This is a genomic window from Shewanella sp., from assembly GCF_047975355.1.
GTDB lineage: Bacteria > Pseudomonadota > Gammaproteobacteria > Enterobacterales > Shewanellaceae > Shewanella.
The window spans coordinates 1-57671 of sequence record NZ_JBKEDJ010000010.1 but is presented as its reverse complement, the minus strand read 5'-3'; the positions used below and the strand labels follow the sequence as shown (position 1 = coordinate 57671).

At 50.0% G+C, this 57671-nt stretch carries 54 protein-coding genes and 1 pseudogene (1 of these 55 running past the window's edge); 35 read left to right on the top strand and 20 right to left on the bottom strand.

The genetic code is table 11. The annotated features are described in order from the left end of the window. From ACK5NH_RS04670 to ACK5NH_RS04565, 22 genes are all read left to right on the top strand, one after another. Nucleotides 1–506, top strand: the 3' portion of a protein-coding gene (locus tag ACK5NH_RS04670; RefSeq protein WP_416918009.1) for a DUF3014 domain-containing protein. It extends 391 nt beyond the left edge of the window; only the last 506 of its 897 coding nucleotides appear in the window; the start codon falls outside the window, past its left edge; it ends in the stop codon at nucleotides 504–506. 359 nt (nucleotides 507–865) lie between these two features. Next, a complete protein-coding gene (locus tag ACK5NH_RS04665; RefSeq protein WP_416918008.1) occupies nucleotides 866–1600 on the top strand; it encodes a beta-ketoacyl synthase chain length factor in 735 nt (244 codons plus the stop codon). After that, nucleotides 1593–2450, top strand: coding sequence for a lysophospholipid acyltransferase family protein (locus ACK5NH_RS04660; protein WP_416918007.1), 858 nt, complete (start codon nucleotides 1593–1595; stop codon nucleotides 2448–2450). Before ACK5NH_RS04665 ends, ACK5NH_RS04660 begins: the two co-directional genes overlap by 8 nt. Further along, the gene (locus tag ACK5NH_RS04655) at nucleotides 2428–2682 is read left to right on the top strand and encodes a phosphopantetheine-binding protein (protein ID WP_011621156.1); all 255 of its coding nucleotides are present in this window, start codon (nucleotides 2428–2430) and stop codon (nucleotides 2680–2682) included. The genes ACK5NH_RS04660 and ACK5NH_RS04655 overlap by 23 nt, the downstream gene beginning before the upstream one ends. A gap of 9 nt (nucleotides 2683–2691) precedes the next feature. Continuing rightward, on the top strand, nucleotides 2692–2940 hold the full coding sequence (locus ACK5NH_RS04650; protein WP_011621155.1) for an acyl carrier protein: 249 nt from the start codon (nucleotides 2692–2694) through the stop codon (nucleotides 2938–2940). Continuing rightward, nucleotides 2940–3488, top strand: coding sequence for a hypothetical protein (locus ACK5NH_RS04645; protein ID WP_416918006.1), 549 nt, complete (start codon nucleotides 2940–2942; stop codon nucleotides 3486–3488). Before ACK5NH_RS04650 ends, ACK5NH_RS04645 begins: the two co-directional genes overlap by 1 nt. Beyond that, the gene (locus ACK5NH_RS04640; protein WP_416918005.1) at nucleotides 3485–4849 is read left to right on the top strand and encodes an AMP-binding protein; all 1365 of its coding nucleotides are present in this window, start codon (nucleotides 3485–3487) and stop codon (nucleotides 4847–4849) included. The genes ACK5NH_RS04645 and ACK5NH_RS04640 overlap by 4 nt, the downstream gene beginning before the upstream one ends. Beyond that, on the top strand, nucleotides 4842–5216 hold the full coding sequence (locus tag ACK5NH_RS04635) for a thioester dehydrase (protein ID WP_416918004.1): 375 nt from the start codon (nucleotides 4842–4844) through the stop codon (nucleotides 5214–5216). Before ACK5NH_RS04640 ends, ACK5NH_RS04635 begins: the two co-directional genes overlap by 8 nt. A 20-nt stretch (nucleotides 5217–5236) precedes the next feature. After that, nucleotides 5237–7045, top strand: coding sequence for a glycosyltransferase family 2 protein (locus ACK5NH_RS04630; RefSeq protein WP_416918025.1), 1809 nt, complete (start codon nucleotides 5237–5239; stop codon nucleotides 7043–7045). Next, entirely contained in the window at nucleotides 7042–8607 is a 1566-nt protein-coding gene (locus ACK5NH_RS04625) for an HAL/PAL/TAL family ammonia-lyase (RefSeq protein ID WP_416918003.1), read from the top strand. Before ACK5NH_RS04630 ends, ACK5NH_RS04625 begins: the two co-directional genes overlap by 4 nt. Next, nucleotides 8604–9038 carry an acyl-CoA thioesterase gene (locus tag ACK5NH_RS04620; protein ID WP_416918002.1) on the top strand — a complete coding sequence of 145 codons (435 nt, stop codon included), beginning with the start codon at nucleotides 8604–8606 and terminating at the stop codon, nucleotides 9036–9038. Before ACK5NH_RS04625 ends, ACK5NH_RS04620 begins: the two co-directional genes overlap by 4 nt. After that, a complete protein-coding gene (locus ACK5NH_RS04615; RefSeq protein WP_416918001.1) occupies nucleotides 9035–9877 on the top strand; it encodes a LolA family protein in 843 nt (280 codons plus the stop codon). The genes ACK5NH_RS04620 and ACK5NH_RS04615 overlap by 4 nt, the downstream gene beginning before the upstream one ends. Nucleotides 9878–9886: 9 nt before the next feature. Beyond that, complete coding sequence (locus ACK5NH_RS04610; protein ID WP_416918000.1) at nucleotides 9887–12424, top strand: MMPL family transporter; 2538 nt, start codon at nucleotides 9887–9889, stop codon at nucleotides 12422–12424. Further along, nucleotides 12425–13732, top strand: a complete 1308-nt coding sequence (locus ACK5NH_RS04605; protein WP_416917999.1) for an NAD(P)/FAD-dependent oxidoreductase — start codon at nucleotides 12425–12427, stop codon at nucleotides 13730–13732. It abuts the gene before it with no gap. Nucleotides 13733–13736: 4 nt separating this feature from the next. Beyond that, nucleotides 13737–14471, top strand: coding sequence for a DUF3261 domain-containing protein (locus ACK5NH_RS04600; protein WP_416917998.1), 735 nt, complete (start codon nucleotides 13737–13739; stop codon nucleotides 14469–14471). Between the two features lie 96 nt (nucleotides 14472–14567). Then, nucleotides 14568–15791: a beta-ketoacyl-[acyl-carrier-protein] synthase family protein gene (locus ACK5NH_RS04595; protein WP_416917997.1), complete on the top strand. Its 1224-nt coding sequence runs from the start codon at nucleotides 14568–14570 to the stop codon at nucleotides 15789–15791. Between the two features lie 5 nt (nucleotides 15792–15796). Then, nucleotides 15797–16336, top strand: coding sequence for a hotdog family protein (locus ACK5NH_RS04590; RefSeq protein ID WP_416917996.1), 540 nt, complete (start codon nucleotides 15797–15799; stop codon nucleotides 16334–16336). 125 nt (nucleotides 16337–16461) lie between these two features. Then, the gene (locus ACK5NH_RS04585; RefSeq protein WP_416917995.1) at nucleotides 16462–17187 is read left to right on the top strand and encodes a 3-ketoacyl-ACP reductase FabG2; all 726 of its coding nucleotides are present in this window, start codon (nucleotides 16462–16464) and stop codon (nucleotides 17185–17187) included. After that, entirely contained in the window at nucleotides 17188–18441 is a 1254-nt protein-coding gene (locus tag ACK5NH_RS04580) for a beta-ketoacyl-ACP synthase (protein WP_416917994.1), read from the top strand. Between the two features lie 10 nt (nucleotides 18442–18451). Continuing rightward, nucleotides 18452–19195, top strand: coding sequence for a hypothetical protein (locus tag ACK5NH_RS04575; protein WP_416917993.1), 744 nt, complete (start codon nucleotides 18452–18454; stop codon nucleotides 19193–19195). Nucleotides 19196–19386: 191 nt separating this feature from the next. Continuing rightward, nucleotides 19387–19629, top strand: a complete 243-nt coding sequence (locus tag ACK5NH_RS04570; protein WP_011621139.1) for a type II toxin-antitoxin system Phd/YefM family antitoxin — start codon at nucleotides 19387–19389, stop codon at nucleotides 19627–19629. An 8-nt stretch (nucleotides 19630–19637) separates the two neighbouring features. Continuing rightward, nucleotides 19638–19937, top strand: coding sequence for a type II toxin-antitoxin system RelE/ParE family toxin (locus ACK5NH_RS04565; RefSeq protein WP_416917992.1), 300 nt, complete (start codon nucleotides 19638–19640; stop codon nucleotides 19935–19937). Between the two features lie 86 nt (nucleotides 19938–20023). Here ACK5NH_RS04565 and ACK5NH_RS04560 read toward each other — a convergent pair whose 3' ends face one another. Together ACK5NH_RS04560 and ACK5NH_RS04555 are read right to left on the bottom strand one after the other, a co-directional pair. Then, nucleotides 20024–20188 carry a hypothetical protein gene (locus tag ACK5NH_RS04560; RefSeq protein ID WP_416918027.1) on the bottom strand — a complete coding sequence of 55 codons (165 nt, stop codon included), beginning with the start codon at nucleotides 20186–20188 and terminating at the stop codon, nucleotides 20024–20026. Nucleotides 20189–20289: 101 nt separating this feature from the next. Beyond that, nucleotides 20290–21798 (bottom strand): KAP family P-loop NTPase fold protein, encoded by a 1509-nt coding sequence (locus ACK5NH_RS04555; RefSeq protein ID WP_416917991.1) that lies wholly within the window; start codon nucleotides 21796–21798, stop codon nucleotides 20290–20292. Nucleotides 21799–22405: 607 nt separating this feature from the next. On the opposite strand from ACK5NH_RS04555, the gene ACK5NH_RS04550 reads away from it, so the two are divergent. Next, nucleotides 22406–22861 carry a GNAT family N-acetyltransferase gene (locus ACK5NH_RS04550; protein WP_011715552.1) on the top strand — a complete coding sequence of 152 codons (456 nt, stop codon included), beginning with the start codon at nucleotides 22406–22408 and terminating at the stop codon, nucleotides 22859–22861. A 57-nt stretch (nucleotides 22862–22918) separates the two neighbouring features. On the opposite strand, the gene ACK5NH_RS04545 is transcribed toward ACK5NH_RS04550, so the two are convergent. Beyond that, on the bottom strand, nucleotides 22919–24106 hold the full coding sequence (locus ACK5NH_RS04545) for a benzoate/H(+) symporter BenE family transporter (protein ID WP_416918024.1): 1188 nt from the start codon (nucleotides 24104–24106) through the stop codon (nucleotides 22919–22921). Nucleotides 24107–24235: 129 nt separating this feature from the next. Here ACK5NH_RS04545 and ACK5NH_RS04540 point away from each other — a divergent pair, with 129 nt between their 5' ends. The 3 genes from ACK5NH_RS04540 to ACK5NH_RS04530 all read left to right on the top strand — a co-directional run bounded on the left by ACK5NH_RS04540 (nucleotide 24236) and on the right by ACK5NH_RS04530 (nucleotide 25436). Continuing rightward, entirely contained in the window at nucleotides 24236–24811 is a 576-nt protein-coding gene (locus ACK5NH_RS04540) for a helix-turn-helix domain-containing protein (RefSeq protein WP_416917990.1), read from the top strand. A 95-nt stretch (nucleotides 24812–24906) separates the two neighbouring features. Further along, nucleotides 24907–25230, top strand: coding sequence for a rhodanese-like domain-containing protein (locus ACK5NH_RS04535; RefSeq protein ID WP_416917989.1), 324 nt, complete (start codon nucleotides 24907–24909; stop codon nucleotides 25228–25230). 41 nt (nucleotides 25231–25271) lie between these two features. Continuing rightward, entirely contained in the window at nucleotides 25272–25436 is a 165-nt protein-coding gene (locus ACK5NH_RS04530) for a hypothetical protein (protein ID WP_416917988.1), read from the top strand. Nucleotides 25437–25497: 61 nt separating this feature from the next. On the opposite strand, the gene azoR is transcribed toward ACK5NH_RS04530, so the two are convergent. The 6 genes from azoR to ACK5NH_RS04500 form a co-directional block, all read right to left on the bottom strand. Further along, complete coding sequence (azoR, locus tag ACK5NH_RS04525) at nucleotides 25498–26094, bottom strand: FMN-dependent NADH-azoreductase (protein ID WP_011621127.1); 597 nt, start codon at nucleotides 26092–26094, stop codon at nucleotides 25498–25500. 133 nt (nucleotides 26095–26227) lie between these two features. Next, the gene (locus ACK5NH_RS04520; protein WP_416917987.1) at nucleotides 26228–26665 is read right to left on the bottom strand and encodes a thioesterase domain-containing protein; all 438 of its coding nucleotides are present in this window, start codon (nucleotides 26663–26665) and stop codon (nucleotides 26228–26230) included. A 39-nt stretch (nucleotides 26666–26704) separates the two neighbouring features. Beyond that, nucleotides 26705–27142, bottom strand: a complete 438-nt coding sequence (gene dtd / locus ACK5NH_RS04515) for a D-aminoacyl-tRNA deacylase (RefSeq protein WP_416917986.1) — start codon at nucleotides 27140–27142, stop codon at nucleotides 26705–26707. Nucleotides 27143–27157: 15 nt separating this feature from the next. Continuing rightward, nucleotides 27158–27772: a hypothetical protein gene (locus ACK5NH_RS04510; RefSeq protein ID WP_416917985.1), complete on the bottom strand. Its 615-nt coding sequence runs from the start codon at nucleotides 27770–27772 to the stop codon at nucleotides 27158–27160. Next, nucleotides 27769–28725, bottom strand: coding sequence for an alpha/beta fold hydrolase (locus tag ACK5NH_RS04505; protein ID WP_416917984.1), 957 nt, complete (start codon nucleotides 28723–28725; stop codon nucleotides 27769–27771). The genes ACK5NH_RS04510 and ACK5NH_RS04505 overlap by 4 nt, the downstream gene beginning before the upstream one ends. A gap of 45 nt (nucleotides 28726–28770) precedes the next feature. Further along, the gene (locus tag ACK5NH_RS04500) at nucleotides 28771–29784 is read right to left on the bottom strand and encodes a virulence factor BrkB family protein (protein ID WP_416917983.1); all 1014 of its coding nucleotides are present in this window, start codon (nucleotides 29782–29784) and stop codon (nucleotides 28771–28773) included. An 81-nt stretch (nucleotides 29785–29865) separates the two neighbouring features. Here ACK5NH_RS04500 and ACK5NH_RS04495 point away from each other — a divergent pair, with 81 nt between their 5' ends. The 4 genes from ACK5NH_RS04495 to ACK5NH_RS04480 all read left to right on the top strand — a co-directional run bounded on the left by ACK5NH_RS04495 (nucleotide 29866) and on the right by ACK5NH_RS04480 (nucleotide 34163). Then, on the top strand, nucleotides 29866–30087 hold the full coding sequence (locus ACK5NH_RS04495; protein WP_011627464.1) for a hypothetical protein: 222 nt from the start codon (nucleotides 29866–29868) through the stop codon (nucleotides 30085–30087). A 29-nt stretch (nucleotides 30088–30116) separates the two neighbouring features. Next, nucleotides 30117–30770 carry a DUF2959 domain-containing protein gene (locus tag ACK5NH_RS04490; RefSeq protein WP_416917982.1) on the top strand — a complete coding sequence of 218 codons (654 nt, stop codon included), beginning with the start codon at nucleotides 30117–30119 and terminating at the stop codon, nucleotides 30768–30770. Between the two features lie 236 nt (nucleotides 30771–31006). Beyond that, the gene (locus ACK5NH_RS04485) at nucleotides 31007–32740 is read left to right on the top strand and encodes a diguanylate cyclase (protein ID WP_416917981.1); all 1734 of its coding nucleotides are present in this window, start codon (nucleotides 31007–31009) and stop codon (nucleotides 32738–32740) included. A 208-nt stretch (nucleotides 32741–32948) separates the two neighbouring features. Further along, entirely contained in the window at nucleotides 32949–34163 is a 1215-nt protein-coding gene (locus ACK5NH_RS04480; protein ID WP_416917980.1) for a 4Fe-4S binding protein, read from the top strand. A gap of 84 nt (nucleotides 34164–34247) precedes the next feature. Here the strand turns inward: ACK5NH_RS04480 and katG are convergent, their stop codons facing one another. The 4 genes from katG to ACK5NH_RS04460 all read right to left on the bottom strand — a co-directional run bounded on the left by katG (nucleotide 34248) and on the right by ACK5NH_RS04460 (nucleotide 39205). Beyond that, complete coding sequence (gene katG / locus ACK5NH_RS04475) at nucleotides 34248–36434, bottom strand: catalase/peroxidase HPI (RefSeq protein WP_416917979.1); 2187 nt, start codon at nucleotides 36432–36434, stop codon at nucleotides 34248–34250. Nucleotides 36435–36788: 354 nt separating this feature from the next. Next, nucleotides 36789–37880 carry a zinc-binding dehydrogenase gene (locus ACK5NH_RS04470; RefSeq protein ID WP_416917978.1) on the bottom strand — a complete coding sequence of 364 codons (1092 nt, stop codon included), beginning with the start codon at nucleotides 37878–37880 and terminating at the stop codon, nucleotides 36789–36791. Nucleotides 37881–37889: 9 nt separating this feature from the next. Further along, nucleotides 37890–38396: a 2,4'-dihydroxyacetophenone dioxygenase family protein gene (locus ACK5NH_RS04465; protein ID WP_416917977.1), complete on the bottom strand. Its 507-nt coding sequence runs from the start codon at nucleotides 38394–38396 to the stop codon at nucleotides 37890–37892. A gap of 47 nt (nucleotides 38397–38443) precedes the next feature. After that, entirely contained in the window at nucleotides 38444–39205 is a 762-nt protein-coding gene (locus ACK5NH_RS04460; protein WP_416917976.1) for an SDR family NAD(P)-dependent oxidoreductase, read from the bottom strand. 138 nt (nucleotides 39206–39343) lie between these two features. Here ACK5NH_RS04460 and ACK5NH_RS04455 point away from each other — a divergent pair, with 138 nt between their 5' ends. Beyond that, nucleotides 39344–40351: a helix-turn-helix domain-containing protein gene (locus ACK5NH_RS04455; RefSeq protein WP_416917975.1), complete on the top strand. Its 1008-nt coding sequence runs from the start codon at nucleotides 39344–39346 to the stop codon at nucleotides 40349–40351. 386 nt (nucleotides 40352–40737) lie between these two features. Here ACK5NH_RS04455 and typA read toward each other — a convergent pair whose 3' ends face one another. After that, on the bottom strand, nucleotides 40738–42549 hold the full coding sequence (gene typA, locus ACK5NH_RS04450; RefSeq protein WP_416917974.1) for a translational GTPase TypA: 1812 nt from the start codon (nucleotides 42547–42549) through the stop codon (nucleotides 40738–40740). Between the two features lie 998 nt (nucleotides 42550–43547). Here typA and glnA point away from each other — a divergent pair. After that, nucleotides 43548–44957, top strand: a complete 1410-nt coding sequence (glnA, locus tag ACK5NH_RS04445) for a glutamate--ammonia ligase (RefSeq protein ID WP_011715534.1) — start codon at nucleotides 43548–43550, stop codon at nucleotides 44955–44957. Between the two features lie 406 nt (nucleotides 44958–45363). After that, the gene (locus ACK5NH_RS04440) at nucleotides 45364–47601 is read left to right on the top strand and encodes a TonB-dependent receptor (protein WP_416917973.1); all 2238 of its coding nucleotides are present in this window, start codon (nucleotides 45364–45366) and stop codon (nucleotides 47599–47601) included. 127 nt (nucleotides 47602–47728) lie between these two features. Here the strand turns inward: ACK5NH_RS04440 and ACK5NH_RS04435 are convergent, their stop codons facing one another. Continuing rightward, on the bottom strand, nucleotides 47729–47908 hold the full coding sequence (locus ACK5NH_RS04435; protein ID WP_166485339.1) for a hypothetical protein: 180 nt from the start codon (nucleotides 47906–47908) through the stop codon (nucleotides 47729–47731). A gap of 416 nt (nucleotides 47909–48324) precedes the next feature. Here ACK5NH_RS04435 and ACK5NH_RS04430 point away from each other — a divergent pair, with 416 nt between their 5' ends. After that, complete coding sequence (locus ACK5NH_RS04430; RefSeq protein ID WP_416917972.1) at nucleotides 48325–49521, top strand: dicarboxylate/amino acid:cation symporter; 1197 nt, start codon at nucleotides 48325–48327, stop codon at nucleotides 49519–49521. A gap of 191 nt (nucleotides 49522–49712) precedes the next feature. Further along, a complete protein-coding gene (locus ACK5NH_RS04425; RefSeq protein ID WP_416917971.1) occupies nucleotides 49713–50036 on the top strand; it encodes a YceK/YidQ family lipoprotein in 324 nt (107 codons plus the stop codon). Nucleotides 50037–50170: 134 nt separating this feature from the next. On the opposite strand, the gene ACK5NH_RS04420 is transcribed toward ACK5NH_RS04425, so the two are convergent. The 5 genes and pseudogenes from ACK5NH_RS04420 to ACK5NH_RS04400 all read right to left on the bottom strand — a co-directional run. Next, nucleotides 50171–51292 carry an aminotransferase class V-fold PLP-dependent enzyme gene (locus tag ACK5NH_RS04420; protein WP_416917970.1) on the bottom strand — a complete coding sequence of 374 codons (1122 nt, stop codon included), beginning with the start codon at nucleotides 51290–51292 and terminating at the stop codon, nucleotides 50171–50173. A gap of 4 nt (nucleotides 51293–51296) precedes the next feature. After that, nucleotides 51297–51965, bottom strand: a pseudogene (locus ACK5NH_RS04415) (monodechloroaminopyrrolnitrin synthase PrnB family protein); the annotation flags it as partial. Between the two features lie 149 nt (nucleotides 51966–52114). Beyond that, on the bottom strand, nucleotides 52115–53383 hold the full coding sequence (locus ACK5NH_RS04410) for an ISL3 family transposase (RefSeq protein WP_416917969.1): 1269 nt from the start codon (nucleotides 53381–53383) through the stop codon (nucleotides 52115–52117). A 4-nt stretch (nucleotides 53384–53387) separates the two neighbouring features. Continuing rightward, nucleotides 53388–56645, bottom strand: a complete 3258-nt coding sequence (locus ACK5NH_RS04405; protein ID WP_416917968.1) for a type I restriction endonuclease subunit R — start codon at nucleotides 56643–56645, stop codon at nucleotides 53388–53390. After that, nucleotides 56646–57671 (bottom strand): restriction endonuclease subunit S (locus ACK5NH_RS04400; protein ID WP_416917967.1); only part of this gene is annotated, 1026 nt, incomplete at its 5' end. It lies immediately after the preceding gene.

Below are 57671 nucleotides of genomic sequence, written 5' to 3'. Positions count from 1 at the left end.
CATCCTTAGTGAACCAGGATTTAGCCCGTCAGTTTGTGGTGTTTGTGGATAACTTAGCGCAGGGCGATCTCGCCCGCAAAGTCAGCCCAATCAAAGGCCCAGAAAAACTGTTCACTGTGTCTGAAATCACTGACAAAGTGTATTTAAATCCAGAGAGTTACCACAGATACGATGCCTACGCGACTGTGATTGCTAACATGGATGAAGCCAGCTTAATGCACACCTACAAACAGCTTACGCCACTATTTAATGAAGCCTTTGCTGAACTGGGTTATAGCAACGCGAAATTCGATGACAGAATGCTGCAAGCCATTAAAATCATGCTCGCCGCTCCTATCATCGAGGAGCCTATTGAGCTGAGTTCAATTAGCGTGAACTATCGCTTCGTGGATCCCAACTTAGAAGCGTTACCGAGCGCGCAAAAACTGATGATCCGCATGGGGCCAGAAAACACCCGCAAAGTGAAAGCGGCCCTGCGTAAACTGGAAAATCAACTCGCGCAGTAATGCCATAATCCCATCTAAAAAGGCGCCTCGTGCGCCTTTTTTACATTCAAAATAGGATCTGAAGGTCTGTTCAACTCAGGTTCAGTCACACGCTTTATCCTCAGCCTTCCAAAACGCCACCATTGAAACGAATGTTACTTTGGCGTGATAAATAGGAGCTTGATTGCATTTTATTAACCATCACAATGCAAATGGCTTCATTAAAACTAAGGACTTAGTGTAGAATAAGCCGCACATTCATCGGGGAATTGGCGCGATTTATCCAACGCGTAGACAAGCTATAGGCCTATCAATTCATTAATATTTTTCGCTTAGTTAGGGATAACTAAGACAGCTTTAAATAGTGTCGAGGCAAAGTAGTGCAACTCAGATTCAGCATCCTATCTTGGGGCGCATGGGCGCCAAAGTATCCACATCATGATGACTGGCAAACTTGGTGCAAGCACTCGGCTGACACGAGCAAAGATGACCTCGAGGGTATTTCCCCTGTACTTCCCCAAGTCCCCGCCATGCAGCGTAGGCGCTTTAGTCGCTTAACCAAAATGATGCTGGATGTCTGTTTTCAATGTGAGGCGGCCTCTAATTGTCGCTCGATATTTGCTTCTCGCCACGGCGAACTGCATCGTACCATTGGTTTACTCGAAGATATTATTGAAAAACAACCACTTTCTCCCTTAGGTTTTAGTCAGTCAGTGCACAACACTAGCAGCGGTATTTTTGGCATTTTGACCAATAACACTGCCCCTTCGACCTCAATTGCCGCGGGCACAGAAACCCTCTCCCAGGCCATGGTGGAAGCCTACGCCCAGTTGCACCAATCGGCAGAGCCACTGCTATTGGTGTTTGGCGATGATCCCGTCCCGCCAGTCTACGATGAATATACCCAAGAATTTGAGTTGCCCTTAGCCCTAGGATTTACCCTAGCACCTGCCGATCAAAATGCGACCGTAACCCTCACCCTAAGCCAACTGACAGCCGATCAGCAACAAAACGCCACACCGCTATCCTATGGCATGTTGATCCACGCGCTGGCAACCTCACAGGATATTGCCGGCTGCTTGTCGCACTGGCACTGGAGCCTAGCGCATGCCTAATCCCGTGCCACACAATGCTGAATTTAATGTCGCTTATACGCTGCCTGAAAAACGCCGCGCGGGAATCAACTATATCCCCCGTTGGCTCGGCGGCGTCAGTTGCTACATCGCCTTTGGCCTAGGTGGACTGTTAAGCTCGTTAACCATCTTGCCTCTGCTGCGTTTTTGGCCAGGCACACCCGAGGAACGGATAATCCGGGTACAAAAGGCCGTGCACACTATGTTTAAAGGCTTTGTAGCCATGCTGACTTGGGCAGGGGTGATCAGAGTCAGCACTCATAATGCTGAGCTTTTACGCAATGCCAAGGGCATGATAGTGATCGCCAATCACCCAAGCCTAGTCGATGTGGTAGTGCTGATAAGCTTGATGCCCAATGCGGGCTGTATCGTCAAACAGGGTCTGTGGCGCAATCCCTTCTTACGCGGAGTCGTATCCTGCGCAGGATATATTCCCAATCGCGGCGCCGAACTGATGCTCGAAGATTGCCGCGAAGTGCTCTCCCGTGGCACCAATTTAATTATCTTCCCCGAAGGCACACGCACAGTATTTGGTGCCAGCATTAACGAATTCGCCCGCGGTGCTGCCAATATCGCCATTCGCACCCAAGCCGATATTTTACCTGTGGTTTTGCGCACTAATGTGCGAGGTTTGACAAAGGAACAACCTTGGTATGAGATCCCAAGGCAAACCATGGGAATGGCTGTCGAAATCGGTAACACAATTTCTCACCAAAACTATCAAGCACCTTTGGGTGAGCATGCAAAAATGGCTCGGCAATTAACCCGGGATCTTGAACAATACTATCAACAACAACTCGAAAATAATTATGACTTTACACAACGAAATTAAACAGCTAATCATCGACTGCCTCGACTTAGAAGACGTCAGTATTGATGATATCGACACAGATGCACCGCTCTTTGGTGAGGGACTTGGACTCGACTCGATCGACGCGCTCGAGCTGGGTTTAGCCATCAAGAAAAAATTTGATGTGAAAATCGAAGCCAACTCGGATAGCACTAAGGCGCATTTTTACAGCGTCGCCAGCCTAGCTAACTTCATCGAATCACAACGTCCGTAGGAGAGGAAGATGCAAAACCGCGAACAAATCCTCGCTATGTTGACCACGATTTTGGTGGATGAGTTTGAAATCGATGCCGATGCTATTACGCCAGAGGCGAATCTCTATCAAGAGTTAGATCTAGACAGCATAGATGCAGTCGACTTAGTGATTAAGCTGCAGCAGCTCACAGGCAAGAAAATTCAGCCCGACGAGTTTAAATCTGTACGCACAGTCAACGATGTGGTTAACGCCATTGAAGGCCTAGTTAAAGACTAATGCGTGTCCTGCTACAAGTACTAACCGCACTCGCGCTGATTGCTTATCCAGTCGCCGTGTATTTAGGACTGAATTATCTGCCAGCAGGCACCATAGCCTTAGTGCTATGCCTCTTGTTGGTTGTGCGTTTAATGCTGCAAAAGCAAAAGGTTAAAACCTTAGTTTTGCCTTTGCTTGTGGGGATTGGGCTCACAGCGGGCAGTTTTGTCGCCAAACGCAGCGACTGGCTCTTGTATTACCCAGTGGTGATAAACCTCACCATGTTAGCCCTATTTAGCTACTCGCTATACCAAGGTCCTAGCATGATAGAGCGGCTCGCACGGCTCAAAGAGCCCGATTTGCCGGATGAAGCCATAGGTTATCTTAAAAAAGTCACCCTGCTTTGGTGTGGCCTATTTATCCTAAACGGCACTGTGGCGGCCTATACCGCCGCGTTTACCAGCCTAGCAACTTGGACCTTGTATAACGGTTTGATTGCATACGTACTCATGGGACTGCTCCTCGGTGGGGAATGGTTATATCGCAGCTTTTGGTTGAAGAAAACATGACACAACTACTCAAAAACTGGTTAACCCAAGGGCCATTCGCCCAACAACTGATCAGCTTTAATCACCATGACATAGTCACAGGTGCCCTGTTTACCAATCAGGTTGCGCATTTTTACGAACAGCTGCGCCAAGCGCCTGAACAAAAATGGTTACTGGCGAGTGATACCAGCGATCTGTTTGCTGTGGGTTTATGTGCCGCACTGTTGGCGGGCAAGGAAATTATTCTGCCACCCAACACCCAAACGGGTACCCTGAGTGAGCTGACCCATCAGTTTGAAGGCATATTGTCAGACAAACCGCTGTGCGAGAGCCACGCCTTTATCCTATTGAATAAAGAGCTGAGTCTGCCCACAAAATCTTGGCCCGAGAGCGACACCTTTGGTGAACTGGTGCTCTTTACCTCGGGCAGCAGCGGCGAGCCAAAGGCGATTCGCAAGAGCTTAAGGCAGCTCGATGCCGAAGTGACAGTGCTCGAGCACACCTTCGCCGAACATTTGCCCCATTGCAGTGTGGTCTCGACCGTTTCCCATCAGCATATCTACGGCTTGTTGTTTAAAATCCTCTGGCCATTAGCCGCCAGTCGCCCTTTTTTAAGCGAGCAGATCGAATATCCTGAGACCTTAAGCTACTACACCGCCTTGTTACCAAACCTGTGCCTGATCAGTAGCCCTGCGCAATTATCCCGTTTGCCTAAGGCGCTAGAACACGAACGCCAACTGCGCTCACCCAGCTTAGTCTTCAGCTCCGGCGGGCCGTTAAGTTTCACCGCCGCCCAAGGGGTTGCCCAGTGCTATGGCCATTTACCCATAGAGATATTCGGCAGCACCGAAACCGGCGGTATCGCCTATCGTCGTCAACACGAGGCCGACGAACCATGGCAAGTGTTTGAACAAATTACCATAGACCAAGACGCTGACGATGGTGCCCTGCTGCTGAAGTCACCCTATTTGGCCGACGATCAATGGTTACGTTGCGAAGATAAAATCGAGCCGACGGCCAATGGCCAATTCAGGCTCAAGGGAAGACTCGACCGCATCGTTAAGATTGAAGAAAAACGTCTTTCTTTGGCGCAAATGGAGACCTTGCTCTGTAGCCACGCCTATGTCGAGCAGGCCGCCTTGGTCGTATTGCCCCAGTTTAAATCCCAGTTAGGGGCGGTGATTACCCTATCGCCATTGGGCCGAAGCGTGCACCAAGAGCAGGGAAAACTCAGTATCAACAACGCGTTAAAAGCGCATCTACTGACACAGTTCGAGCGCGTGACCTTGCCGCGCCGCTGGCGTTACCCCGAAACCTTACCGTTAAACACTCAGGGTAAGCGTGTCACCGCCCAGTTAGTTGAGTTATTTGACCATGATTAAGTCGAGTTTACCGCCGATCCTCGCATCACAGGTAGGCACTGATAGTATTGAATTACGCCTACTCGTGGCCGCCGATCTCGAGTATTTTAACGGCCATTTTCCCGAGCAAGCCGTACTCCCCGGCGTGACCCAACTCGATTGGGCCGTGCGCTTAGGTTGCGAGCATTTTGGTTACAACACTGCGGTCGCTAATTTAGAAGTGCTAAAGTTTCAACAGCTTATTCTGCCAGGGCAGGAAGTGACCTTAGCCATTAGCCATAATGCCGCCAAAGAGAAGTTAACCTTTGCCTACAGCGATGGCGACCACCGCTATGCCTCCGGGCGTATCAGCTTTGCGAGTCAGCAAGATGATGGAGCGTCCCTGTGAGCGACGGTATGAGCGACACCATGCTAGTCCCGCCGAGTGATTTAATGGGCGTTACGCCAATCAAGTTAGCACTGGTGATCCCCAATTATAATCATAGCGCCGCGATCGCCCAGACCTTGGCCGAGCTCGCCGCCCTCAATCTGCCCTGCTATTTAATTGACGATGGCAGCAACGATGAGACCCGCTATCTGCTGCAATCCTTGGCGGAGCAACACGACTGGGTGACGCTACTGCAACACCCCTACAACCGTGGTAAGGGGGCGGCTGTGATGACGGGGCTTCGCCGTGCCTATCGCGATGGCTTTACCCATGCGCTGCAGGTCGATGCCGATGGCCAGCATAATTTAAGTGATATCCCCGCCATGCTCGCCAAGGCACAGGCCAAGCCGGATGCGCTGATCTCGGGCAAGCCAGAGTACGATGAGTCCGTCCCCAAGGGGCGACTCTACGGCCGTTACCTCACCCACTTTTGGGTATGGGTCGAAACCTTAAGCTTTGATATTCAAGATTCTATGTGCGGATTTAGGGTGTATCCCTTAGCCGCCACCGAGCGTCTATTAAGCCAGCACGCCCTCACGGAGCGGATGGATTTTGATATCGAAATCCTAGTCAAACTCTACTGGCAAGGGGTGGAAATTCTGTTTCACCCCACTAAGGTCATTTATCCCGAAAACGGCGTCAGCCACTTTCAAGGTGTGGCCGACAATGTGCGCATCACTAAGCTGCACACCCGATTATTTTTCGGCATGTTAAAGCGCCTGCCACAACTGCTGCGCCGTAAACAGAAGGCTCAATCGCCCCAGAAGGATAAAACCTCAACCCATTGGTCGGGGATGAAGGAGCGCGGCAGTTATTGGGGCATAAAACTGTTGGTCGAAAGCTACCGTTTCGGCGGCCATTGGTTGTGCCGCGCCATTATGTATCCGGTGATTTGCTATTTCTTCCTGACGGGCAAAGTCAGCCGTGAAGCCTCTTTGGATTTTCTGCGCCGCGTGCAACGTCTCGAACCGCAACATCCCCAATTGAATCAGCCCGTTGGCTGGCGCGACAGCCTGAATCACTTTCTCGCCTTTGGTAATGCGGCGCTAGATAGAATCGATGCCTGGTGCGACCGCATTCAATTAAGCCAAGTGGATTTTCCCGACCGCCAAGTGCTGGCCGATCAGCTAGAAAGCGGCAAAGGTGCGGTGTTATTGGTTTCCCACTTAGGCAACCTCGAGCTGTGCCGCGCGATTTCAATCCACCAGCGCAAGATCAAAGTGAATGTCATGGTGTTAACTAGCCATGCAGAAAACTTTAATAATGTGCTCAAGCAATTAAACCCAGATAGCACGCTGAATTTGATCCAAGTGACCGAGCTTAATCCCGCCACCTCTATGCTGCTACAGCAAAAGATTGAAGACGGTGAGCTAGTGGTGATTGCTGGCGATAGAACCTCATCCCACTCCCAAGGACGCGTGGTATATGCGCCATTTATGGGTGAAGAGGCAGCCTTCCCGCAGGGGCCATTTATTCTAGCCGGCCTGTTGGATTGCCCAGTGTACTTGATGTTTTGCCTGCGCGAACAAGGGCGATATCGCGTGCATTTAGAGCACTTTAGCAACAGCCTCAAAGGGCCACGTGCAGGGCGAATGGAACGACTACAACAGGCAGTGCATAACTACAGCTCACGCCTCGAACACTACGCAAGACGTGAGCCCTTGCAGTGGTTTAACTTTTTTGATTTTTGGCGGGACGATAGCAAGGTCAACCGCGCGACACCCGCCCCACAAACGACAGCAGCACTCCCGGAGCAGGAGCGCACTACAGACAGGACAGAGCATTTATGAGCCACGCAGTTACTCACACGACAACCGCTGAGTCGCCAATCGAATTTGGCCGTCAGTTACTCACATTAGAGCAAGTCGTCGCCGTTGCTAAGGGTGCTAAAGTCAAACTCTGTGATGATGCCGATTACCAAGCGTATATCCAAAAGGGCGCCCGCTTTATCGACAGCCTGCTACACGAAGAAGGTGTGGTCTACGGAGTCACCACTGGCTATGGCGACTCTTGCACTGTCAACGTGAGTCTCGACTTAGTCCATGAGTTGCCACTGCACTTATCCCGCTTCCATGGCTGTGGCCTAGGTGAAGTATTAAGTGTCATGCAGGCGCGCGCCGTAATGGCTTGCCGTTTAAACTCCCTCGCCATTGGCAAATCCGGCGTGACCTATGAACTGTTAAAACGCATCGAAAACTTGCTCAATCTCAACATTGTGCCGGTGATCCCAGAGGAAGGCTCGGTCGGCGCCAGCGGTGACTTAACGCCATTGTCTTACTTGGCCGCCGTGCTAGTCGGCGAGCGCGAAGTGATTTATAAGGGCGAGCGCAGAGCCACCCAAGAGGTTTACCGCGAGCTGAACATCACGCCCCATGTGCTGCGCCCCAAGGAAGGCTTAGCCCTGATGAATGGCACGGCGGTGATGACGGCATTAGCCTGTTTAGCCTTTGATCGCGCACAATATTTAGCGCGTTTAGCCAGCCGCATTACCGCCATGGCGTCGTTAACCCTCAAAGGTAACTCGAACCATTTCGACGATATTCTGTCTGCCGCCAAACCCCATCCGGGACAAAACCAAATCGCCACTTGGATACGGGAAGATTTGAACCACCATGTTCACCCCCGCAATTCAGATCGTCTGCAGGACAGATATTCCATCCGCTGCGCGCCGCACATCATTGGCGTATTGCAGGATGCGCTGCCCTTTATGCGCCAATTTATCGAAACCGAAGTTAACAGCGCCAACGATAATCCCATAGTCGATGGTGAAGGCGAGCATATTCTCCATGGCGGCCATTTCTACGGTGGACACATTGCCTTTGCGATGGACTCCTTAAAAAACACTGTAGCCAACATCGCCGATCTCATCGACCGCCAAATGGCATTAGTGATGGACCCTAAGTTTAACAACGGTTTACCCGCTAATCTCTCGGGTTCAACAGGGCCACGCCGCGCCATCAACCATGGCTTTAAGGCGGTACAAATCGGCGTTTCGGCCTGGACGGCAGAGGCGCTCAAGCACACTATGCCTGCGAGCGTGTTCTCTCGCTCAACCGAATGCCATAACCAAGATAAAGTCAGCATGGGCACTATCGCCGCCCGTGACTGTATGCGCGTATTACAGCTGACAGAACAAGTCGCCGCCGCGGCCTTGCTCACTATGACTCAAGGCATTGGTCTGCGTATCACACAAAACGAGTTAGACGAAGCTTCGCTGACTCCATCGCTAGCGACCACACTCGCCCAAGTGCGCGCCGATTTTGAGCCATTAGTCGAAGACAGACCGCTCGAAGCCGTGCTGCGCCAAACCGTTGCGAAAATCCAAGCGGGCGAATGGGAAGTGTGCCGATGAAATCCTTGCTCAGCATAGAAATGGACATGCAGATCCCTTTCCACGATGTGGATTCGATGGGGATCACTTGGCATGGTAATTACCTGCGTTATTTCGAGATTGCCCGCTGCAAATTGCTCGACGAGTTAGGCTACAACTATCGCCAAATGCAGGCCTCGAACTACGCTTGGCCAATTATTGATTTGCAGATCAAATACGTTAAAGCCAGCACCTTCGAGCAAAACATTACCGTGCGCGCCGAGTTAGTCGAGTGGGAAAATCGTTTAAAAATCAATTATCAAATCCGTGATACCGCAACGGGTGAGCGCATTACTAAGGGCTATACCATTCAGGCGGCAGTGGATATGACGAGCCAAGAAATGTGCTTTGTGACGCCAGAGATATTCCGCAGCAAAATCGCCCCGCTGCTTGTAAAGGCGGATAGCGAATGATTGCCCTCTTTACAAATCGGCCACGAGCTAAGTGGGCGCAATGGTTCTGCCAAAGCCTACTATTAAGCTGCACACTGCTGCTTGGATCGGTACAGGCGCAGAGCCTCACCGATACCAACCTAGCTGGTTCAAACCTCACAGGGGCAAGCCAGTACCAAACGCTATTCGCTCAAGGCGCAGATAACGCTGCATTACTCGCCCTCAGCCAAAAGCTCAATCTTGGCGAGACGGTTCGCGGCCACTTTGTGCAATCGCGTCAGCTTAAAGTACTGAAAAAGCCCCTAATGAGCCAAGGCCAGTTTGTGTTCGACAAGGCACAAGGGCTTATCTGGCAACAACTTAGCCCCTTCGAATCCCTGCTGATTTTAAAAGATAAGCAACTGATCCAAAAAGATAGCCAAGGGCGAGTGCAAATCAGCCAAGCCGATGCTTCCGCAAGCGCAGCGGCCATGGGGGATTTATTACCGAGTCTAGTAAATGCCATGCTGGGCGGCGATATTTCGGGTTTAAGTGCAAACTTCGAACTGCACTTTTTCGCCCAAGAGCCCTTAGCGCAAGGCAAGTCGCCACAAGAAAACTCAAGTTCAGGCAGCGCAAACTGGCAGTTGGGATTAACCCCAAAAGATCCGCTGATGAAGAAGGCTATCGCCCACATGGTGCTCGAAGGCAGCGATACTCTACACGCCTTAGTGCTGCTCAGCGCCAATCCGAGTGTGAGTCCGCAGGATATCACCCGTATCGATTTTAGCGAGCTGCGCCAAGGTCCACTGAGTGAGGCTGAGTTAGCCCAATATGCCATCAGCCAGACAACGCCTAAAGACGCGGGTTCAAGGGAGTAAGGCAAAATCATGGCGCCCAAGATTGCCACGCGTATTGGCCATAGCCTGATGCAAACCTCAACTAAATGGCGCTTCGCTATTTGGTTGTGTTTAATGCTGGCGGCGAGCCTGTGGACGCTGCAACTGTGGCAAAATGGGGCAAAGGTTCAAAGCGATATTCTCGCCATGTTGCCCCATCTTCAGCAGGACGCACTCACGGCGCGCGCACTCGAACAAGTGGAATCGACACTCGCCGATCAAGTGTATCTCGCCCTGATTGCCGAGGATGAGCCTCAGGCGATTGCGGCGGCCACACTCCTGATGGAGCAGCTTAAGACTCAAAACACCGCCTTTACCGATATTCGCAGCGCCGATCTGCAAATGGGTGAAGCCCTAGGGCAATTTTATTTCCCCTATCGCTTTAAACTGCTCACGCCTGAGCAAACCGATGCCTTAAGCCATAATGGCCTCGAGCGCTTAATTGCCTCAGCCACTCAGCAGCTCTACAACGCCTTTAGTTATGCCAATAGCCAACTCTTAACCCAAGATCCTTTGCTGTTGTTCCCCGACAATTTGCTCGCCCTTGCGCCCAGCTCGAAGCTGAGCGCAAGCCAAGGGATTTTACTTGCTCATCCACAAAGTGTTGATACCAAACAAGGTGTTGATACCAAACAAGGTCTTGATAATAGTGAAGGCGTGGCCGCCATTGTGATGGCAAAGGGCACAGAAAGTGCCTTTAACCCTAATGCGCAATTACGCCAGCAAGCGGCACTGACTCAGGCACTGAATGCCGTCAGCGCGCAATACCCCAGTATTAAAGTATTACAGGCGGGAGCGCTGTTCCATGCCATCGAGGCCACCAATACCGCTAAGAGTGAAATCTCTGTCCTCGGCCTCGCCTCTTTGCTTGGCGTAGTGTTATTGGTTTGGCTCGCCTTTCGTTCCGTGATGCCACTCTTGTTGGCGATGGTGACCATAGGCAGCGGCCTGCTGCTGGCGGTGACTTTTACCTTAAGTGTGTTCGGGGAACTGCATTTACTCACTCTCGTCTTTGGCACTAGCCTGATTGGGATTGCCATCGACTACAGCTTCCATTTTTACTGCGAGCGGTTAAGCGATAATGAGCGAAGCGCGCAGGCGACCGTGGCCTATATTTTCCCCACAGTGTCACTCGCGTTTATCACCAGTGCCTTGGCCTATGTCGGTATCGGTTTAGCGCCATTTCCCGGCATGCAGCAGGTAGCGATTTTCTGCGCCTCAGGCTTACTCGGCGCCTACCTGACGTTAGTGCTCGCCTATCCATTATTGGCGGACAGCAAGTTACCTTCGGGAGAGCGTCCGTTAACCCTCGCGCAAGCTTATCTTGCGAGACTCACCGGATTCTCCAATAAACTGGTCTCGCCATGGGGATTGAGTCTGTTTGCCTTAGTGCTCGTGGGAGTCTGCCTGTTGGGGATCAGCAAGCTTAACGTCGACGATGATATTCGCCATTTACAGCAAAGCCCTGCGAGCGTGACTGAGCCTGAAGACAAGCTCAGAAAATTACTCAGTGGCGGCACGGATAACCAGTTTTTATTGGTGCGCGCGCCCAGCGAAGAAGCCTTACTGCAACGACTCGAAGCCCTAAGTCCGCAGCTCGATGCCGCCATTAAACAGCAAGAGCTGGGCAACTATGTCAGCCTCAGCCGTTATCTGCCGAGCAAGCAAAAGCAGGATGCGGCGTATCAATTGCAGGGCAAGATTTACCAGTCGCAATTACCCACAGTGCTAAACAGCATTGGCCTAGATGACGGCCTAGCGCCAGAGCTTTCTGCCGCCTATCTTGCCGCCAAGGATAGCTATATCACCCCGACGGATTTTTTCGAACTTGGCCTAGGCAAGCAGTTAGCCCCACTCTGGCTTGCACCACAGGAATTAGCGCCGATTGGGCACTCAACAGAGCCAACGATCAGTCCTGATAATGCCAACCTAGGGAACGATAGCCATGGCGCCATAGTGCTGCTTGGTGGTATTGAAGATATTGCGGCCCTCAAGGCGCGCTTTGCCGAGGATCCGCAGGTACAGCTTATTGATAAGGTGGCGGATATCTCCACCGTGATGGGGCATTATCGCCTGCTTACCCTCAAGTTATTGGGGCTGGCGCTCGTTATCGCCCTTTTGCTATTTAGCCTGAGCTTTGGCGTTAAAAGAGCCACCCTAGTGGTCGCAGTACCCGCGCTGGCTGCGGTACTCACCTTGGCCATTTTAGGCTTAGTCGGCTCGCCCTTAAGCTTGTTTCATGCGCTGGCGCTGATTTTAGTCTTCGGGATTGGGATAGATTACAGTTTGTTCTTTGCCTCTGCAGCGCAACATGGCAAGGCAGTGATGATGGCGGTGTTTATGTCCGCCTGCTCGACCCTATTGGCCTTTGGCTTACTCGCCTTTAGCCAAACCCAAGCTATTCATTATTTTGGATTAACCCTATCCCTCGGCATAGGGTTTACCTTTGTACTTTCGCCATTGATTTTGACCACCAGTCAGGTTTTAACCACCAACAAGGTCTCGATACCTACAAGGAATGTTATTTAAATGTCCACATCTACCGCTGCAAGCTCCACACAGTCTCACTCCCTTTCCGTCGATGTGGCCATTATTGGTGCAGGCCCCTCGGGCTCGATTGCCGCTAGCCTATTGCATAAGCAAGGCAAACGGGTATTAGTGCTAGAAAAACAACACTTTCCACGCTTTTCTATCGGCGAGAGCCTGCTGCCCTGCTGCATGCAATTTATTGAAGAAGCGGGCATGTTAGAAGCGCTGAATGCGGCGGGATTCCAATATAAAAATGGCGCCGCCTTCCGACGCGATGGGGTGTATACCACCTTCGACTTTACCGACAAATTTACCCCAGGACCGGGCACAACCTTCCAAGTGCAAAGGGCAAACTTCGACAAATTGCTGGCCGATACTGCGGCAAGCTTTGGGGTGGAGATCCGTTACGGTGAAACCGTTGAGGCGATAGATTTAACTGCCGCACCACGTTTAACTGTGCGTAACGAGCAGGGCGAGCTGTACCAAGTTGAGGCGCAATATGTGCTCGATGCCAGTGGTTTTGGCCGAGTATTACCACGGCTGCTCGACCTCGAAACGCCGTCTTCACTGCCGACCCGCAGCGCTATCTTCACCCATGTTGAAGATAACATCAGCGATCCTAACTTCGACCGTAACAAGATTTTAATTAGCGTACACCCACAGCATCAGGATATTTGGTACTGGTTAATTCCCTTCAGCAACGGCCGCTGCTCACTCGGCGTAGTGGCTGAGCCGCAATTACTCGCGCGTCTCGAAGGCGATTTAGAGCAGCAGCTACTCACCATAGTCAAAGAAGAACCCGGCCTGAAAGCATTGCTAGCCAATGCCAAGGTCGCTCAGCCCTGTGCGACACTCAAGGGCTATTCCGCCAACGTATCGCGCCTCGCCACCGACAAATTTGCCCTGCTGGGCAATGCGGGCGAGTTTCTCGATCCGGTATTTTCATCGGGCGTGACAATTGCCATGCAGTCGGCATCCATGGCGGCGAAATGCGTGCTTAAACAGCTTAATGGCGATACAGTCGATTGGCCCGCCGAGTACTCGGCGCCGTTAATGCAAGGGGTGAACACCTTCCGCACTTATGTGCAGGCTTGGTACGATGGTCGCTTCCAAGATGTAATTTTTTACGAAAATCCGAATCCTAAAATCAAACAGATGATCTGCTCGATTTTGGCGGGCTATGCTTGGGATGTGCAAAATCCCTTTGTAAAAGATTCCGAGCGACGCCTGAATATGGTGGTCGAGCTATGTCGGCAAGAAGCCGAACTCAGTGCCGAACCTGCCGTTAGCGAATTAGCCGAGGTGTAATTCGATGCGCTTAAGCCTTAACGCCAAAGGTCGCCCCAAGGCGATAGCAACCTTTTCCCTGCTCCTTATCAGCCTAGGTTTGATGGGATGCAGCGAGCTGCTCTATCGGCAAACCTGTGTCAGTTTGGCGAAAGATATGCGTTACTGCTTAGCGCCACTGCCCCATGATTTTGGCCCTGCAACGAATAAACCGCTCACAAAGCCGCAGACAAATGATCCTAAAATTCAAGGCAATAGTCAGCAAGGTGACAGCAAAGCTGGGGTATCCTCGCCCCAGTCCTTTAGTCAGAAGGTGAGCATTAAGGTGGGCGATAACACCCACGAGCTACTCACCCAGCTCGAACTCGAAGGGGAACGGATGACGCTGGTCGGGCTCGCGCCCCTTGGGCAGGCATTGTTTACCTTAGTTTACGATGGGAATACACTCAGCAGTGAACAGAGTCTCTTGCTAGGGGATGAGTTTAAGGCCGAATACCTGATGGCGATGATGCAACTCATCTATTGGCCGGAGCAGAGTATTAAAAGCCATTTAGAGGGCGGCGAGTTAGTGACAGGACTGTGTGACGCAATTCCCTGTCGCCAGTTTTATAGCCAAGACACGCTGATCAGTCGCAGTGATAATCAGACTCAAGTGATACAGATCCGTTATCAGCAACAGACCAACGATGCTCTCTGGCAGGCGCACATTAATTTGACCATGCCACAGGCAAAATTTGAGTTAGAGATACAACCCATTTAATCGTCTTTTGACAATGCCATAGACACCCGTTAACAGCCAATCGATATGAGCTTTTAGCCTTGCTCACATCAAAGGCAATAGGTATAGCAAGCAGCAATGAACAACAGAGTCGCCATTACACAGATTGGATTGTGTACCCCGTTAGGGCAAACGCCCGAACAGGTGTTAGCCCGCTTGATTGCAGGCGATACCAGTGCCATGCAAACCAGCGACACCCTGCTATTTGGGGAGTCGACACTGGTCGCGCCCGTCACTGAGCCGTTACCGACGATACCTGCCGCACTGGCTCAATTCGATTGTCGTAATAATCAATTACTCCTGGTTGCCGCACTGCAAATTCGCGACGCCGTAGAGCAAGCCAAAAGTGACATTGGCGCCGACCGCATCGGCGTAGTCTTAGGCACCAGCACCTCTGGGATTTCGAAGGGCGAAGCCGCCTTGGCCTATCGCAATCAACACGGCCACTTCCCCGCCGATTACCATTACTTCCAGCAGGAACTGGGCAGCACCAGCGATTTTTTACGCCAGTTATTTGAGCTCCAAGGCCCTTGCTACACCATTTCGACCGCCTGCTCATCCAGCGCTAAGGTGTTTGCCAGCGCCAAACGCCTACTCGAGGCCAAGCTGTGCGATATGGTGATCGTCGGCGGTATCGACAGCTTGTGCCAACTGACAGTCAACGGGTTTCATGCCTTAGAATCAGTTTCCAAGGGACATTGCAATCCCTTCAGCGCCAACCGCGATGGCATCAATATCGGTGAAGGCGCCGCCCTATTTACTCTGACCCTAGCAGAAAACCAAGTGCTCGGAGAAGCGCAAGCGAACGTATTGCTTGCAGGCATAGGCGAATCGAGCGATGCGCACCATATGTCGGCACCGCACCCCGAAGGTGCGGGAGCAATTGCCGCCATGCAGGCCGCGCTTGATGATGCACAGATATCGGCGCAACAGATTGATTATATAAACCTACATGGCACAGCAACGCCTAAAAATGATGCGATGGAAAGCCGCGCCGTAGCCTCGGTATTTGGCAACACGCCGCCACCCGCAAGCTCAACCAAACCGCTGGTCGGCCATACCTTAGGTGCCGCGGGCGCGATTGAAGCCGCATTTTGTTATTTACTGCTCTCATCCCATAATCACCATCTTGCCCTGCCTCCCCACAGGTTTGATGGGCAGCAAGATCCACAGGATCCCAACATAGCTTTAGTCGCTCCCAAGCAATGCGCCGAGCATGGCAGGCTGAACTATGTGATGAGCAACTCCTTCGCCTTTGGCGGCAGCAATGCCAGCCTGATTTTTTGCCGTAAAGGGGCTTAAGTTTTATGTCCAGTTTTACCGATACTGCAATGCCAACCGCCGAGCCGATGTGGCTGCAACAATTAGCCGAGCAGAATATTGCTGATTTTATTCCGCACCGCGCGCCGATGATCTTGATTGATAAGATTATTCGCCATCAGCAGGATGCGCTCGAAACCGAAGTGATGATCACCCCTCAGAGTGCTTATTTTGACGAGCAACGTCAGGCCGTTCCCAATTATGTGGGTATCGAATACATGGCGCAGAGCATCGCTGCCCTCGCTGGCGTCGAGGCCAAACTGCGCCACGATAAAATCCGAGTGGGTTTTTTATTGGGATCGCGTAAATTAGCCTTGCACACAGCGCAGTACGAACTCAATCGCCGCTACCGCACTCGGGTTAAACGCCTCTATCAGGAAGAGTCGGGACTGGCGGTATTCGATTGCCAGATTTATCTGTTGCCCGAGGCGGGAGCGGAGCAAACACCACAACTCGTGGCCGAGGCCAATGTGAACGTGTTCCAACCCCAGGACACCCAAGCGTATATCGCCTCCAGTCAGGCTTAATGCCTGAATTGGCGCTCACAAGCGCCAAGCTTTAAACCGACGCAACGTCAGTCGCACTACAAAAGGATTTAGCCCTTTGATGCATAAACAACTCATCATCAAGCATCACGGGTGGAGAAATAAAGATGAATAACAGAGTATTAGTCACAGGTTCGAGCCGCGGTATTGGCAAAGCCATCGCCCTGAAACTGGCCGCGGCGGGCTACGATATCGCGCTGCATTATCACAGCAATCAGGCCGCAGCCAATGCCAGCGCCGCAGAGCTTAGCGCCCTTGGGGTGAACGTCAGCCTATTAAAGTTTGATGTTGCCGACCGCGCCGCCGTAAAAGCCGCCATTGAGGCCGATATCGAAGCCAATGGCGCCTATTATGGCGTGATACTCAATGCGGGCATCAACCGTGACAATGCCTTCCCAGCGATGAGCGAAACCGAGTGGGACAGCGTGATCCACACTAACCTCGATGGTTTTTATAATGTGATTCATCCCTGCGTTATGCCCATGGTACAAGGCCGCAAGGGCGGCCGCATCATCACCTTAGCCTCAGTGTCAGGCATTGCGGGCAACCGTGGTCAGGTCAATTACAGCGCCTCCAAGGCCGGGTTGATTGGCGCCACTAAGGCGCTGTCCCTAGAACTGGCCAAACGTAAGATCACCGTCAACTGTATCGCCCCAGGTTTAATCGAAACCGATATGGTGGCGGATATTCCTAAGGATATGGTCGAGCAGTTAGTGCCGATGCGACGCATGGGTAAACCGAATGAAATCGCCGCTTTAGCTGCCTTTTTAATGTCGGACGATGCCGCCTATATCACGCGCCAAGTAATTTCGGTGAATGGAGGCATGATCTAAATGACGCAGCGCAATCCCCTAGGCAGACGTGTCGTCGTTACCGGTATCGGTGGCATCAGCGCCCTAGGCCATGACTGGCCAAGTATCGCAAGCAGCCTTAAGGCACAAAAAAACTGTGTCGTGACGATGGCGGAATGGGACAAATACGACGGACTAAACACCCGCCTTGCTGCGCCCATTACTGACTTTGAGGTGCCGAGCCACTATTCCCGCAAAAAGATCCGCTCCATGGGACGCGTCTCGATTATGGCGACTCGCGCCAGCGAACTTGCGCTGATAGATGCTGGACTCTTGGACGATCCTATCGTCACCTCGGGGGAAATGGGCATTGCCTATGGTTCCTCCACTGGCAGTACTGATCCGCTGGTCGCCTTTGGCGATATGCTGAAAACTGGCGATATGTCAGGCGTCACCGCCACCAGCTATATCCGCATGATGGCACACACCACTGCGGTAAACGTGGGGGTTTTCTTTGGTCTTAAGGGACGCATTCATACCACCAGCAGTGCCTGTACTTCGGGCAGCCAAGGCATAGGCTACGCCTATGAGGCCATTAAATACGGGCAACAAACCTTAATGCTCGCGGGCGGCGGTGAAGAACTCTGCCCAACCGAGGCCGTGGTATTCGACACCCTATTTGCCACCAGCACCAAAAATGCCACCCCTGAGTTAACGCCTCGTCCCTTCGATGCCCATCGCGACGGTTTAGTGATTGGTGAAGGCGCTTGTACGCTGGTACTCGAAGAGTTAGAACATGCCATGGCGCGCGGCGCGAAAATTTACGCCGAGATCGTCGGTTTTGGCACTAACTCCGATGGCCAGCATGTGACTCAGCCCAATAGCGATACCATGGAAATCGCCATTCGCTTAGCCCTTAAGGATGCGGCGCTCACGCCCGATGCCATTGGCTATGTAAATGCCCACGGCACAGCGACCGACCGCGGTGATGTTGCCGAAACCCATGCGACCCATGCCGTCTTCGGTGCGGATATGCCGATTTCATCCCTTAAAAGCTACACAGGCCATACCTTAGGCGCCTGCGGCGCGTTAGAAGCTTGGGTGAGTATCGAGATGATGAATGCGGGCTGGTTTGCCCCGACGCTCAATCTCGACAATATCGCCCCAGAATGTGCCGCTCTCGATTACATTCGTAGCGAACCACGTGCGCTCGACACCGACTATGTGATGAGCAATAACTTCGCCTTTGGCGGCATTAACACCTCACTGATTTTTAAACGCTGGAAAACGACATAAGGACATACCAATGAAACCACTAGTAGCAAGCATATTACTCGGCATCAGCTTATTTAGCTCTCCCCTATGGGCAGAGGAATACACGGTTGAAACCTATCAAGAAATTTTTAAAGGTGACAATCAATTTAAGCAAAAACAAGCCATCGAAGCCCTGACGATTGCCGGATTATCCGATCCCGCCATTTACGATGCGTTAGAGGCCAAGCTGATCGAATCACTGCCCCTCGCCACCGAGAAAAATGCCATCGACTACAGCGCTTGGTTAGTCAAAGGCTTAGCTTACTCGGGTAATGACAAATACAGCGCGACCATCAGCAACATAGTCAATGGCAGCTACCACAAGAAACTAAAAAAATACGCATCACAGGCCCTTGAAAATCTTGCGCAATACAAGAAGTGGAACGCTATCTTAGCGGATAAGAGCCAATATGTGGCCGAGCAAAGCCCTAGGAACAATGCCTTTGCCAACGCCTTGAAAAGCGATGATTTAGAGCTTATGCGCCTCGCTGCTAAACGCATAATGGACGATCAAAACTACGATGATTTCCTATTAGAGCGCCTTAGCGTTGAGCTGAAAAATCCACGCTTAATGAGCAACGACAAGTTAGCCATCGACACCTACGCCAATATGGCCAAAGCCCTCGCGGCATCGGGCAATACTCAATACCGCGAAGTGATTGAAAATATTGCCAACAACAACCCAAATAAAAAGCTGAAAAGCTACGCCGAAAGCTATCTGAAAAAGTACTACTAATCCCTTTGGATGAGTAAAATCGTTAACAAAAAGCCGAGAATCATCTCGGCTTTTTATCTCTTTTGTAGGCAAATCATCATCAAGCGAATCAAGATAACCCATCTTTAGCACAAATCGCACGATTTAATCATTTTGACCATTTCGCTCAATAAACTATACTGCCACTGTCTTTCCAAAACGAGGCTTAACTCATGCAAACATTAACCGCCAATGACGCCAAACGAAATTTCGGTGAATTGCTGCTAAACGCTCAACGTGAACCCATCAAGATCAGCAAAAACAGTAAAGATGCGGTTGTGGTCATGTCTATCCACGATTACGAACAGCTTGAGGCGATGAAAGCGGATTACCTTAAGCACTGCTTCAACGCAGCTAAAGAAGATTTAGCGAAAGGTAATGTGGTTGATGGTGAAGATTTTCTTAACGCCCTATAACCACTCACATGAATAATAAACCCTATAAACTGAGTAGGTTAGCTCAGGCTCACTTACTGAAGATTAAAGACTACACCCTTCAACACTTTTCCGAGTCACAGTGGCACAAATACAAAGAAAGCCTAATATCCGGCTTGCAAATGTTAGCCGATAACCCCGGATTAGGCAGAAACTGCAACGATATTTACCCCAACGGTTTCTACTTTCCTATTGGTAAACACACCGCCTACTTCACCAAAGAAGACGACTTTATCCTTATCGTTGCCCTGTTAGGTCAACCACAGCTACCCCAAAATCATCTGAAATAGCCCCACCTCTTTCATAGATCTGAAGTATTTGCAGTAGGCGTGAGGCCAACTACTGTACTGGCTCGACGATATGCCGCGGAGTGAGGCTATTCATGATGCAGGCCCGATAACACACCAAGGAGTGAGGCAAACCATGGTATTGACTCAACGACACACAGCAAGTCCATCCTTGGATGCTCGACCGCCCCGTCCATGGGGCGAACGGTCGTCTCGCCAATCACCATGGTTTGCCTTTCGAGCACAGACAACATCTGAAAGCTTAAAAGACTAAAATCACATTAATAATCTGAAAGTAGAACAATTATAACTAAAAGCTAATATATTAAACGGTGTGAGGCTTATTATATTTTAATTATGAGAACTCATTAAACAGATGAAGATATTGCTCAAACTCACTTCCGGTTAAAAGTTTTACACTACCATTATCTTTCATCTTTCGGATTAATTTTTCAGTAGAGATTTCAAAACCAGTCTTATTACTTCGATGCAAACAAATAAGACTTTCCAGATACTCGCACTTCCCGAATTTATCAAACTTGCTTATTAAGTTTGCTAAGTTACTATGAAAAGCCTGTTCCATGTTATAAAGATGACTAGGCTGACAAGCATGTCCTCTAATATTAACAATATTATTCCAAACTGAAGTGTACTGTTCCAGAGCCTTTTGCGCATTATCTCCATTTGGATCGCCGATATAACTAATCTCGCGTTCACATCCAGCCCAATTATATTTGCCAGAACGATACATAAGCACATAATTCAACTTGATCTTTGGGTAAAGTTCGTAACTAAAAACACTTCCAACGAGCTCTATAAAGGAAAAAGCTGTGTTTGATGGTAAATTAACTAAAGCAGCGTCTAACCTAGCGCAAAGTTGTTCCGTTCTTCGCAATGAAACCTGATGAAAAGCACAAAATAGTGCGACTATCTCGTACGCAACATCTTTAGTTACTGCAGGGTACATTAGTACTGGATTAAACTCGATTATCGAGAAAAAATTATTCGCCTTGATAAAATCTAAATACTTTGGTTCAGATAGAGTTAACCGCCTTTGAAAAAATCGGCTTAGATACTCCTCGGAATCAAATTGTTCTCCATAAACAGCCTTAATTGAACACTCCAACTGTTTAGTATCTGTAGACATCACGAAAACCAACTTAGGAATATCAAACAAATGTTTTATCACCTCAAGCATTTCAATTGCATATGTAGGTCGACAGCGATCTAATTCATCAATAAAAATATAAACTTTATTTTTATTAGACAGTTCACAAACTTGCTTTATTAAATTAGATAACTCCGTTTTAAACTCAACGGCAAACTCTTTATGCTTGTTATGTATTGAAAATATCTCTCTCCCAAACTCGCCTAAACGATTCTTTGATACACTTTGATCATTAACCGTATCTTTAACTGCCACACCAATTTCTTTAAGTAAATCGCCAAACTCACTACCTAGAAAATGTTTACCTAAAGCCATGGTGATTACTGGCAAAAAGTTTTTTGCTAACTTCCAGCCAGCATTGAATATTTTACTTTCGGTTTCCGAAAAGTCTGTTATTCCACTCTGACATTTTAATTTAGTCAACAGTTCAGCGGTGACAAGGGCAAGTGGATCGTTTAGATAATCAGATTCCCATGCGTCGATTTTGATCGCAACATATCTTTGCTCCCCAAGTTTACGACACCAATTATCGACAAAGAAGGTCTTCCCCGTACCCCACGCGCCGTTAAGATTCGCTACATATGCTTTTTCATCACTTCGAGTATCCAAGTACTTCGTAAACGCATCAGCCTGCTTCTCTCGAATTTGCCTGTAAGCACAGGTTGAAAAAGCTAGTGAAGATGTAGAGTCGTTCATGAGTTTTTATTCCATATTTTGTATACTTTGCGGCTCAATGTTACTGCCAATCAATATCTCCTAATTAGTTTCTCTTTTATATGATATTTAACGCTCAAATAACACTGAAATCAAAGGAGTACACCATCCCCTCGGAGTTGCCGCAGGGCGAATAGACAAATTGCGTGAGTCTCGCCATGGATGGCGAGCTAGCTTTCGCAGGTGCAGGGACGCATCCTTCGGAAGCGATAGCAAATTTGGCTATGAGCACAAGGGGCTTTCAACTCCGTTAGGGGCGTCTTGGAGCATCCAAGGAGGATAGGACGAGCAGTCCTCCTTGGTCGGGTGTGGGGTGAAACCCCACGACTTTGATTTTATCTAAAAATCCAAACTAAGTTGGGAAAGATCTAGGGGCGATTTTTCTAGCATTTACCAGGTCTATAGAAAAGAAAGCAAATAAAACAGGAAGTTATTTCTCTTGCTATAAAGACTGATATCAACCTCTTCCCTAAATGTTGGCCTACCCTTTGCTTAGTCACCGCAGCGTTTTAACCCTAAAAACAACCAAGCACGTTAACGCTATGATGGATAAGCGACAACACAGGGAATTTTAATCTTGAGAGCAACAATGAAAATAATACTAGATGATCTTAAAGGGCCTGAAATTGCAGCACTTTTAACTGAACACCTTGAAGATATGCGAGCAACCTCGCCGCCGGAGAGTGTGCACGCATTAGACCTTGATGGCCTGCGCCAACCCAATATTCGCTTTTGGACACTGTGGGATGGCCGAAATCTGGCGGGCTGCGGTGCACTAAAATGGTTAGATGCCGAGCACGCCGAGATCAAATCGATGCGTACCGCCGCCACCTACAAACAACAGGGGATTGCTTCTAAGGTATTGCAGCACTTGATCAATGATGCCAAAGCCGCAGGCGTGCAGCGCCTCAGTTTAGAAACGGGCTCAATGGCCTTTTTCCAACCCGCCCGTAACCTGTATGCCAAATTTGGCTTCGAGCTGTGCGGCCCCTTTGCCGATTACGTGCTCGACCCCAATAGCCTGTTTATGACAAAAAAGCTCTAGGCCTCAACACACATCAATCCACTTACATGGCGACACGCAGTCTAGACCTGACCACGGCTAAGCTTTTGCCTGTTTAGCTGTGGTTAAGGCGCGATGCTTGTGCCAGTAATGCATTAAAAATCCGAGTAATAATCCCCAGAAGGCGCTGCCGATCCCCAATATACTCACGCCTGAGGCGGTGACGAGAAACGTAATCACAGCCACCTCTCGCTCGTCGTTATCCGCGAGCGCAGCGGTCAGACTGTTACCTATGGTGCCAAGCAGCGCTAATCCTGCAATCGCGAGCACCAATTCCTTCGGAAATGCGGCGAAGAGCCCCACCACAGTTGCGCCGAGTAGACCTGTTATCAAATAAAAGACTCCGCCCCACACCGCCGCCCAATAACGAGTTGCGGGGTTAGGGTCCGCCTCTTTTCCCATACAAATCGCCGCCGTAATCGCCGAGAGATTAAAAGCAAAGCCGCCAAAGGGTGCAAACAATACGCCCATCAGACCCGTCACGGTAATTAATGGCGAGATAGGCGGACGATAACCATGGCCGTGAAGCGCGGCCACTCCAGGCATATTCTGCGAAGCCATAGTCACCACAAATAAGGGCAGCGCCACGCCCACCACGCTGGCGATAGAAAACGTAGGCGCTATCCATACGGGGGCGGCGAATTGCAGCTCAAGCTTATCTAGTTGCAATAAATTCAATTGATAACTCATCCCTATCCCCGCAACGAGGGTGAGTAACATAATGTAGCGCGGCGCCCAGGGTTTAAGCACAACAAATACCAATAACATCAAGAGGATTAGACTCAGCTGAGTCTGCATGGCTTGAAACAGCCCTAAGCCAAACTGCAATAAAATCCCCGCTAACATGGCCGCCGCCACTGACGGTGGCATGATACGAATAAGCTTATCCATCCAGCCTGCCAAGCCGCAGAGGGTGATCAACAAAGAGCTAATAAGAAAGGCACCTACGGCTTCGTGGATACTCAATCCCGCAAGGCTGCTGACCATCAGCGCCGCTCCGGGGGTCGACCATGCCGTAAGCACCGGATTTTTATAGTAGAGAGATAGACCAATACTGGTGACCCCCATGCCGACACCTAAGGCCCACAACCATGAACTCATCTGTGCCGATGTCGCGCCCACAGCGTCCGCCGCCTGCAGGATAATCACCGCAGAACTGCTGTAGCCTACCAGCACGGCAATAAAGCCCGCCGATATTTTTGATAGTCCCAAAGCCTCGCGCCACATCATCCCTACTCCTCCGCCTACCTTTGTCTTGATCATCGAACCACTCCTTGTGCGCTATAACGCACAAGATGGACAAGATAGCACTTGTGCGTTATAACGTACAAATAATTTTTTAAGCGTCAGAACCTAATGCAGACCATCAACAGTTATCTTGCCGCGGCCCTAAAACAACTGCGCAGCCAAAAGGGTTGGAGCTTAGATAAAGCGGCACTCGAGACAGGCGTAAGCAAGGCCATGATAGGCCAGATTGAGCGCGGCGAATCCAGCCCCACCATTGCTACCCTGTGGAAAATTGCCAGCGGTTTTAATACCTCACTCTCGACCTTTCTGGAACCGACACCCGAGAGCCAAGGTGCCGTCTTTCGTAACGCCGATGCATTACGCCAAAAGCCAGCGACCGACGGCATGTTAGTGGCGTCGCTATTTCCCTTTGAGCCACGTTTTGGTTTTGAGATGTTTGAACTCACCCTATTGCCGCACTATGAGCGCCTCTCCGAGCCCCATGAGGCGGGAGTGACCGAGCATGTGATCGTGCTGAGCGGTACTATGGAAGTGTTAGTCGATGGCCAGTGGCAGCCATTACAGCAGGGCGAAGCCGTGCGCTTTGCCGCCGATAAACCCCATGGTTACCGCAACTTAAGCGATCACCACGTAGTATTTCATGATCTAATCCACTACCACAGAGCAGCGCCAGCCTCCGAGTAACGCCGACAAGCCAAGTGCCCAACAGATTGCCGCTTGCGCCCGCCAGTTCATTAGAATAAACTTATTTAAAATTTTCTAATCATAGAGGCAAAGCTATGTTTCAATCTTTACTGGCTAAATTATCTGGTAGCAGCAACGGTGAAAAATGTTGGCAATTGATTGATCAAGGTGCGCGCGTTATCGACGTGCGCTCACCGGAGGAGTTTGCCTCGGGTCATTTGCCTCAGGCCATCAACGTGCCGCTGCCTGCGCTAGACCAATGGTTACATCAGGTTGAAAATAAACAGCATCCCTTTGTGCTTTACTGCGGCGCAGGCATTCGTGCCCAAAAGGGCTGCGATATTTTAAGGGCCAATGGTTTTGAATGTGTGGTCAACGGTGGCTCGCTAAAAGATTTACTGTGCTGCCAGCCAAGTTAAGGCCTAAGCCAAGCAAACCAACTATGCGTGAGGAGGTGCAGATGACAACAAAGTGCCCACGCCCACCTAGCGGCGAACAACCGACGCAGTCCAAAGTGGTTCGCGAAACCCGCTACAGCGTGAGCCGCAACCGCGGCCAAGCCAGCACTAAGGTGCGCTATATCGAAACCAGCGCTATGTCTCTTGGCTGCAAGCTGTGCGAATAATCGCTTGCTGCAGAAACAAAAATGCCAGCATTTACGCTGGCATTTTTTATTATCTTTACGATTAAACGGTTAACGCATCGAGGCTTTGTTTCGCTTCGCTGATACCTTTTTGGTTGGCTTCTGGGCCCATGTTCAGCGCTTCGCCATAAACCACTTCCACGTCGGTGATACCGATAAAGCCGAGGAAAGTCTTTAAGAAAGGCACAATGTGATCCGTTGGACCATCTTTATGGGCGCCACCACGGGTGGTGATCAACACGGCGCGTTTACCTTCCACTAAGCCTTTAGGACCGTTTTCGGTATAAGTGAAAGTCACACCTGCACGGGCCACAAAATCAATCCAGTTTTTCAGCTGGGTTGGAATGTTGAAGTTGTACATAGGCGCGGTGATCACGATAGTGTCGTTCGCTTTTAACTCTTCAACTAAGGCGTTAGACAGGTCAAGCATCTCTTGCTGACGCGCGGTTAAATCGTCGCCGCCACGTAGACCTGAAGCAATTTCACCATCAACCATTGGCAGTACATCTTTACCGGCCAGATCGCGAACCGTGATGGTCGCGCCTTGGTCTTCCCATTTACCGATTAAGTGGTCAACTAACAAGGCAGATTGTGAATAACCGCCAAGAATACTGGATTTTAATACTAGGACTTTAGACATAATCTGCTCCGAAAATTGAAATTCTTGAGAGTCTTTCAGCTCGCTCTCGACTCTATGGGCTTAGTTTATTAGCCCATAAAAGAGAAAAAAAGCGGATAAAATATGAGATTAAATTCGATTTTTTAGAAAGATTTTACATTTTAGGCACACTAACATACAAGCCATCGAACTGGGCGCAGAGTTTTCCTTCGCAAAAGAGTTGAACCTCAAGCTTTGCCTTGGCTTTTCGCCCCCGTTGCAGCGGGCTTAAATCCGTATCAGGCCAACACACTTTAACCTCAGGCGCACAAGTCACTGGCGCCATATAGCGGATATGGGCATCGGCTAGCACTATGTCACCATCCACACCTTGAAGCTGCTGTTGCAACCACACCATACCCCAGCCAGTGAGCGTCATAATGGTATAAATGCTGCCCGCAAACATGGTGTAATGCAGATTGATATTCGGTGCCAGTGGCGCACTCACGCGCAGCTCCCCTTCGACAAAGGAGACTGGCGTTATCTGCATAAATTCACTAACGGGAATGGTACTGTGCCAGGTCTGGCGCAATTGGTTTAATAATTCATCCATGTGCATGTCCTTACTACCATTGACACATTTTCCTGTGGGTTACACCTGCAAATTGAAGGTCACTGGACCATCGTTGACCAGTTCGACCTTCATATCGGCACCAAATTGCCCCATTTCTGTGGTAACACCCTGCGCGCGGCAAAAGGCAACGAATTCTTCATACAGGCCAAGCGCTTGCTCTGGAGTGCCCGCACCCGAAAAACTGGGTCTCAGGCCACGGCCAGTATCAGCGGCTAAGGTAAATTGAGAGACCACTAAAAGTGAGCCACCCGCCTGAGTTAAATTGAGATTCATCTTGCCGTTTTCATCGGAAAACACCCGATAACTCATTACCTTAGTGGCTAACTTTTCCATTTTTCCGCGGTTATCTTCCCGCTCAACCCCGAGCAAGACTAACAAACCCTTATCGATTGCAGCTATGGTTTGATTGTCCACCACCACGCTGGCGCGGCTCACTCTTTGAATTAAGGCGATCACAACTTTTCCTTCAGATTAAGACTTAACAACGGGCATCAAGGGGATAGGACGCAGATACTGCTGCACGCCTTCGGGCAGTGACAGGGCGATTTGTGCCAAGCCGCCATCGGTCCATATCATAAAGCGGCGCAGCTCCTCGATTTCGACCTTATCGGCAAAGGTCACTGTACCTTGGATTTGGATCACTGCCCCTTGGTCACGCAGCACAAATTTAGCGAAGTTTAACTTGGCATTCAGCTCGCCAATCACAGCGGGTAGCTCAGGATTGGCCTGCAACTGCGGATGCACCGCATAAAAACGGTTCATCAGGATACGGTCAATCCCCGCGGCATTCATACTGGGTTCGAGCATAAAGTCATTGTTGCCGAACTGTACCGCAACCTTATCCGCTCCGACTTTGGTCGCCAAATAGTTTGCATTGATTAAGGCCTGATACAAGGTATCGGCGGCGGCCTCGTTGGTCATTCCGGCCAATTGCACCACTTTAGGCGCCACGGGAGCGTGCGCCTCGGTCGATTCGACAACCGGAGATGACTGTGTAGATAAATCGCCCTCAGATTTTTGAGGGGATGAGGTGGCCGCGCAGGCAGTTAATCCTAAAATGGCGGCAATAATAACGGCTAATTTCATGCTAGCTCCAATCGCTTTATCCAAGTCCACATGGCTTGGATTTCGAGTGTGACGGCAAGTGAGAGTATTTCACTATTCTGCGAATGCCCACCATCGACAATACTGTGGATTTCTATCCTATGATTGCCGATTTTTGCCAAGAAGGCGGCTAATAAGCGTGCCGGACAGACGGCATCCTGCGTGCCTTGTAATAGCAGAGTACGCGCTGTGACTTGAGATGTCACCCGTTGTAATACTCTGAACATATTGAAATAATCATTCTGTGCATAGTGCAGTTCTATCTGAGCTAAGGCCAGTAGAGGTGCTGTAAGCCGCTTGGGCAAGCCCGTTGGCGCCCCTGCTAAAGTTAACTCCCATTGGATCCAACGGCGAGCAAATTCGTGGCAAGTTTCTTCATCTTGGGCGTTAAATCCTAACTGATAGTGCGTAAATAAATCCGCCAATCCAATAGAGGGCGCAGCAAATTCACGGTAAGCCTGCGGATATAACTGCGCCGCCCCCGATGGTGCATAGAGCCATTCAATCCCAGCTTTAGAGGGAATAAACAGCGCCCATAACACTTGAGCTATCACTCGCTGCGGAAATAAACCACTGTAAATTAAGGCTAAGGTGGCGCCAAATGAGCCACCCGCTAAGCACCAACGCTCTATGCCTAAATGAATACGAATCGCCTCAATATCGCAGATAAGCCCATTTAAATGATTATGTTCCAACTCACCAGCAGGCAGAGATTGCCCTGCGCCACGTTGATCCAACAGTAAAATCCAGTAATGCTCGGGGTTAAATAGACTCAGTTCACTGACCGAAGTTCCCGCCCCAGGGCCGCCATGCAAATAAAGCAGTGGCATCCCCTGTGGATTACCATATTGGGCAAGGTGCAACTGCTGCCCATTGCCCATCATCAGCCAATCACGGCGGATAAAAGGAGCAAGATGATGGGCGTCAGTGATCATAAGCGGGATAAGGCTCGTTGAACGTATTGGTGAATGGTAACTTAGCTACTGCTTATCCAGTGTAGTCGATTGCGGTGCGTTTGCAGCAAGTTCATCTGTCGCTTCAATCACTTGGCTTGACTGAGCGAATGTGGTTTCGGGCTGCGCGGCGGCCGCATCCTGCGTTGCAAGAGGCTGACCATCTAGATTGGTTTCATTAATATCGCTGCTGGACTCATAGTCCAAATACTCAGGCATAGCGGCGGTAATTTCGGCGCCCAGCAACACTATCATCCAAGATAAATATACCCAAACAAACAGGATAGGAATGGTCGCCAATGCGCCGTAAATGGCCTCATAGCTAGGGAATTTAGTCACATACAGCGCAAAGCCCTTTTTCCCCAACTCGAATAGCAAGGCCGCCACGACAGCACCCAATAGCGCGTGCCAAAACTTCACCTTTTGATTTGGCACCACCATATAGAGCAGTAAGAATGCCGCCACCGAAAACAACATGGGCAAACGCTCGATAAATAACGGCATCACACCGGATAGGGTATCGCCCTCAAACAGTTTTAATGACACTACATAAGAGGTCGCGACTAGGCTCGCGCCCACCAGCACTGGGCCTAAGGTAATCACCATCCAATACATGGAAAAGGCCACGACCACCGAACGTTTTTCCTTAGTGCGCCAAATATTATTCAGCGATTTATCGATGGCGGAGATCAGCATAATCGCTACCACCACGAGAGCCGCGATCCCCACTGCCGTGCCCTTAGAGGCATTGCCAACAAATTCATTAATATAGACTTGTACCGTATCGCCCGCCGCGGGCAGAAAATTCTCGTAAACGAAGGCTTCAATTTGACCACGGATCCCCTTAAACACAGGGAAAGCCGAAAGCATGGACATAGTCACGGCGACCATAGGCACAAGGGATAAGAGGGTGACATAGGCCAAGTGACCCGCACGGATGTTGATTTGATCTTCCACTAAACGCTGGCGTAAATGCAGCAGGAAGCGCCAGATCCCGAGGAATAAGACTTGAATTTGTGCCAGTTCTATCTTCTTAGTCACGGGTTTCTCTTGATTCTGTTGGTATTGACTCGTTATCTTCGTACAATAAACACTTAATTTACAAGTCTAAGGAGTGAATTGATGTCACAACAAGGATCTGCGGGCAATGTTATCGCCGCTATCGCTAGTCTGTTTTTTCCCGGCCTAGGTCAACTGGTACAGGGACGAATTTTGGCTGCATTGCTGTTTTTCGTGGTCACTGTGGTTGGCTATGCTCTTTGGTGGTTAGTTGTTCCAGCAGTAATAGGTGCTATCTTTCACCTCTGGAGCATCATCGATGCGGCGCGCTTTAAGGCCGACTAACTTCATCTGACTCAGTGACGGAATACCCAATGAAAAGATTGATCACCTCTAGCCTGATGGCGGCAACACTATTGCTGACGGGCTGCCAGAGTGCCTATTACGGCGCCATGGAAAAAGTTGGCTACCACAAGCGCGACATTATGGTCGACAGAGTGAAGGCCGCCAAAGAATCCCAAGAGGATGCCCAAAAAGAGTTCAGCTCGGCACTCGAGGAGATGCAAGCCCTACTCAACCACAATGGTGGCAATCTCGAAAAGGCATATAACAAGGCCAAAGATGAATACGAATCTGCCCAAAGCGCCGCCGATGATGTGAGCAATCGTATCAATAAAGTCGAAGATGTTGCCGAGGCGTTATTCGATGAGTGGCAAGCCGAAATCGGTGAGATCAGTAAAGCTAGCCTGCGTCGCAACAGCGAAACTAAGCTCAAGGAAACTCGCCGTTCCTACGAGCAATTGATGAAAACCATGCGCCGCGCCGAATCTAAGATGCCGCCAATTCTCACCGCCATGAAAGACAATATGCTGTATTTAAAGCATAACTTGAATGCTCAAGCGATTGGCGCAATTAAAGGAGAATTTGCCAGTCTACAGACGGATATTTCCGGCCTAATCAAAGAGATGAATAAATCGATCAACGAGTCGACCAAGTTTATCGAGGCCCTCGAAAACTCTAAAGGCTAACGCTCGCCTCGTATATACCTTGTTAGCTCAACCAAGGGCTGACAAGGTTAATATGATCTACAGACCTTTTCACACGCTTTCAATTTACCGCTTCCTTTCCCGCAGCAATCAAACCTAATCAGATATTATCCAGCTCAAAGGGATAGCTTTGTCATCTCTGATTTTTTTTCATTTTCAGCACGCTATTGATACTTTATGGCATACTTGTTAGCTCAACGTTAACAAAGAGAATCTGTATGGGCCGTGCGACATGGATGGGTTTAATCACATTGGGAGCCTTGCTGCTCACCTGGGTGACATTCACGGCCAAAGCGGCGCAGGCCGAAATTGCATGGCAGGAAAATACCGCAAGTCTTACAACGTTTCGTATGGGCTATTTTATCGATACTTCAGAGAACATGCCCTTTACCGAAGTGATTCAACAGACCTTTATTGACTCACCCAATAGCGTATCACTCGGCACAGCTGCCATTAAAACCTGGGCCAAGATCCCCCTAGTGAATACCAGCGATAAGTTACAAATCCTGTATCTGCACCATCCTTACGCCTATCATAACCGCCAAGTTGGTCTCTACGAAATAGTCGATGGGCAAGAGACACAGCGCCGAATACTCGACCTCGATGACCCTAGCACCTATGGCTGGATCTATGGCGGTGCGGCGGTATTTGAGGTCACACTCGCACCGCAACAACGGAAAACCTTATACGTTGAAAGCGTATCCTTTTCTCACCAGTGGTTTTCAATCGATTTATACGACAAGGAACAATCACAGCGGGCGTTGCTCGGGAGTTTTACCGATATTGCAGTTATGGTAGGCATGCTGCTAGCACTGATTATCTATAACTTATTGTTATTTATGTATTCTCGCCAGCGGGATAATCTGTTTTACGCCTGTTACTTAATCTCGGGCGGGATCTGGATTGCTCTCTCCTACGGATTGGTCGCCGAGATATTCGAGTTTTACGGCTCGGCCAGCCTGTATTGGCACCTCACCCTGATGACCATGCCCATCTTTTTGATTTTGTTTATGATGGATATTTTCGAGACTCGGCAACATTATCGGTTTGAGCATTACGCCCTCGTCTTTGTGCTCGCCCTCTTAGTGGCTGAGTTTTGTTATGGCGTGGTCGATATCACCGGCGCCCTGCGTTACTCCAGCAGCTTAGCTGCCTTGATGATGTTAACCACCCTCTCAGTCACCATTTCTCTGGTGATAAAACGGCATCCCATCGCTAAATATTTTCTCCTCGGCCATAGTCTTTTCGTCGCCTTTAGCGGCCTTGCTGTGATGTTTTACAAAGGGCGCGCCGAGTTTAATTATTTATCCAGTCACGGTGTCGGCGTAGGCATTATGCTGGAGGCTCTAGTGCTTGCCCTCATCATTGCCTACCGCATTCGTTTGCTCGAAGAAATCAAAGCCTCGCAGGAAGAACTTAAATATCAAGCGGCAACAGATTCACTCACCCAGTTATTTAACCGTGGCCATTTCCATAAGGAAGCGCAGCGGGTCTACATGCAGGCCAGTATCGCACAACAGCCGATGGCGGTGATCATCTGTGATATAGACTTATTCAAACGGGTCAACGACAAATATGGTCACTTGATGGGCGATCGGGTCATTATCGATATTGCGACCACTCTCAAACAGCATGCGCGTAAGTGCGACCTTGTGGCGCGCTACGGCGGAGAGGAATTTATCATGCTGCTGCATAACCTTTCCCTCACCGAGGCACACCAATGCGCCGAACGCATTCGCAGCGCCGTCGCCGAGTTAAGCTTTATGGCCGAGACGCAAGAAGTGTTTACTGTCACCCTAAGTCTTGGGGTGGCGGCCGTTGATTTTGCCCATCCCCTAGAGCATGCCATCAAGCTCGCGGACGATGCCCTTTATAGTGCTAAACATAAGGGGCGCAACAATGTTCAATCCAGCGAAATCAATCTATTAGATATACAAGAAGGCATAAACTAACTCGGTAAGCCTAGGGCCTGCGGCATTACCTACTCTACAACTCTCACTCGGTCTATAGGGTTAACTTTCGGCTTTGTGAGCTATCACTCGCTTTTATCACGGCATACTGTAAATATCGGATCTGTCGCACAATTTCGTTTAAGACTCAAAAACTTATCCCACAAACTAGGTTCAGATGGGATACGTGTATTCTATTTGCAGTATTAACATGACTTTTATTGAATCCCTTACCCTGATGCTGGCCCTGATGTATATCGCATCCTTAAGCTATTGGAGCGGTAAAAAATGGGGGGCTGTGACTACTTTACTCTTAAGTCTCGGCGCTGTGGCGATTAGCCTCTACTGGCCCTTGGCGCTCGCCCTAGCCATTGCCTTGCCGCTTTCGCTTATTGCCAACAAGTTTGCCCCTGCGGAATTGAAGGGCGAGATAAAAATCAACACTCTGCGCGAAGGCTGCCAACAAATGCTCGCGCTCTCACTGTTTTTAGTTGCCATCCAATACTGCATCAATGCCATCCAGCTAAAACAAGGCATTACACCTTGGTTGATGCGCCCCGATGTCGTCGATGCCTTCTTGCCCATCGCCGGTGGGATTGAATTAAAAGCCATAGTGACGCTCAACCTGTGGGACCAAACCCATCCCGCCGCGGCCGTAATGCTCGCCGCCGTGCTACTCACGGGTTTACTCTGCAAACGCGCCTTTTGTGGCTGGGCCTGTCCATTAGGGCTTGCTGGCGAATACCTCTACGCCTTACGCAAGCGCTTTATCAAGGCCGAACTGGCGCCACCCGCATGGTTAGACTGGCCACTGCGAATGCTGAAGTATTTATTACTGCTGGCGCTTTTTTACATCATCATAGGTATGCCCAGCGAGTCGATACCCTATTATCTGCAAGGCAATTACCACAAGATTGCCGACCTTAAGATGGCGCTGTTTTTTGTCACGCCAGGGCTCATTACCTTAGCCTGCTTTGCGCTAATCCTCGCCTTAGCTGCGTGGCGTCGCCAAGGATTTTGCCGCTACTTGTGTCCCTATGGCGCCATGCTCGGACTGTTAAGTTTTGCCAGCCCACTCAAGATCCGTCGTGATACTCAGCATTGTCTGATTGAAGCCAAGGGCATGAAGTGCGACAAATGTACCCGCGCCTGCCCAGCCAACATCATAGTGCACACCAAAACCACGGTGCGCAGCGACGAATGCCAAGCCTGTATGCGCTGTGTGGCCGCTTGCCCTAAATCGGCGGCGCTCGGTTTTGGCCTTAAGTCGGGCCACAGAGTTAGCCATAAGGGATTGTTAGTTTTGTTATTATTGGCACTCTTTGCTCTGCCGCTGGGCGCCTATTTAGCCGGGTTCTGGCATAGCCAAACACCAGACAGTATCCGCATGGAGCTTATCCAAGTGATTGACCGCGTGGGTCATTAATTCTCTGATTTGTTGGTAAGTAGACATAAAAAGGTGCAGCCTAAGCTGCACTTTTTTATTCACGATAAGTTTAAATGCCTGTGACTAAACTAGATCGAACCTATCGGCATTCATCACCTTAGTCCAAGCGGCCACAAAGTCATGCACAAACTTCTCTTTGGCATCATCCTGCGCATACACCTCGGCATAGGCACGCAAAATCGAGTTAGAGCCAAACACCAGATCGACGCGGGTAGCCGTCCACTTCACTGCGCCAGTTTTGCGCTCGACTATCTGATAAAGATTGGTGCCCGCAGGCTTCCAGTTGTAGGCCATATCGGTGAGATTCACAAAGAAATCATTAGTTAACACACCCACTTTGTCAGTAAACACGCCATGATGCGTGCCGCCATAGTTAGTGCCTAACACCCGCATTCCGCCAACTAGCACTGTCATCTCATGGGCGGTTAACCCCATCAATTGAGTACGATCGAGCATCATCTCCTCGGGCTGAACCACATAATCCTTTTTCTGCCAGTTACGATAGGCATCGTGCAAGGGCTCAAGCACGGCAAAGGATTCCACATCGGTCATTTCCTGCGTTGCATCGCCACGGCCGGGGATAAAGGGCACTGTCACTTTCACTCCCGCATCCTGAGCGGCCTTTTCAACCGCTGCTGCACCACCCAGTACGATTAAATCGGCAATGCTGACTTTTTTACTTAAGCTTGCCTGTAACTCGGTCATCACCTTGAGCACCTTCTGCAGCCGCTCGGGTTCGTTGGCTTGCCAATCCTTTTGCGGCGCCAACCGAATACGAGCACCGTTGGCACCACCACGGAAATCCGAGCCACGGAAGGTGCGAGCACTGTCCCACGCCGTTGCCACTAACTCGGATACGCTGAGTCCCGAGGCTAATAGTTTCGCCTTAATTTCGACAATTTCACTGGCATCTAAACGGTAATCGACGCGTGGAATGGGGTCTTGCCAAAGCAAATCTTCACTCGGGACTTCAGGGCCTAAATAGCGGCTCTTAGGCCCAAGATCGCGATGAGTTAACTTAAACCAAGCGCGGGCAAACACTTCGGAGAAATAGGCGGGATCCTGATAAAACTTCTCGGATATTTTGCGATACTCAGGGTCCATCTTCATCGCCATATCCGCATCCGTCATGATGGGATTAAACTTGCGATTGGGATCGCCCACTGAGACGACTTTATCTTCCTCTTTGATATTAATAGGTTCCCACTGTGAGGCGCCCGCAGGGCTCTTTTTCAATTCCCAATCGTAATTTAACAGTAGGTGAAAATAACCGTTATCCCACTGGGTGGGATGAGTTGTCCAAGCGCCTTCGAGGCCACTGGTCACGGCATTAGCACCTGTACCGAGGCCATTTTTATTGAGCCAGCCCAAACCTTGGGCCTCGAGATCTTCACCCTCGGGTTCAGGGCCAAGATCCTGCGCCTTACCATTACCATGGCATTTACCCACAGTATGGCCACCCGCAGTTAAGGCCACGGTTTCCTCATCATTCATCGCCATACGGGCGAAGGTGACACGCACATCTTGAGCGGTACGCAGAGGATCGGGTTTACCATCAACCCCTTCTGGATTCACATAAATCAGCCCCATCATTACCGCGGCCAAGGGGTTTTCAAGGTCACGCTCGCCAGAATATCGACTGTTGGGATTTTCCGTTGGTGCTAGCCATTGCTTCTCAGAGCCCCAATAAATGTCCTTCTCTGGGTGCCAAATATCCTCTCGACCACCGGCGAATCCATAGGTTTTTAAGCCCATAGACTCGTAGGCCACATTACCCGCGAGGATCATTAAATCCGCCCACGAGAGCTTGTTGCCGTATTTTTTCTTAATCGGCCAGAGTAACCGACGCGCCTTGTCCAAGTTGGCGTTATCGGGCCAGCTATTGAGTGGCGCAAAGCGTTGATTACCCGTTCCCGCGCCGCCACGGCCATCGGCGACTCTGTAGGTCCCAGCCGAGTGCCACGCCATACGGATCATCAGGCCACCATAGTGTCCCCAGTCGGCGGGCCACCAATCTTGGCTGTCGGTCATTAAGGTATTGAGGTCGCGCTTTACCGCGGCGAGATCTAAGCTGTTGAAGGCATCGCGATAGTTAAACTTAGGATCCATAGGATCCGTCTTCCTATCGTGCTGGTGCAAAATATCGAGGTTAAGTGCCTTAGGCCACCAATCCATATTGTTGCTGGCGACCGCTGAATTCGCCCCATGCATCACGGGGCATTTACCTTGGGAGCTTTGCGTCTTGTCCATTGGATATTCCTTTACTTAGCTTGCACTAACGGGAGTCGTACGCCCTTAAACCGCAAGTGGGACACACGACTATTCGAAATTAGAGCCTTGACAGTGTGCCAAAGCATATTGGCAATCTTGTGACAGCTGAAGAGACAAATTTAGCAATAAAGACAATGCCATCACTAAGGATTGGCCTAACAATTAACCCTAGGCTAGATTCAATAAAACACAATCCAAATCGGTCAAAAGTCGCTATTTTGCGAGTCCATTATGGATTAAAAATCAGCCAATCGAGGATAACAAAAATAACCATAATGAACAAAAAAGCCGCTAAACGAGTTAGCGGCTTCATTTGATTGAGGTATTGGGCGATTAGTCGAACGTTTCTAGCTCTCCATTACGCCAAGGTTCAATAACGACTTTGATATGTGGGTTCGGTTTCATTAATTGTTTGAACGCACCCGATACCCCATCCATCCCCACCTTACCCGTGAGCAGCTTACGCCAAGGAATCGTCCCCTGTGCTAGCTCCTCTAAACAGGCAGCAAATTCAGCTGGCTGATAGTAGTAGGAGAAGCACATATCCAACTCTTTGACCGTGGCATAGGCGTAATTGATGTTAGAGTTTGCAGTGTGGATGCCCGTCACCACTATGGTGGCTTTGGCTGGTGCGCGCTGCACAAAGCCTTCAATAAGCTTATGAATACCCACACATTCGAAAATCACCACGCGTTGACCCGCAGCAAGTTCAGCGGCGAAGGCGACTTCGTCTTGCTCACCAGGATTAACAGTGTGAGTGGCGCCAAATTCACGGGCTAACTGCAACTTATCGCCCTGTAAATCTGCAGCCACAATCTTAGCCACGCCGCGTAAGCGTAAAGCTGAGATCACCGCGAGACCAATGGGACCGCAACCAACCACCAACGCAACATCCTCGGCCTGCACATCACCCCGATTTACTGCATGCAATCCCACAGCTAAGGGTTCAGTCAGTGCCACGGCCTCCGGCGGTAAATGCTCAGGCACAGGCATCAATAAGGCTTCATCGAGAATAAAATATTCAGAATAGGCCCCATTCACCCCAGGGGTCACCCCCACCCCCGCACCATTTTGGCTCATTAAGATAGGCACAGACGTCACCCGAGTGCCGAGCGCTAAGGCTTGCTGTGTCTGTGGACCAAACTCGACGATTTCGGCACAAAACTCATGACCCAGCATTACGGGAGCGTGGTTATCGACGCCTTCTGGCATCACCCCAAGTTTGCGGTAGAAATCGAACACTTCGTTGTAGTGACGGGTGATATGAATATCCGAGCCACAAATACCACAAGCGAGACTACGCACTAACACTTGGCCCGCCTGTGGCTTAGGAAGTTCAACCTGTTGCAGGCTGACTTCACCATCCTGCATCACTATTGCTTTCATAGTGGCTGCATTCATGGTTGACGCATTCATCATGCTCATTGCGGGCTCCTATTCTGCATCGCTCATGCACGCTAAGGCACCGGGCTTGATGTAACGAGGTTTAATCCCCTGCGCCTTTGCAGCCGCTAACAGGGCTTGCTCAATCCAGCCTGAATCCATAATAAACATTAAGTTACCATCATCATCAAAGTTAATGTTTGCCCCAGTAATCACCATCACCCCATCGGCACCTTCGGAATCCGCAGGGCAATGGAAAGTGTGGATAGAACCGCCTGGCTCATACAAATAACTGCCCGCAGTTTGGGGCTGGTCTGGGTATTCAACATAGTTCCAGCGACCCGCTAGAGTATAGAAATGCACCACACCCGTATGGAAATGCTTAGGCAAGGTGATGCCCGGCTTAAACTTGGCGCGGATCACCCAAATACCGTTTTCTGGATCTAAAAATAATGGATACACATCAACGCCCGGCAGGGCATCTTTGATGATCTGTTCTTCGTTGGTGTTGAGAGTTAATAATAAGTCTTGATGATTAATCACTTCTGGTAGAGCCATGCTTGCATTCCTCATTGTTGTTATAGTGTTTATGGGTCGAGCTACCACTACCCCAGCAGTGGATATTTAAAGTTTTCAAAACCATCTGAAGCATTCACTGTGCAGCCATTGATGCAGTTGGCTTCGTCGCTGACGAGAAACGCCACCACATCGGCAATCTCATTCGGCTGAGTAAATTCCTGACGCATCTGTTCTTTTCGAATGTGCTCCCATAATCCCAGCGCCTCGTACTGGCGCAACATAGGCGTATCGACACGGCCTGGAGCGACGGCGCAGACCCGCACACCTAGCGGCGCAAACTCAAGCGCTGCACACTTAGTCATCATATCGACGGCCGCTTTACTGACATTGTAGGTAAAGGTCATTTCTGAGGCGATTTGCGCATAAACAGAAGAGGTATTTAAAATCACCCCCTGAGTGCCTTGGGCTTGAAATTGGCGCCCACCGGCGAGAATGCCGTGATACACCCCTTTTTGGTTCACATTGGTGACAGGTTCAAAATCATTCACGGGATCGTGGTCTAACAGTGGTTTAGCCAAGCCAATACCTGCGTTATTGATCAGAATATCGAGCTGACCAAACTGCTTGGCCGCATGCTTAACCATAGCTTCAACTTGGCTGTAATCGGTTACATCAACGCTAAAGGTTGAAAGCTTGTCGGCAGGAAAATCATTAAACACTTGCAGCGCATCGGCAGATAGATCGGCGGCGACGACGCGAGCCCCTTCGGCGAGTAGTTTACGGATGATGGCTTGCCCTATGCCCCCGGCAGCCCCCGTCACCACAGCGGTTTTATTCAGTAAACGCATAGCTGTCCTCTTTTTGTATTTATCAATTTAATTATTAAGACTATGTTAATTTAGACGTTTAATTGCGCATATTCTTGACTTATTACGAGCCAAACTTGATATTTTACGAGTCTTATAACAAAGTGAACTAAGCGTCCCATGTACCTAGTCCGAAGTGGAGCTGTCGCTCAATTTGAGCAATTAGTCTTAGAATTGGGGGAAAACCCCATCGAAATGATCCATCAAGCAGGGCTGCGTCAGGCACAGTTTCGCGATCCCAACACCTATGTCGCCTATCCACGGTTAGCAGAATTATTGGAAATTGCCGCCCAGCGCTGCCAACAACCCTTATTTGGCTTAATGCTGGCTCAACGGCAAACCTTGCTCGTGCTCGGGGATCTACCCATGTTAGTCTCACGTGCGGCCACCGTGGCCGATGCCCTTGCCAGAGTGAATGACTATCTGTATCTGCACGCCTCCGGTGTATCACTGCAACTGCAACCGCAGGGAGACACAGTGCGTCTTGTGCTATCTATCAATGTCCAGAGCCCCAGAGGAATTGAGCAACTGATGCAAATGAGTGTGGCACAGCTGGCGATGTTTGTTTCGAGCCTACTCAATATCAATATCAACAACATTCCTTTGTATTTTTGCCAGAACAAATACAGTGGACCAGAGTCGCAACGTTTTGCCCATCTAGCGCGATTTCGCGAATCCTTTGATGGTGTGATGCTCAAAACCTCGCAACTAATGGGTCGTAACTATCACGATGAAGAAGCGCTAAACCGCCATCTCCAATCACATCTGCATTTTTTGCAGAGTCACTACCCAAACAACCTTGCAGATCAAGCTCGAGACTTAATCCACAGGCTGCTTCCCACGGGTGAATGCTGCATTGAACGGGTATCGACGGCGCTGGGTTTACACGAACGAACCCTACAGACGCGGCTAAAAGCGACTGGGCAAAGCTATCGCTTATTGCTACAGGATGTCAGGCAAAATATCGCCCAACAACAACTCAGTTATGGTACTCAAACCATCACCGAACTCGCACTGCAGCTCGGTTATGCCGAAGTCGCCGTGTTTAGTCGCCACTTTAAAACCTGGACAGGACTTTCCCCCAAGCAATGGCAACAACAGCATCGCAAAGGGCGAATTGAAGGTTGAAGGCTGGGAGTTAGGCTGTTAAGTTACTTAAATCACAGCCAAACTGTTAGGAAAACATATGCATAAGCGGAGGGATTTTTGGTTCTGCTTTGGCCTAATTCTCGGCCCAGTTTTGATTGTGCTAGCCCTATTTAATTTAGGATATTTAGTTGCCGACGCCACCTATTCTTCAACCACATCCACAGATAATCAGTATCGACAGTTTATTTTGTTGGTATCGAGTGCCATATGCGGCGTCGCTATTTTGCGCCACTCGCTAAAAAGAGCATCATAACAACAGAGTAGGTGCAGGCTTCAGTTACATAGATAAACAAAAGCCCCGCTAAGTTGCCTTAGCGGGGCTTTATTATTCACTGTGTGGCCGTCATTGACGGCCACAACCACCATTAGCCGCGGCTAGCGCGCTTACGGTCGTTTTCAGTTAAGTGTTTCTTACGAACACGGATGCTCTTAGGTGTTACTTCGACTAATTCGTCATCATCGATAAACTCAAGCGCTTGCTCAAGTGTTAAGGTGATTGGCGTAGTCAGCACTTGAGCTTCGTCAGTACCAGAAGCACGCATGTTAGTCAGCTGCTTACCTTTCAGACAGTTAACAGTCAGGTCATTTGAACGTGAGTGAATACCCACAACTTGACCTTCGTAAACTTCGGCAGCGTGGCCAATAAACAGACGACCGCGGTCCTGCAGACCGAACAGTGCGAATGTCAGTGCCTTACCAGTTGCGTTAGAGATCAATACGCCGTTAGCGCGTTGACCGATATCGCCACCTTTGTGTGGACCGTAGTGATCGAATGAGTGGTAAATCAGACCCGTACCTGAAGTTGCAGTTAAGAACTCAGTTTGGAAACCGATTAAGCCACGGCTTGGAATGATAAAGTCAACACGAACGCGACCTTTACCGTCAAGCTGCATGTCTTTCATTTCGGCTTTACGGATACCCAGTTTCTCAATCACTGTACCTTGATGTTCTTCTTCAACGTCAACGGTCAGAGTTTCGTATGGCTCACACAGTTCGCCATCGATGGTTTTTAAGATAACTTCTGGGCGAGAAACCGCTAATTCGTAACCTTCACGACGCATGTTTTCGATCAGGATAGATAAGTGTAATTCACCACGGCCAGATACCGCGAAACGGTCTGGGCTGTCGGTTTCTTCAACACGCAGTGCCACGTTGTGCACTAATTCCTGTTGCAGACGCTCAAGAATGTTACGTGAAGTCACGTACTTACCTTCTTTACCCGCAAAAGGTGAAGTGTTGACTTGGAAAGTCATGGTCAGCGTTGGCTCATCAACTGACAGTGGTGGCAGTGCTTCAACATTACCAGCAGCACACACAGTGTCAGAAATCTTCAGCTCGCCTAAACCAGTAATCGCTACGATGTCGCCAGCGTTAGCAACGTCAACTTCAGTACGATCTAAGCCCATGTAACCTAATACTTGGCCCATTTTACCGTTACGCACTTTACCGTCGGCACCGATCACGCTCACCTGTTGGTTTGCCTTGATGCTACCACGCTTGATGCGACCCACGCCGATAACACCCACATAAGAGTTGTAATCGAGCTGAGAAATTTGCATCTGGAATGGACCTTCAGCGTCAGCTGCAGGTGGAGAAACTTTTTCAACGATAGTTTGGAACAGTGGCGTCATATCTGCGCTCACTTCATCCGGATCTAAAGTTGCAAAACCGTTTAATGCCGAGGCATAAACAATTGGGAAATCTAATTGTTCGTCGGTCGCGCCTAAGTTGTCGAACAGGTCGAATACTTGGTCGATAACCCAATCAGGACGAGCACCAGGACGGTCAATCTTGTTGATCACAACGATTGGCTTTAAACCTTGAGCGAACGCTTTCTTGGTTACGAAGCGAGTCTGTGGCATTGGACCGTCAACGGCGTCAACCAGCAGTAATACTGAGTCCACCATAGACAGTACGCGCTCAACCTCACCACCGAAGTCAGCGTGGCCTGGGGTGTCTACGATGTTAATGCGGTAGTCATTCCACTTGATGGCAGTATTCTTTGCCAGAATCGTGATCCCACGCTCCTTTTCAAGATCGTTGGAGTCCATCACCCGCTCAGTAGCTTCTCCCCGGGTTGCAAGGGTTCCTGATTGCGACAGCAGCTTGTCAACCAGGGTCGTTTTGCCATGGTCAACGTGCGCAATAATGGCGATGTTACGTAAATTCTCTAGCACGGATAAACCTCTTACCATCAAACAAAAATAGGGATATTTCAATATTCGTTATAGCAATCTACGTTGAGTCGCCATAAAAAAGCGTGACATTCTACTCCAGAGCGGCCATATCGCACAGGATTATTTTTGAACACTTATAAAACAATTTTTTGAGACCTATGCTCAGGACTCGCTTATGGCAATAAGACAAATAACCCAAACGCACCGTTAAAGCGCAGGCAATTTGCCACTTTATCTCGACATCAGCGCGGCTAAGCAGCTGAAATCACTATTTACCACCGGAATGGCGTAGCAGACTATGCGCTCAAGAGCGCAATAAGTATAGCGAATAACTCAAGTTAAGCCGCGCAACTTTTTCGCCCAAGCATATTAGGGCGTCAGATAACTAAGCTAGGCCTTGCCTCTGTGACTTACCTAGATGGCTTTAGGTTCAGTTTCAACAAACTCTATTTCCGCTTGCGAACAACGGCTTTAATAGTTTGATAAATAAACATTATTTTAGAATCCATTCCATTGCCGCACCTCGAAAAACAGCTCAGATTGCCACAGTTTTGTGACATTATTGCAAGCTATTGAAATAGTGAGCCAAGGCGGTTATCAAGCCTCACTAATGTGCTAGATTCGTTGTGCTTTGTTTAGTTTCGAAGCTGTCAAAAGCCTGGGTTGATACATATAGCCGGTTTGCCCATGACCTTAATGGGCCGACTACAATCGAGAGTAATTGGCGTGGCGAGATTGCACTCGGATACTGTGCACTAAAATAGTGACGTGGCGGTGCGCACCAAAATGGATTAATGCACCAAAATGCCACACACAAACGCACCAATGTTGTGCAACTGAAAGTTAATTGTTGTGCAATAAAATATATAGCCATTAAATATCAATATCTTAAATTATTGGCATAGATATCGCTATATAGCTTGTAAGTTTGGCTCAAGCACGACTTGAGTTAAAAGATTATAGAAGGGACATCCCTTTACCCTACCGGAGACTTGAGAATGTCAGTTGAATCAGTTTTAAAGCAACTTGAAGAATTAGAAGTTAAGTTTGTTGATTTACGTTTTACCGACACCAAAGGTAAAGAGCAGCACGTATCTATCCCTGCTCATCAGGTAGACGCTGATTTCTTCGAAGACGGCAAAATGTTTGACGGTTCGTCAATCGCTGGCTGGAAAGGCATTAACGAATCTGACATGGTGCTGATGCCAGATCCAACTACCTTTGTATTGGACCCATTCACCGAAGAAACCACTGCCCTGATCCGCTGTGACATTCTCGAGCCAGGCACTATGACTGGTTATGACCGCGACCCACGTTCTATCGCGAAAAAAGCGGAAGAATACTTACGCTCTACCGGTATCGCTGACACTGTATTAGTTGGTCCAGAACCAGAATTCTTCCTGTTCGACGACGTACGTTTCGGTACTGACATGTCTGGTTGTTTCGTGAAAATCGACGCTAAAGAAGCGGCATGGAACTCTGGCACTAGCTACGAAGGTGGTAACACTGGTCACCGTCCATTCGTGAAAGGCGGTTACTTCCCAGTTGCGCCTGTTGACTCATCACAAGACTTACGTAGCGCTATGTGTTTAGTGCTCGAAGAAATGGGTCAAGTAGTTGAAGCTCACCACCATGAAGTGGCGACTGCGGGTCAAAACGAAATCGCAACTCGCTTCAACACTCTGACTAAGAAAGCGGACGAAATCCAAATTCTGAAGTACGTAGTACACAACATGGCTCACGCCTACGGTAAGACTGCGACTTTCATGCCTAAGCCAATCGTTGGCGACAACGGTAGCGGCATGCACGTTCACCAATCTCTGTCTAAAGACGGTGTGAACCTGTTCGCTGGCGACAAATACGCTGGTTTAAGTGAAACTGCACTGTACTACATCGGTGGTATCATCAAGCACGCTCGCGCACTGAACGCTTTCACTAACCCAAGCACTAACTCTTACAAGCGTTTAGTACCACACTTCGAAGCGCCAGTGATGTTAGCTTACTCAGCACGTAACCGCAGCGCTTCAATCCGTATTCCAGTGGTACCAAGCCCTAAAGGCCGTCGTATCGAAACTCGCTTCCCAGATCCACATGCAAACCCATACTTAGGTTTCGCAGCGCTGCTGATGGCGGGTATCGACGGTATCCAAAACAAGATCCATCCAGGCGAAGCTATGGATAAAGACTTGTACGATCTGCCAGCGGAAGAAGCGGCTGAAATCCCACAAGTAGCGACTTCATTAGAAAACGCACTTGAGAACCTGCAAGCTGACCACGAGTTCTTAACTCGCGGCGGTGTATTCAGCGAAGATTTCATCCAATCTTACATTGCACTGAAATCTGCAGAAGCTGAGCGTGTAAGCCGTACAACTCACCCATTAGAGTTCGAGATGTACTACAGCCTGTAATGGCTAACGGCATCGATTAGCTGCACAACATCTAACAGCCCCGACAGTCTTCTGTCGGGGCTTTTTTGTTTCTATCGCTCTGCGACTCCCAAGTATTCCCCTGCATATTCGACACCTCTACACACATAAATCCCGACCTCTCGTTGTTATTTGTCCATTTGTTGTCGACTGGTGATTTGGGACGCGTAAAAAAGTAAAGGCTTTGTAAATTCAATTAAGAACGATTCTCGATTACAACTATAATAACGCGTCTTTTTTGAAGCCAAACACGGAATACTCTCCATTCATATTCAGTTAGCGCATTGAATTCAAACCATTAAAAACGCTTTCTGGGTCGCGAGAAAATGGCACCACAGTGCTGTCCTTTTGGCTTCTCATGTACCTGTTGTTTTTGATGGAGAATGCTATGCCTAAGTCTATGGGGCCGATGAGCCTAGTCGCCGCCGCAGTTATCTGCCAACTGGGGCTTATTAATGTGGCGGCAGCCACTGAAAACGAGATGGAGCGTATGGTGGTCTCCGCCACCCGTTCACCGACCCAAATCAGTGATCTCTCCAGCACAGTATGGATCATTGATGAAGCTAGCATTCGCGAGCAAACCGATAGCGGCAAAGGGATTAAGGAAATGCTCGCTGCCTTAGTGCCGTCGATGGATGTGTCCAGCCAAGGGCGCACCAACTTTGGCCAAAATATTCGCGGTCGCGCCATGGTGGTCTTAATCGATGGCGTGTCGATGAACACCTCCCGCAGCATTAGCCGTCAGCTAGACAGTATCGATCCATTCAATATTGCCCGCATAGAGGTGCTGGCTGGCGCGTCGGCTATCTATGGTGGTGGCGCACTGGGCGGTGCCATTAATATCGTCACAAAAAAAGCGGCGGACAGCAGTGATACCTTCGAAGCCGAAGCAGGATTTAAGTCCGGCTTTAATAGCAGTGATGATTTAGATTATCGCACCGCGCTGGCGGTTACCGGAGGCAGTGATTCACTTAAGGGACGCTTTAGCGCCGCTTGGCAGGAAAACGGCCAGTGGTTTGATGGCAGTGGCAATCCTGTGATGCTGGATATTTCCCAAACCGGAATGCAGTACACCCAAGGTTATGATTTGATGGCGAATATGGATTGGCAACTTGCCAATGACGCCCGCCTCAGCGCCATGGCGCAATACTATCGCAATGGTTCAGACGAAGAACATGGCCTGTATATGGGTGAGAACTTCTCCGGTGTCACTGGCGATGCCTCAGTGCTGGAAACCCGTAAGGGATTGGACGCTGACCGCAGCCCCGCCACCGAGCGCACTTTGCTGAATCTGTCCTACTCACAGGATGAGTTTCTGGGTCAAACCCTGTATTTGCAAGGCTTTTATCGCAAAGAGAATCTGGATTTTCACCCGTTCCCCTACGTCAATGAAACCAGTGGCGTCTACAACTTCTCAGCATCGGCTCAAAACACCAGCATCTATGGTTTGAAGGCGGTCGTTGAATCCAAACCCGTCGATAGCCTCACGCTCACTTGGGGACTGGATTGGGATAAAGAAAGTTTTGATTCGAACCAAATGAGCTTCGACCTCGATGCCGCCAACCAACACGGCGGCTTAGTGATGCGCGAGCTGTTTACTACCGGTCGTTATGTCGACTTTACGGTCGAGTCCATTGCCGCATTTGTCCAAAGCAGTTGGGAGATGAATAGTTTCTTGGTGCTAAACGCAGGCTATCGTTATCAGCACATGGAAAACAGCGTTGATGATTTTATCGGTTATAACCAACAGGTAGCGATTGCCTCTGGTAAGGCCAAGGGGGCCGATGCTATTAAAGGCGGCAGCACCGACTATAACATAGGCTTAGTGAACCTTGGCTTGGTGGCCAAGTTGAGCCAAGACCAACAACTCTGGCTTGCCTATTCCCAAGGCTTTGAACTGCCAGATCTGTCGAAATACTATGGCCGCGGCACCTACAAGGCCGATGCCGACGGTTACTTACAGCTGCAAAATAGCATCAATATCAATGATACCCGCCTTGACGGGATCAAGACCGACTCCATGGAGCTGGGATGGCGCTATCTTGCAGACCGTTGGCAGGCGCAAGCCAGCGTCTATTATGCCGTGTCTGACAAGGTCATTGAGGTCAACAGCAAAGATCTGACCATCAATGTCAAAGACCAAGATAAGCGCAGCTATGGCCTAGAGGCACAGCTGAACTTTGATATCACCTCCGACTGGCAAGTCGGCACCAACCTGCATCTGGTACGCAGTGAAGTGAAGGATGAGAATAATTGGATCGATGAAACCGTCACTTATGCTTCGCCCTCTAAGGCCACCGCCTTTATTGGCTGGCGCGGCGAGACACAGAAGATACGTTTACAGGCTGAGCACAGTTTTAGCGCCGAATCCGACTATCGCTTCAAAACCAGCGATGACCTAGTGAGTGAGCTTGATAGCTACACGACGCTGGATTTACTGGGCTCTATCGATTTACCCGTCGGTACCCTGAGCTACGGCATCGAAAACCTGCTCGATAAAGACTACAGCACCCTGTGGGGCCAACGAGCGGTGTACTTCTACAGCCCGACCTACGGTCCTGAGTCTATGTTCGACTACCACGGCCGTGGCCGCACCTTTGCCCTCAATTATCACCTAAGCTGGTGATAACAGGCTAAAAGGCATCAATCACTTGTGTCAGCCTTCCCTTAAGGCGGGTTGAGCAAGCGTTACAAACAAAAAACGGTCCCTAAGTGGACCGTTTTTTATGCTGATGCATGCAGGATCAAGTTGATTATTTGCAACGACCAATGCGCGAACCCGTACTCGTGACTTTATCGCAATCTTTTTTGGTGACTTTCTTCTCGGCGCTGCTTGCCACCGTCGAATCGGTATCAGTGTCATTTACCGATGCGCAGCCACTCAAACCTAATACGGCAACGGGTAACAGTATCGCAATCCATTTTTTTAGCATTTTATTCATCCCTGATTAAATAGTAATTTTGGCCTTGGGTATTAGCATACAACCCAGTGTGGTTAAGCTAATCAATAAACGAGCGTGGCACAACGCTACAGACGAGTCGACCTAGTTAAATACACCTTTCTACTGACGCGCATTTGCCGTGTGGCTAATACGCCTAAACAGAAGCTATCGCGTTAACAAGAGCCGCATAGTCCGAAATCAGATGAAGAAGAGACTCAAGCACCCTTGTTACCCATTACCCCAAACCAAGCACTAGCCAAAAAACAGTTTATTTCCAATCCCTTCTTGCTCTTATGCGAATGACTCGCTAGCTTGAGCATGTCCATGCTGCATGATTGATTCCTCTCATTTGGGCGCTCCTAATGACTCACCGAAACAATGATAAAAATAATAATAGGCGCTTAGCTATGTGGCAAAAACTCAAACCCTATCAAGACTCTATTGTGCTACTCAGCGCATTATTACTTGGCGGCATGATCGGCATCTATTGGCCATCCTTGGCACTCAAGCTTAAGCCCCTAGGGCAAATCTTTTTAAATCTGTTGTTTATGATTATCGTGCCCTTAGTGGCGATCAGCGTGACTTCGTCGATAGCCCGCATGACGGACTTAAAAAAGCTTGGAGCGATTTTAGTGTCGATTATGGGTGTCTCGATTCTGATGGCGATTATTCCCGCCGTCGGGATCACCTTACTGGCACTGATGTTTGACCCAGCCCAAGGCGTGACGCTCGATCTTAATCAAACCGTTAGCGATACCTCTGGGAAGATGGATTTTGTGGCGCTGCTGACCACCAATGACTTTTCTGGATTACTCTCCAAATCCAATATCTTGGCGCTTATTATCATGTCGGTGATTGCCGGGATCGCCATAGGTCAATCGGGGGAAGATGGCCGCAAAGTCTCGGCACTGCTCGACAGTTTTAATACCGTGATCATGAAGATAGTCAGCATTATTATGCTTGCCGCCCCCGTAGGCCTTGGTACCTACTTTGCCTCCACCATGGCGAGTCAAGATCCACAGCTTGTGGTGACTTTTGCCCGCGCCGTGGGATTATTTTTACTAGCCTGTTTTATCTACCTCACCGTCGGTTCGACCTTTTATGCCTGGCTTGGTGGCGGCATGCACGGGATTAGACAATTTTGGCGCCATGCCCTCGAACCCGCAGTGACCGCATTAGGCACCACTTCCTCCCTCGCGACCCTGCCTGTCACTTTAAGGGCGGCGCTGAAGATGGGGATAAAACCCGAAATCGCCGATATCAGCCTGCCGCTGCTAGTGAATTTAAATAAGGGCGGCGCATCCATTATCACAGCGTTGAAGATTGTATTTATTTACTCTCTGCTCGGTTTAGATTTTACGGTCGATGTGTTTATGGTGACTATACTCATCTCAGTCCTGTCCGCCTTCATCATTGGCGGTGTGCCGGGCGGCGCCTTCCTTGGAGAGATTTTTATCGTCACCACCTTAGGGTTACCGATGGAAACCATCCCCATTCTGGTGGTGATAGGCGCCATTACCGACGCACCTTCAACCGTCATTAACGTCGTCCATGATCTGAATGCCAGCCAGATTGTTGAACGCCTCAACCGCAAGCGGATTTAAGCCTTAGCGTTAATATTGCTGAATAATTGACAACGAAAATCATCTGGTTAGAATGCCAACCCATTGAAACAGAGCACATTTGTGCCCTATGAAATCCGCTATGCTGCCACAGTACAAGTGCTATTAGGTGATCAAGCAAATCGGTCATATGTAAGCTATGCGGTTTTTCATACATAAACAATGGAGTGGTTATGCGTTGGTTGACTTGGTTAGTCGTGTGCTGGTCTCTCACAGGATGTGCTGCGGTAACATCGAGAATGGGAGCAGATTCAACTTGGGGCCACTCTTTTTCGAGTGTGCAAACGGCCGTCGATAATGGCGAGGAGTGTGTGGTGATATCCGCGATATCTGCTCCGCCATTGCTGCTGTTTACTATCCCACTGACACTGGTTGATATGGGCGGCTCGCTTATCGTCGATGCCGTGATGCTACCCGCTGATTTGGCGATCACCCCAAGCAATCCGGAGCTTCGTACCCCGCGGTCGATGTTCTGCCGCTATGACTACAGCATTTAAGCACATTCGCCACCCATAAATTACCTTAGCCTCAACCAGTGAGGCTAAGGGATGTTATATCGGCATAGGGGTGCAACTAGGTCGCCTTAGCGCACCCCATTCGTAACCGTTCTGAGCAAGCCCAGTTCAATCCGTTAACGATGGGCTTTTATCACCTCCAGCAACTTCACGATATCGGCCTCATCGTTATAGATATGCGGCGATACACGCACACCTAAACTGCGGGCATCGACACTGATATTAGCCTTCGCCAACGCCGCCATGATTGGCGCCTGGCGCTCGCCAAATTGCAAAATCAGCGTACCGCTGCGCTTATCGGCTTCACGCGGGGATACCAACTCACGATCTAATGTTTGGACGATCAACTCCATCAACTGCAAGTTATGTTCACGCATCGCCTGCGAGCCAATATTGGCCAAATATTGAATGCTGTGGGCAGCAATCGCATAGGGCGCGATAGAAGGCGTACCGCCCCAAAACCGCAGCGCAGTTGGGTGATAGCGGAAATCATGGATATCAAATTCGAAGGGATTTTCATGGCTAAACCAACCCACATCCTGCGGCTGACATTCGGGTAAGATGGCAGGATTCACCCACAGATACGCAGCCCCTGGGCCTGAGCATAACCATTTCACACTCGAACCAATCATAAAATCTGGCTGTAGCTTGGCTAAATCCAGCGGCAAAATCCCAGCCGACTGTGCCACGTCCACCAGGCTCAAACAGCCACGCTCACGGGCAAGGGACATAATCTGCGCCAATGGCGCCTGCTGACCGGTATTCGAATAGGCATGGCTAACAAAGACTAAATCCACATCGGCGCAGATATGCGCGTCCCACACATTGGGGTCGGTGACATCTAATCCCTTGGGAATAAAGCGCAATTCGCAATTTGCGGGCAATGCCTTTTTAAGAGCAAACCCCATGCTGGGAAAATCAATTTCGCTCATCAGCACCACAGCGCCATCACGGGTTAATCTATCGAGGGACATAACAATTTTAGTCAAGGCGCTCGATAGGTTCACTTGCGGACAAAAATCCTGTGGCTGACCTTTGAACAGCTGTGCCAAAGCTACGGTGAAATTATCTATCACCCCTAACCATTGCCCCCAAGGCTCGCGGCCAGACTCCTGCCAAGGCGCAAAAAATGCCTGCTTAAACGCTTGCTCGGTCGATTTAAGTGGCCGCCCCACGGAATGATTGAGCAGATAGCCTGGGCCTGCGAGGCAAAAGTCCTGTTTTACATTTAGCAGCATGGCCTTACCTTAAACTGTCTTTGAGTTTTTTCAGATCGTGATAACGGGTGCGAATATCGTGTCGCAACACCGCGGCGCGTCTATCCCTTAAGCGCTCGAGGGAGCCGAGCAGTACGTGCAATGGTGGGCCGCTGGCGGTGACCTTGGCTAAATGTTGCTGCTCCATATTCACTGAAGGCTCGGCAATGTATTTAGTTACCAACTCATTGTGGTGTTGAATGGCGGTTTCACCATGTAATTCACAGACTTCGATAAACAGCTTGAGATTTTCCTGATACCAATTCTGCTGCACACTGGACTTTGATTGTAAAAAGTCATCCATCAAATTGGGGCGGCGCATACACTCCCGCAGGATTTGCTGATCCTCTGGCATCATGTATAAAAACTTATCCACCAGCATTTGCGAATAGGCCGATTCGTTGGCAAAACATAGGCCTAGAGTTAAATCGATCACGTTAATCCCGGCAAAGTCGCCGGCATTCGCCCCGCGATATACCACAGAACCGACGCGATAGGGTTTGTAATAGGGGCGCACGCAGTAGAAGAAGCGGTCAGTATCTAAGCGTTTGAATAATTGTTGATTTGACTCAATCACATCCTGCAATGCCTGCTTGGCCACCCGCAGTAAATCGTGGCTAATAGGATGAGAAATCCCCAAGGGCTGAATTTTTAAGGCTATTTGCATTCTAGGGTTGGAATTCATCCATTCTAACCCTTGACTCTTAGTCGGACAAAAAGCTGCTTCTGGTTGGATTTTTCTGTTTTTCACCACCCTGCGAGAATCTAACATTGGTTGGATTCTCAGACGCGCCCTCTCTCGCGTTAATCCAACTCTCCACCTTCTGTCTGCTTCAACAATGTCGGAATGTGCGGCCCATACTCGACCTTGCCTCGTCCTGCTCGAATACCACTGCCGACCTTGCGGGCTTCTTTGGAGTACAACGTCTTTGCACGGATGATGTCATAGCTGTAACCCCGACCTAACCGGTTGGACATCTTGATCAAGCCGTTGAGCCCTTCGGTATAGCCATTGGTGATTGAGAACGGCGCATCCCAGTAGGCAAAGATGTCGTCGTAATGGTTGTGTACCGTTTTCACCAGTTTTTTGAAAGGCTCCATGCCATAAGGCGGCAGGCTATTCTCCCAAGCCTCAAAGGCGTTCTGAGCGCTCTGTTTGTCGGGTTCGTCGTAGATGCAGAAGAAGGCTTCCTTGAAGTCATAGGCCACGGCAAGTTCTGGGATCGCCTGCTTTACAACCTCCAGCGCCTTTTGCTCCGCGGGCGTCAGGTTGCCGGGCCGCTTCAGGGTGAGCCAGCGAATGGACTTTTTGACATAAATCCGATCTTCTTTGCTTAACTGTGCCTGATAGTTCTTGCGCTCCGCTTCCAGGGCTTCAGAGGCCATCTTGACGACATGGAACTTGTCGATCACCAGTTTGGCGTTGGGCAGATACTGAGCAAAGGAACGCTTGAAGGGTCGCCACATATCCGTACAGACCCATTCCACCTTGTCAGCATCCGGCAAATCCTTGAAGAAGGGCTTCAGGTGCTCTTGAGTACGATGCTCCAACATATCAAAGACGTTGTTGGTTGCCAGATTGGTGATTACACAGCGATACCCGCCGGCCAGGTTCACTTCGTCGATACCCATGATGACCGGGGTTTCGTAACGAACGGTTTGGGAGAGTTCCTCAATGAGATCGTGAGCGATGTTCTTGACGGTGTTCACCGCCACACCGGTTTGCTCGGCTAAAGCATGGAAGGTGGTTCCCAGACACTGTTGCCGAATAACATCGATCAGCCGTTTGGTGGCTCGGCGTTTATCATCCAGAAAACTCAACTCCGGCATGGACATTTTTCCGCACGACTCACAGCGAAAGCGCGGGCGCTGAACTTCAAGGCGGACGGGCTCCATGTACAACGGCGTGTCCATGAACTTGTTTTTACGCGTACCGTGTCTGTGCATAGGGATGTTGCAGTCCCCACATAACGGCACCTCGACCGTTGCCGGCTCAGCAACTATCACAAGGCACTTGCTTTCGTGGCGCATATCGACCGGCTTGATGCCTGGCAGATTCAGCAAGTCAAGCATAGGCTTAATCCATATCCAGGTCGATGTCTTTGCCTTCGCGCAGCAGGTCATACACCATATCAACCAATGCGGTCATGCCCTGACGGTCAGACTTGAGCACCTGGGTTGCCAGCTTCTGATGACTGGACAAAGCACGAACAACCGCTTGCTGAACAGCTCCGGGGAGGTTGCCTTTCATAGCCTGCTCACGGGTGTTGCTTTCCACCTGAGCCATGACGACATCGCTTTCACCGGTAATCACTGAAATCTGATTAACGAAAGCCACCTGATCCTGGATCGGCGTCGCCTCACCAAACAGGCTGTTGAGCCTCTCGATAATCTCTTTGACGAATTTCGGCTTGTCGCCTGCCGCGCCACCACCGCCTGCACCTGCTGGTTGCAATACCAGGGTTTTGCCTTCGTCTTCTACGTCATCGGGTCGAGCATTGATGTCAAAGCCAGTAAGCACCAGGCCTGTCAAGTCCACGGTTTCCGGTGCTTCGTGCTGAAGGCGCTTTTGCAGCAGCTTGGCGAAAGCGGCAAAGTTTTCCAACTCCGGGTCGCCAAAATCAATCAGTTGGGCGATATAGGAATAGGTACGGCAGAAGCGCCCCAAGTCCGACTTGAAGCCCATCAGCGCCTTGATTTGCTCGGCATACTCATCCTGGTGGTGATCGGCAGACTTCATGCCCGCCTCATCACCCTTGGCGCGGGCCTTCTCAAACGCTGCTTCCCAGGTTGCCATGCCATCGCGCAACATTTTCATCTTATCGTTATACAAGGCCGTCGCTCCAGCTGTAGCGGCATACAGCGCCTTGTGCTGTGGCGATTTAGTATGGGTGATGTCGCGTATGGTCTTGAAGCGGGCTTCTTTGAACGCGGCCAAGTCCTTCTCGTCGTACAGGCCGTGCTCGTCCAGTCGCTCCTTGATCTCGTAGACCACATTGAGGTCTTGCACTTCGCCGATGTGAGCGCCCCTGTCATAGGTGGCAAAGGCCTTGCGCACGTTCTCCGGGTCGTTCACGAAGTCGATGATAAAGACCTCATCTTTCCCAGGTGCCGTCCGGTTCAGGCGGGCGAAGGTCTGCACAATCTCCACATGGTTGGCGATTTTCTTGTCCACATACATGGCGACCAGTTTGGGCTGGTCAAAGCCGGTCTGGAATTTGTCGGCCACCAACATCACCCGGTATTCCGGGCGGTCAAAGGCAAAGCGCAAATCCTGCCCGTGGACATCCGGGTTCATGCTCTGCTCGGTGAACTCCTCGTTCTCATCGACGATAAACACATCATCCTTGAACTCGCTGTCATCCTGGTGCATCACCTGCTTACCGGTCATCTTGCCGGAGAAGGCCACCAGTGAATGAATAAAGCCGTACTCGCTGTGCTGCTCGATATAGCGGTCAAACGCCTTCTTGTAGCGAATTGCAGCGGCACGGGAGCTGGTCACGACCATCGCCTTGGCCTTGCCATCCAGCCGGTGGGCGACGTTCTTGGTGAAGTGCTCAACGATAAACTGTACCTTCTGGGTCACATTGGTGGGGTGCAATGACATCCACTGTGCCAGGGCGCGTTTGGCGGCCTTGCCGCTTACCCGCTTGCTGTCTTCAAGCTGCTTGGAAAGGTTGAAGGCCGTTTTGTAGGGCACATAGCCGTTCAACACATCGAGAATGAATTTCTCCTCAATGGCCTGGCGCATGGTGTACAGGTGGAAGGCTTGCGGCGGGTTATCGTCTGAGGCCGGTTGGCTTGGATCTGTCGGGCGACCGAACAGCATCAAAGTGGAGTGCTTGGGCGTGCCGGTAAAGGCGAAGTAGCTGATATTGTCCGGGCGGGCGCGGGACTTTTGCAGTTGCTCCAGCAGTTCATCCACCGTCATGGTGGACATCTTGCCTTGTCCGCTCATCCCCAGCGCGGCTTGCAGCTTAGCAGCGGTAGAGCCTGTCTGCGAGTTATGCGCCTCATCAATGATCACAGCAAAGTTTTTCCCTTTCAGGGCCTTGTCAGTGATGATAGCTTCCATCGCGTAGGGGAAGGTCTGGATCGTTACCACCACAATCGGCGTGCCAGACAACAAGGCCTCCGAGAGCTGCTTGCTCTTGGACTTGGATGACTTCTGCCGGTCAATGGCGGCGATCACCCCAAACTGATGGTCAATCTGCTTCACCGCGTCCTGAAGCTGGCCGTCCAGCACATTACGGTCGGTGACAATGATCACGCTGTTAAATACCGCGTCGCCGTTATCTTCGCGCAGTTTCACCAAGTCATGAGCCGTCCAGGAAATGGTACTGGTCTTGCCGGAACCGGCGCTGTGGTCACACAGGTAGGTCATGCCTGCGCCGTTTTCGCGGGCATCGGCCAGTATCTGGTTCACTGCCGTCCATTGGTGAAAGCGCGGGAAAATCAGGGTTTCTTTCTTCGACCAGTTGCCCTGAATATCCACCACGTCCTTTTTCTCGACGTAGACAAAGCTATGGAAAATCCGCAGCCAGGCATCCGGCTGGCAGACCGCCTCCCAGAAGTAGGCTACCGGGTATTCCTGGGTACCATCGGCCTTAATCTCACCTGGCGGGTTACCCGCATGTACCGTGCCGCTTTCGTCCTTGCGCCCCTTATTGAACGGCAGAAAGAAGGTGTTTTCTCCATCCAGCTTGGTCGCCATCATGATTTCAGAGTCGGACATGGCGAAATGTACCACCGCCCCACGCTTGAAGGTCAGCAGCGGTTCCCTGCGTTTGGTCTTGGCGTCATATGGCAGGCGATTATTGCGGTACTGATCCATGGCCGCTTCGCAGGACTGGGTGAAGTCGGTCTTCAGTTCGACGGTTGCCACCGGCAGACCGTTGATAAACAGCACCAGATCAATGGCAAATTCACGGGCCGGGTGATACTTCAGCTCCGGCACCACGCGCAGGATATTGGCCTGGTAGCGCTCAATGACTGCTGCATTGCGCTTGTCTTCCGGTGCGGCCTCGGTCATCTCGATCAGGCCGCAACCGGCAATGGAAAAACCCTGGCGCAACACCTGCATGGTGCCTTGTTTCTCCAGTGCTTTATCCAAGCGATCCATCAGCACTTCAAGGGTTTTGGCACCGTTGAGCCGTTCCAGCTTGTCCCATTTTTCCTGCTGGCCGCTGGTTTTGAGCCAGCTTTCCAGGTCTTCGGGGTACACCGCCCGCTCGGTGTCGTAGAACTTGGAATCACCCAGCTTCCAGCCCTGATCTACCAACCGGTCGATGATGTATTGCTGGAAGTGTTTTTCCTGATGTGCTGCTGATTGCATTTATTGTTTTCCTCGCAAATCAATCTGGCCGGTGACAGCGGCGGTGATAAAGGCGGCGCGGCGTTCTTTGAGCAGGGTGATACTTTGTTCCGCCTTGCTAATCAGAGCATCAATGCGGGCGGTTTCGCGGTCGAGGGTGGCGACAATGGTGGCTTGTTCATCAGGGGCTGGGGATGGCACCCTAAGGCTGGCTATCACCTCTTGGTTGATATTCGGCTGGCCCCCGCCCTCAGAGAAGAAAGCCACGATATCGGCTCTGAATGCCATCAACCAGTAATACAAAAACTGGATATTCAAATCGCGTTCACCAGACAGCACACAGCAAGCTTGGTTGGTTGTTGCTGGGATTCCAAGAAACCCTAGGCGACCAATTGTTGCACCATACATGGCAATAGCTAATGAACCAGCGGGAAAAATTTTCAAGGCTGAGAATTTCTGCATGGCATCTGAGGTAACACACTTCTTTGTTTTAACGACGGTGTTTTCTCTAAGCTCACTTGTTGTTATCCACGGAATGGTTCCTCCCTGATACCATTCATGCTCCTTTGACGGTGGCGTTGTTCCACTCCCAATGGCTTGGAAAGCATGAAAAACCTTCCTATTTAACCACTCCTCTGGCACCTGCCCAATCCACTCAATGCCCGAGTCCTTCATCTTGGCGTTGCGGTCTAGTCCCTTGGTGACAGCATGGGTAATCAGCGCCTGGCGCTTTTCCTTCAGTAGCTCGATAAAGCGGGTTTTCTTCTCGATAAGCGCATCAATGCGGGCGGTTTCGCGGTCGAGGGTGGTTAGTATTTGCGCTTGCTCAGGCTGATCTGGGTATACAACTTCAATTGAACCGATATGCCACCAATCTGCACGAGGCATTTTGGCTCCCTCGCATCCTGACTCTATTTGATGCGTTACATCAGGAGTTAAAAGCCATTCTTGCAGCCATTTGGGTTCTGTTTTTTCAGCCCTCAGAACCAAAAATTCTGTTGAGCAGCACCCTGCCATCTCTGAAATAATGGCTTTTCGCAAATATGG

Bases quoted from the DNA above. Each gene is read 5' to 3' on its own strand.
- ACK5NH_RS04490 (WP_416917982.1), top strand. From the start codon at position 30,117: ATGAAAAGATTGATCACCTCTAGCCTGATGGCGGCAACACTATTGCTG.
- ACK5NH_RS04430 (WP_416917972.1), top strand. From the start codon at position 48,325: ATGTGGCAAAAACTCAAACCCTATCAAGACTCTATTGTGCTACTCAGC.
- katG (WP_416917979.1), bottom strand. From the start codon at position 36,434: ATGGACAAGACGCAAAGCTCCCAAGGTAAATGCCCCGTGATGCATGGG.
- ACK5NH_RS04650 (WP_011621155.1), top strand. From the start codon at position 2,692: ATGCAAAACCGCGAACAAATCCTCGCTATGTTGACCACGATTTTGGTG.
- ACK5NH_RS04655 (WP_011621156.1), top strand. From the start codon at position 2,428: ATGACTTTACACAACGAAATTAAACAGCTAATCATCGACTGCCTCGAC.
- ACK5NH_RS04615 (WP_416918001.1), top strand. From the start codon at position 9,035: ATGATTGCCCTCTTTACAAATCGGCCACGAGCTAAGTGGGCGCAATGG.
- ACK5NH_RS04660 (WP_416918007.1), top strand. From the start codon at position 1,593: ATGCCTAATCCCGTGCCACACAATGCTGAATTTAATGTCGCTTATACG.
- ACK5NH_RS04595 (WP_416917997.1), top strand. From the start codon at position 14,568: ATGAACAACAGAGTCGCCATTACACAGATTGGATTGTGTACCCCGTTA.
- ACK5NH_RS04625 (WP_416918003.1), top strand. From the start codon at position 7,042: ATGAGCCACGCAGTTACTCACACGACAACCGCTGAGTCGCCAATCGAA.
- azoR (WP_011621127.1), bottom strand. From the start codon at position 26,094: ATGTCTAAAGTCCTAGTATTAAAATCCAGTATTCTTGGCGGTTATTCA.
- ACK5NH_RS04405 (WP_416917968.1), bottom strand. From the start codon at position 56,645: ATGCAATCAGCAGCACATCAGGAAAAACACTTCCAGCAATACATCATC.
- ACK5NH_RS04585 (WP_416917995.1), top strand. From the start codon at position 16,462: ATGAATAACAGAGTATTAGTCACAGGTTCGAGCCGCGGTATTGGCAAA.
- ACK5NH_RS04420 (WP_416917970.1), bottom strand. From the start codon at position 51,292: ATGCTGCTAAATGTAAAACAGGACTTTTGCCTCGCAGGCCCAGGCTAT.
- ACK5NH_RS04575 (WP_416917993.1), top strand. From the start codon at position 18,452: ATGAAACCACTAGTAGCAAGCATATTACTCGGCATCAGCTTATTTAGC.
- ACK5NH_RS04495 (WP_011627464.1), top strand. From the start codon at position 29,866: ATGTCACAACAAGGATCTGCGGGCAATGTTATCGCCGCTATCGCTAGT.
- ACK5NH_RS04520 (WP_416917987.1), bottom strand. From the start codon at position 26,665: ATGGATGAATTATTAAACCAATTGCGCCAGACCTGGCACAGTACCATT.
- ACK5NH_RS04555 (WP_416917991.1), bottom strand. From the start codon at position 21,798: ATGAACGACTCTACATCTTCACTAGCTTTTTCAACCTGTGCTTACAGG.
- ACK5NH_RS04460 (WP_416917976.1), bottom strand. From the start codon at position 39,205: ATGCGTTTACTGAATAAAACCGCTGTGGTGACGGGGGCTGCCGGGGGC.
- ACK5NH_RS04505 (WP_416917984.1), bottom strand. From the start codon at position 28,725: ATGATCACTGACGCCCATCATCTTGCTCCTTTTATCCGCCGTGATTGG.
- ACK5NH_RS04560 (WP_416918027.1), bottom strand. From the start codon at position 20,188: ATGTTGTCTGTGCTCGAAAGGCAAACCATGGTGATTGGCGAGACGACC.
- ACK5NH_RS04590 (WP_416917996.1), top strand. From the start codon at position 15,797: ATGTCCAGTTTTACCGATACTGCAATGCCAACCGCCGAGCCGATGTGG.
- ACK5NH_RS04605 (WP_416917999.1), top strand. From the start codon at position 12,425: ATGTCCACATCTACCGCTGCAAGCTCCACACAGTCTCACTCCCTTTCC.
- ACK5NH_RS04600 (WP_416917998.1), top strand. From the start codon at position 13,737: ATGCGCTTAAGCCTTAACGCCAAAGGTCGCCCCAAGGCGATAGCAACC.
- ACK5NH_RS04530 (WP_416917988.1), top strand. From the start codon at position 25,272: ATGACAACAAAGTGCCCACGCCCACCTAGCGGCGAACAACCGACGCAG.
- ACK5NH_RS04425 (WP_416917971.1), top strand. From the start codon at position 49,713: ATGCGTTGGTTGACTTGGTTAGTCGTGTGCTGGTCTCTCACAGGATGT.
- ACK5NH_RS04580 (WP_416917994.1), top strand. From the start codon at position 17,188: ATGACGCAGCGCAATCCCCTAGGCAGACGTGTCGTCGTTACCGGTATC.
- ACK5NH_RS04485 (WP_416917981.1), top strand. From the start codon at position 31,007: ATGGGCCGTGCGACATGGATGGGTTTAATCACATTGGGAGCCTTGCTG.
- ACK5NH_RS04440 (WP_416917973.1), top strand. From the start codon at position 45,364: ATGCCTAAGTCTATGGGGCCGATGAGCCTAGTCGCCGCCGCAGTTATC.
- ACK5NH_RS04635 (WP_416918004.1), top strand. From the start codon at position 4,842: ATGATTAAGTCGAGTTTACCGCCGATCCTCGCATCACAGGTAGGCACT.
- ACK5NH_RS04410 (WP_416917969.1), bottom strand. From the start codon at position 53,383: ATGCTTGACTTGCTGAATCTGCCAGGCATCAAGCCGGTCGATATGCGC.
- ACK5NH_RS04470 (WP_416917978.1), bottom strand. From the start codon at position 37,880: ATGAGCATGATGAATGCGTCAACCATGAATGCAGCCACTATGAAAGCA.
- ACK5NH_RS04570 (WP_011621139.1), top strand. From the start codon at position 19,387: ATGCAAACATTAACCGCCAATGACGCCAAACGAAATTTCGGTGAATTG.
- ACK5NH_RS04480 (WP_416917980.1), top strand. From the start codon at position 32,949: ATGACTTTTATTGAATCCCTTACCCTGATGCTGGCCCTGATGTATATC.
- ACK5NH_RS04455 (WP_416917975.1), top strand. From the start codon at position 39,344: ATGTACCTAGTCCGAAGTGGAGCTGTCGCTCAATTTGAGCAATTAGTC.
- ACK5NH_RS04550 (WP_011715552.1), top strand. From the start codon at position 22,406: ATGAAAATAATACTAGATGATCTTAAAGGGCCTGAAATTGCAGCACTT.
- ACK5NH_RS04620 (WP_416918002.1), top strand. From the start codon at position 8,604: ATGAAATCCTTGCTCAGCATAGAAATGGACATGCAGATCCCTTTCCAC.
- ACK5NH_RS04540 (WP_416917990.1), top strand. From the start codon at position 24,236: ATGCAGACCATCAACAGTTATCTTGCCGCGGCCCTAAAACAACTGCGC.
- ACK5NH_RS04510 (WP_416917985.1), bottom strand. From the start codon at position 27,772: ATGAAATTAGCCGTTATTATTGCCGCCATTTTAGGATTAACTGCCTGC.
- ACK5NH_RS04565 (WP_416917992.1), top strand. From the start codon at position 19,638: ATGAATAATAAACCCTATAAACTGAGTAGGTTAGCTCAGGCTCACTTA.
- ACK5NH_RS04545 (WP_416918024.1), bottom strand. From the start codon at position 24,106: ATGTGGCGCGAGGCTTTGGGACTATCAAAAATATCGGCGGGCTTTATT.
- ACK5NH_RS04465 (WP_416917977.1), bottom strand. From the start codon at position 38,396: ATGGCTCTACCAGAAGTGATTAATCATCAAGACTTATTATTAACTCTC.
- ACK5NH_RS04645 (WP_416918006.1), top strand. From the start codon at position 2,940: ATGCGTGTCCTGCTACAAGTACTAACCGCACTCGCGCTGATTGCTTAT.
- ACK5NH_RS04435 (WP_166485339.1), bottom strand. From the start codon at position 47,908: ATGCTAAAAAAATGGATTGCGATACTGTTACCCGTTGCCGTATTAGGT.
- ACK5NH_RS04640 (WP_416918005.1), top strand. From the start codon at position 3,485: ATGACACAACTACTCAAAAACTGGTTAACCCAAGGGCCATTCGCCCAA.
- ACK5NH_RS04610 (WP_416918000.1), top strand. From the start codon at position 9,887: ATGGCGCCCAAGATTGCCACGCGTATTGGCCATAGCCTGATGCAAACC.
- ACK5NH_RS04630 (WP_416918025.1), top strand. From the start codon at position 5,237: ATGCTAGTCCCGCCGAGTGATTTAATGGGCGTTACGCCAATCAAGTTA.
- ACK5NH_RS04535 (WP_416917989.1), top strand. From the start codon at position 24,907: ATGTTTCAATCTTTACTGGCTAAATTATCTGGTAGCAGCAACGGTGAA.
- glnA (WP_011715534.1), top strand. From the start codon at position 43,548: ATGTCAGTTGAATCAGTTTTAAAGCAACTTGAAGAATTAGAAGTTAAG.